We start from the raw sequence: 55,866 nt of genomic DNA on the forward strand, positions 1-55,866 counted from the left end.
ATCTGGGCGGCCTCGCCTGGAGCACGCCCCAGGCCATCCGGGTGCTGGACGCCGCGGGCTGCGACGACATCGTGATCGAGACCGTCGGGGTCGGGCAGAGCGAGGTCGAGATCGCCGGGCTCGCCGACACGACCCTGGTCCGGCTGGCGCCGGGAATGGGCGACGGCATCCAGGCCGCCAAGGTGCCCGCGCGAGGCCATCGAGCGAATGAAAACGCCGTCATCGGTCGCGTGCTCCTGCATCCGGACCCGATCACCGAGCAGCGCCCCGCCCGAGAACGGCGACGACGGGTCGACCGCCAGCACACCGACGCGCCGGCCGGCCTTGCGCAGCTCGCTGACCAGGGCCGACGTCGACGTCGACTTGCCCACTCCCGGGGCCCCGGTGATGCCGACGACCCGCGCCCGGCCGACGTGGCCCGCCAGTGCCGCGGTCACCTCGCGCAGCAGCGGCGACTCGTCCTCGACCAGGGTGATCAGCCGGGCCACCGCCCGGGGTTCACCCCCCCGCGCGCGCGCGACCAGCTCGCCGACATCGCCGCGTGAGGCCCGGGGACGACTCCCCACCTCAGGCCGGCACGCGGACGATCAGGGCGTCGCCCTGGCCACCCCCGCCGCACAGCGCGGCACAGCCGACGCCGCCACCGCGACGCTTCAGCTCCAGCGCGAGGTGCAGCACGATGCGGGTGCCCGACATCCCGACCGGGTGGCCCAGCGCGATCGCGCCGCCGTTGACGTTGACCTTCGACTCGTCCAGACCGAGGGCGCGGGTGGAGTCGATGCCGACGGCGGCGAAGGCCTCGTTGAACTCGACGAGGTCGAGGTCGGCGGGGCTGATGCCGTCCTTCGCGCAGGCCTTCTTGGTGGCGTTGGCCGGCTGCAGCTGCAACGACGAGTCGGGTCCGGCGACCATGCCGTGCGCCCCGATCTCCGCCAGCCACCCCAGACCGAGCTCCTCGGCCTTGGCCTTGCTCATGACCACGACCGCGGCAGCGCCGTCGGAGATCTGCGACGCGGAGCCCGCCGTGATGGTGCCGTCCTTGCTGAACGCCGGGCGCAGCGCGGACAGCGACTCGACCGTGGTGTCGCCGCGCACTCCCTCGTCCTTGGCGACGACGACCGGGTCGCCCTTGCGCTGCGCGATGCTGACCGGGACGACCTCGTCGTCGAAGACGCCGTTCTTCCAGGCCTCGGCCGCCTTCTGGTGCGACGCCGCGGCGAACGCGTCCTGCTCCTGCCGGGTGAGGTTGGTGTGTGCCTTGTTGTAGTCCTCGGTCAGCGCGCCCATGGCCTGCGAGGTGGCCTGGTCCCACAGGGCGTCGTGGGCCATCGAGTCGACCAGGGTGACGTCGCCGTACTTGAAGCCCTCGCGGGACTTCGGGAGCAGGTGGGGCGCGTTGGTCATCGACTCCATGCCACCGGCCACGATGATCTCGGCCTCGCCGGCGCGGATCAGCTGGTCGGCGGTGGCGATCGCGTTCAGGCCCGACAGGCAGACCTTGTTGATCGTGATCGACGGCAACGACAATGGAAGGCCCGCGTGGATGCCCGCGGTGCGCGCGGGGTTCTGGCCGGCGCCGGCCAGGATCACCTGGCCCATGATGAGGTAGTCGACCTGGTCGGCGGAGACGCCGGCCTTCTCCAGGGCACCCTGGATGGCGACGCCCCCGAGCTCCGCGGCGGACATCGACGTCAGACCGCCGAGCAGGCGGCCGATCGGGGTGCGTGCCCCGGCGACGATGACGTTTCCAGACATTGCGTGCCTCCCACCAGCAGACGGACGAACGCTCTCGACGATACCGACCCACGACACCCCCCCGCGAGCGGTCGTGGCCCAGGGCCGCTGAGGAAAACCTCACACGGTCCGCGCTCGTGGCCGCGCGCCCGGCGTACGACGATGGGCGCATGACCTCAGGCATCGGCGTCCCGGAGCACCTCCTGGTCGCGGTCGACCATGTCGGCATCGCCGTGCCCGACCTGGACGAGGCCATCGCGTTCTACCGCGACACGTTCGGCCTGGAGACCGTGCACGAGGAGACCAACGAGGAGCAGGGCGTCCGGGAGGCGATGGTCCGGGTCGGTCCCCCGGGCGGGGACGGCACGATGCTCCAGCTCCTGGCGCCGGTCGACGCGACCTCCACGATCGCGCGGTTCCTCGACCGCAGTGGGCCCGGGCTCCAGCAGCTCGCCTACCGGGTCAGCGACCTCGAGACGGTCTCCGCGGTCCTGCGCGAGCGCGGTCTGCGCCTGGTCTACGACGAGCCGCGCCGCGGCACCGCCGGCTCGCTGGTCAACTTCGTCCACCCCCAGGACGCCGGCGGCGTGCTCGTCGAGCTGGTGGAGGTGGCACCGCCCGCGTGAGCGAGGTGTCAGGGGTAGCGTCGGGCCATGACCAGTGCGCTCACGCCCGACCAGCTCGAGAGCTTCGCGAAGAGGGTCGAGGCCGACCCCAACGCGCGAATGCTCCAGAACGCCCTGACGGGCACCGACGTCGACAAGGTGGTCCTCGACCACGCGCGCGCCCTGTCGGTGCCGCGGTCGATGAGCCACCTCCTCGACGACTGGGAGGCCACCGACCAGAAGCAGTCGGGGCGGTGCTGGATGTTCGCCGGGCTGAACCTCCTGCGCGTCGGCACCGCGAGCCGCCTGGGAGTCAAGGAGTTCGAGTTCTCCCAGAGCCACCTCCAGTTCTGGGACAAGCTGGAGAAGGCCAACCACTGGCTCGAGTCGATCATCGGCACGGCCGACCTCGACGTCGACGACCGCACCGTCGCCCACCTGATGACCGACCCGGCCGAGGACGGCGGGCAGTGGAACATGTTCCTCGCCCTGGTCGCCAAGCACGGGCTCGTGCCCAAGGAGGTCATGCCCGAGACCCACTCCTCGTCGAAGACGGGCAAGCTCAACCGCGACCTCTCCTCGCTGCTACGGCGCGCCGCCGGTGAGCTGCGTCGACAGCACGCGGACGGCGCCTCGGCCGAGGACCTCGCCGAGACCAAGGAGACCGTGCTCGCCGCCGTCCACCGCATGCTCTCGCTGCACCTCGGCACTCCGCCCACGTCGTTCGTCTGGCAGTGGCGCGACTCCGAGAAGCGCTTCCACCGCGACGGCGAGCTGACCCCGCGTGAGTTCGCCGAGCGCTACGTCACCCTGCCGATCGACGACTACGTGTGCATCGTCCACGACCCGCGACCCAGCAGCCCGTTCGGTCGCACGTTCACCGTCGAGCACCTCGGCAACGTCGTGGGCGCACCGCAGGTCGTCTACCTCAACGTCGAGATGCCGGTGATCAAGCGGCTCGCGGCCGAGGCGCTCGCGGGCTCGGCCGACCGGCCGGCGGAGCCGGTGTGGTTCGGGTGCGACGTCGACCAGATGCTCGACGGCGACCTCGGCATGTGGCACGCCTCGCTCTTCGACTACGACGAGCTCTACGGCGCCGGCGGCGCCGGTCCCGCGCTGGACAAGGCCGAGCGGCTCCACCACCACGGCACCGCGATGACCCACGCCATGCTGCTGACCGGGGTCAACCTCGTCGAGGGTCCCGGTGACACCCAGGTCCCGACCCGCTGGCGGGTGGAGAACTCCTGGGGTACCGAGAAGGCAGACAAGGGCTTCTGGACCATGGACGACTCGTGGTTCGACGAGTACGTCTTCGAGATCGCCGTCCCCCGCGGCGCCCTGCCCGAGGAGCTGCGGACGGCGCTCGACCAGGAGCCGATCGTGCTGCCCGCCTGGGACCCGATGGGGGCTCTGGCGACCGGCTGACCACGGGCCCCCTGCGGCGGACCCCGACGCGCCCGGCGAGCCGGGTGAGACCGGCGTGAGACCTGGGTCTCACCCTCCGCACAGGGTCGGGGCGCGCCACTAGGGTTCCGAGCACTCGCCCCCGACGCAGGAGACGATCGTGCAGCAGATCCTCGAAGCCATCTCGACCGGCACCGCGAGCGCGGAGGACTTCACCGCGCTGCCGGTCCCGGAGTCCTACCGCGCCGCCCTCGTGCGCCACGACGAGGTCGAGATGTTCGCCGGCCTGGACGCCAAGGACAAGGACCCCCGCCGGTCGCTGCACATCGAGGAGGTGGCGCTGCCCGAGCTCGGCCCGGGCGAGGCCTTGGTCGCGGTGATGGCCAGCGCCATCAACTACAACACGGTGTGGACCTCGATCTTCGAGCCCGTCTCGACGTTCTCCTTCCTGGAGAGGTACGGCCGGCTCAGCCCGCTGGCCAAGCGTCACGACCTGCCCTACCACGTGGTCGGCTCCGACCTGTCCGGCGTGGTGCTGAAGACCGGGCTGGGCGTCCATGCCTGGAAGCCCGGCGACGAGGTCGTCGCCCACTGCCTCTCGGTGGAGCTCGAGGGCCCCGACGGTCACAACGACACGATGATGGATCCCGAGCAGCGGATCTGGGGCTTCGAGACCAACTTCGGCGGTCTCGCCGAGATCGCGCTGGTCAAGTCCAACCAGCTGATGCCCAAGCCGGCGCACCTGACCTGGGAGGAGGCGGCCTCCCCGGGGCTGGTGAACAGCACCGCCTACCGCCAGCTGGTCAGCCGCAACGGCGCCGGCATGAAGCAGGGCGACAACGTCCTGATCTGGGGCGCCAGCGGCGGCCTGGGCGGCTTCGCCACGCAGTACGCGCTGAACGGCGGCGCCGTGCCCGTGTGCGTGGTCTCCAGCTCCGAGAAGGCCGAGATCTGCCGCCGGATGGGCGCCGAGCTCATCATCAACCGCTCCGAGCGCGACTACCGCTTCTGGAAGGACGAGAAGACCGCCGACCCGAAGGAATGGCGGCGCCTCGGCTCCGACATCCGCGCGCTCACCGGGGGTGAGGACGTCGACATCGTCTTCGAGCACCCGGGCCGGGAGACCTTCGGCGCCAGCGTGTACGCCGCTCGCAAGGGCGGGACGATCGTCACCTGCGCGTCGACCACGGGCTATCTCCACGAGTACGACAACCGGTATCTGTGGATGAACCTCAAGCGGATCATCGGCTCGCACTTCGCCAACTACCGCGAGTCGTGGGAGGCCAACCGGCTCATCGCCAAGGCGATGATCCACCCGACCCTGTCGCGCACCTACCCCCTCGAGGAGGTCGGCCAGGCGGCGTACGACGTCCACCACAACCTCCACCAGGGCAAGGTCGGCGTCCTCTGCCTGGCCCCCGAGGAGGGACTCGGCGTGCGCGACGAGGAGCTGCGCGCGCGCCACCTCCCCCAGATCAACGCCTTCCGCGGCGCCTGAGGCTCGTTGAGTTGGCCCTCGCGGTGCGTTGAGTTGGCCCTCGCGGTGCACTGTTCGGCGGTTTCGTGCACGTGGTCGTAGGGTCGTGGTGCGCCGGTAGGGCCAACACAACGCACCGGGAGCGCCAACTCAACGAGCCATCGGCCAGACTGGACCCACATCGAGATCCGGGAGGACGTCCACACCATGAGCGACCAGGGCCTGTCCATCTTCGACGAGCCGGAGGAGGGCCCCGACCGGCCCCGAGGCCATGACGAGGAGCCGACCCAGGTGATGGAGGTGGCTCCCGCCAAGCCGGCCCCCCGGAAGCCGGCGCCGCCGAAGCGGCCCTCGACGCAGGCCAAGGCCCCGGCCCCCGCGGTCGCGACGGACCCCGAGCCCACCCGGCCCGTGCCGACCGTGGAACCGGCACGGACCACGCAGGCCGCGCAGACGGCGCCTGCGCAGATGGCGCAGCCTGCCGCCGAGCCCGTGGAGACCGCCCAGCCCGCGACGGCCGCGGCCGCCCCCACAGACGCTCCGCGGCCGGCGACATCCACGCCGCCCGCCGGCGGCCCGGCTGCTCCGAGCCGGGTCCTGCCCCCGGCGTCGGTAACCTCCGCCACCCCCGCAGCGGCCTTCGCGACGGTACGACGCGGTGGCTACGACAAGGCGACGGTCGATGCCCACCTGCGGCAGCTGTCGACCGACAGGTCGGGCCTCGCCTCCGAGCTCACCCGCTCCGAGCAGCGCGCCTCCGAGCTGGAGGTCCAGCTGCGCGCCGCCCGCGACGAGCTCGCCGAGAACGCGAACCCCTCGTACGCCGGGCTCGGCGGCCGGGCCAGCGCGATGCTGCGCCTGGCCGAGGAGGAGGCCGCCTCGATCCGGGAGGCGGCCGGGCACGACGCCGACGACATCCGGGAGCAGGCGACCCGGGACGCGACGAGCATCCGAGCCGAGGCCACCCGCGAGGCCGACGACATGCGCATCGTCCAGCTCGAGGAGCTCGACGAGATGCGCGCTCGCGTCACCGCCGACGCCGAGCAGGAGCGGGCGCTGGCGCTGGCCGAGGCCGACGACCACCGCGCTGCCGCCACCCGTGAGAGCGACCAGCTCCGGCTCGCCGCCGCCCAGGAGAGCAAGGAGCTGAAGGTCGGCGCCACCCGCGAGGCCGAGCAGCAGCGGGCCGCCGCCGACCGCGAGGTGCAAGAGGCCCGTCGCACGCTGGCGGTGGAGAAGGAGCGCCTGGCCAAGGAGGCGACCGACCACCACGCCAGCGCGACGGCCGAGACCAGGCGCCTCGTGGAGGACGCCGAGGCGCGCGCCGAGGCCGCCGAGACCCGTGCGCGCGAGGCGACCGGCCAGGCGGCCACCCACCGGCAGCAGGCGCAGTCCGAGGCCGAGGCGCTGCTGGCTCGGGCTCGCCGCGAGGCGGAGCAGGTCGTGCACTCCGCGCGCACCCAGGCCGACGCGATCCTGGCCGCGGGCAACGCCGAGCACGAGCGCAACCTCGCCGCCCTCAAGGCCGAGGTCGGTCGCATGACCAAGCGCCGCGAGGCGATCTCGGCCCAGCTCGGGTCCTTGCGCGAGATGATGGCCGGCTTCGGTGAGGACGAGGAGTCCTGAGCGGCCCTGAGCCGCGACGCTCCCGGCCGACCCCCATAATCGGGCCATGAGCGACACCAGCGAGGCACGCTCGCCCTTCCAGTGGGGGCTGTACGGCGGGCTGGGCGCGCTGGTCGCGCTGTGGATCGCGCTGATGGTGGTCTCGATCCGCGGCGTGCTGGTGCTGATCGTCGTGGCGATGTTCCTCGCCGTGGGTCTCAACCCGGCGGTCGAGCTGCTCATCCGGCGCGGCCTGCGCCGGCCCTGGGCGGTGCTGTGCGTCATCCTCGGCGTGCTGCTGGTCATCGCCGGGTTCTTGGTGCTGCTGGTCCCGATCATCAGCCATCAGGTGACGGCCATCGGCGACCACCTGCCGCACTGGTTCGACGAGCTCCAGAGGAACGACGACGTCAAGCGGTTCGACGACAAGTACGACATCACCACCAAGGTCGAGGACTACGTCAGGCAGGGCACCTGGGCGCAGAAGCTCTTCGGCGGCGTCGTCGGGGTGGGCCTGGCGATCCTCGGGGCGCTCCTCAACGTCTTCGTGGTGGTGGTCCTGACCCTGTACTTCCTGGCCTCCCTGCCGACGATGAAGCAGGCGGCGTACTCCCTCGCGCCGGCGACCCGGCGTGAGCGGGTCTCGGCGCTCGGTGACCGGATCCTGGGCACCATCGGCGGCTACGTCTCGGGTGCCTTCGTGGTCGCGCTCTGCGCCGGGCTGAGCACGCTGGTCTTCCTGTTCATCGTCGGCTTGGGCAGCTACGCGGTCGCGCTGGCGATGGTCGTCGCGCTGCTCGACGTGATCCCGATGATCGGCGCGACGATCGGAGCGGTGATCGTCTGCGCGATCTGCTTCGCCACCGACGTCAGGACCGGGGTGGTGGCGGTGATCTTCTACATCGCCTACCAGCAGCTGGAGAACTACGTCATCTACCCCAAGGTGATGTCGCGCTCGGTCGAGATCCCGGGTGCGCTGACCGTCATCGCCGCGCTCATCGGCGGCACCCTGCTCGGCGTCGTGGGCGCACTGCTCGCCATCCCGACCGCTGCCTCGATCCTGCTGCTGGTCAGACAGGTGTTCCTCCCCAGACAGGATGCCCGGTGATCGAGCCGGTGACCGGGCCCACCCTGGTCGACGTCCCGGGCGGGCGCTTCACGATGGGCACCGACGACCCGCGCGGCTATCCCGCCGACGGCGAGGGGCCACCACACCCGGTCGAGCTGTCGCCGTACCTGATCGGCCGGACGACGGTGACCAACGCCGAGTTCGCCGCGTTCGTCGACGCGGTCGGGCATCACAGCACCGCCGAGCAGCTCGGCACGTCGTTCGTGTTCGCGGGTCTGCTGCCCGGTGGCTTCCCGCCGACCCGCGCCGTCGCCTCCGCCCCGTGGTGGCGCGAGGTGGCCGGCGCGACCTGGCGTCACCCCGAGGGTCCGGGGTCCACGGTGGCCGGGCGGACGTCCCACCCCGTCGTCCACGTGAGCTGGGACGACGCCGTGGCGTACGCAGACTGGGCGGGAGTGCGCCTGCCGACCGAGGCGGAGTGGGAGCACGCCGCCCGCGGCCCCGCCGGCGGACACCACTACCCCTGGGGTGACGAGCGCGAGCCCGACGGTGAGCACCGGATGAACGTCTTCCAGGGCGACTTCCCCCGACACGACTCCGGCGCCGACGGGTGGGTCGGCACCTGCCCGGTCGGCAGCTACGCCGCCAACGGCTTCGGCCTGCACGAGACCACCGGCAACGTCTGGGAGTGGTGCTCCGACTGGTACGCCGCGGACTACTACGCCCGCTCGCCGCTCGCCTCGCCACCGGGACCGTCGTCCGGCACGACGCGGGTGCTCCGCGGCGGCAGCTACCTGTGCCATGACAGCTACTGCTGGCGCTACCGCGTGGACTCCCGCAACGCCAACACCCCCGACAGCACCGCCGGCAACGTCGGCTTCCGCGTCGCCGCCGACGCTCCGGCGAGGGCGAGCGGGTCCGGGTGAGGCCGGGACACCCGCCGCGGCATCCGATCGGTCATGATGGTGCTCGTCGTCGTACCCGCCCGTCAGCGTCGAGGAGCACGCCATGACCCAGGTCGTCTCGTTCACCCGGATGGCCGACGGCACCGCCGAGGACTACGCACTGCTGGACCGGGTCGAGGCCGAGGAGCTCCAAGAGTTCCCCGACCGGGTGCTGGGCTGGCTGTTGACCATGGACGACTCCGCCGGATACCAGATCTCGCGGCTCGACCACTCCCTGCAAGCGGCCACCCGAGCCCACCGCGCCGGCGAGGACGAGGAGACGGTCGTGTGCACGCTGCTGCACGACATCGGCGACTACCTCGCGCCGGCCAACCACTCGGAGGTGGCGGCCGCGATGCTCCGCCCCTACGTCAGCGACAAGAACCACTGGATCGTGAAGCACCACGGGGTGTTCCAGGGCTACTACTACTTCCACCACGTGGGGATGGACCGCAACGCCCGCGACCGCTGGCGCGACCACGAGCACTACCAGGCCACCGTCGACTTCTGCGCGAACTACGACCAGAACTCCTTCGACCCCGACTACGACTCGGAGCCGCTGTCGTTCTTCGAGCCGATGGTCCGCCGCGTGCTCGACGAGAGCCGCAGACGCCCGTTCTGACCCCGTGGCGGTGAGCCATCCGGCTCCCCTAGGACGCCCGCTCAGGAGGAGCAGGTCCCGTAGGTGCCCAGCAGGTCGTCGATGCACACCGTGCCGAGCGCGACGGCGTGCAGGGTCCTGGAGCCACCAGGGCCCGCATCGCTCGGTCGCCAGGCGTACACGCGGTAGTGGCCCGGGCCCTTGGCGCCGACGCGCGTGTAGAGGCGGCCGGCGAACGTCAGCCACGACAGGTAGGTGGAGTTCCCGTCGCGCAGGAAGCCGCCGCCTAGATCGACCCGGCCGCTGGTCGCCAGCCGGACGATCCGGTCACCTGCCCGCGTGTACACGTGCCAGCTGTCCTGGTCCCCGCCCTCCTGGCTGACCAGGACGCCGTGCCGCCCGTGACCCAGGTCGACGGCCGAGTCGTCCAGCACGGGAGGGAAGTTCAGCGGGACCCGGATGCGCAGCGTTCGTCCCGCGTGTCGAGCCAGGAGGACGAAGCGGTGTGTCCCGAGCCGCACCTGCGGCGTCTGGCGCAGCTGCCACACGTCCGATCCGAGCCGCAGGCGTGACGTCGTGGCCGACCTGCGCGCGGGGACCGCGGGCTGAAGCGCCGGGAGGTCGCCGTGTGGTCCGGCGTCGTAGGCCCAGCTCCGACCGGGAGCACAGACGGTCGGGGTCGACGCCGACTCTCGGTCCCAGCACCAGACCCCCGCCGGGCGGGAGGTGAGGCGGTGCTGCCGCAGGGACCAACGCCGCGCCAGGATCCCCACCCGGGTCTCCCCTTGCTGGAGCGGGTCGAGGATGCCGGTGAACAGCGTGTGGGCGGTCGTCCAGACCGTGGACTCCCCGCGCTCGACGCTGAGCGAGGCGCCCCCGGCCCCGGAGAGCCGGACCAGGCCCGAGCCGTGCAGACGCCAGACCTCCCAGTCGCGATGGTGGGGTCCCGACGAGGTCGCGATCGCCTCGCCGTGGCCATCGACGTCGACCAGACCCTCCAGGCGTGGCCCGTCCTGGAGGAGCTGGGTCACCGTGCGTCCCGAGCCGAGGGCGACGACCAGGCGGTCGTGCCGGCCCAGCGAGACCCGGTCCGTCGATCCGTCGCCGTCGACGTCGCCGGTCAGGCCAACGGCGTGCGCCGATGCCTGCGGTGGGCCGGCCGGGCCGGGGCTCGCATGGTGGCAGGCCAGCGCCGTCGTGGTGACCGCCCCCCCGAGGACCACCGCGCCGGCGACGGCGAGATAGGTCGCGGGCCGACGGTGACGCGGCACCGCGGTCTCGGCGCCGGCGATTCGGCCGTTCTTGGTGGACAAGGCACTCCCCGATCCGTGTGGCCGTCCTGTCCTCGTGAGACCCCCGCTCGGCACTCGAAGTTGCCGGGCCGGCAGCGGGCCGGGCAGCGGGCCGCCGGTGTCCCGGCGACCGGGCCCGCTCGGCACCTGCGGTCACCAGGGGCGAAGATGGTCGGGTGCGGAGTCATCGGGTCGCTGTCGCTGCCACCGGCCAGCAGTCCCTGGAGGCAGGCCTCGCCGTCGCCGACGACGGTGGGAACGCCGTCGACGCGGCCCTTGCCGCGGCCTTCGTGGCGATGGCCACCGAGCCCGGTGTCGTCAGCCTCGCCGGTGGCGCCTACGTCTCGGTCTGGCCTGCCGGGGGCGACCCGGTGGTCGTGGACGGCAACGTCGAGATGCCCGGGCGTGGTGGCAGCTCCGAGCGGCTGGGAGCGGGCATCCGCGAGGTGGTGACCGAGTACGGCGGCGGCGTGAGGATGCTGGTCGGTCCAGGCTCGGTGGCCACGCCCGGCATCGTGCCCGCCTTCGCCGTCGCGGCCGAGCGGTACGCCGCACTGCCCTGGGCCCGCCTGGTCGTACCCGCGGCGCAGGCCGCGACGGACTACCCGATGGGCGCCGCTGCGGCGCGCTACCTCGGTCACGTCGCCGAGGCCCTCTTCGCCGACGACCCCGAGGCGCGGGCCACCGCTCTGGGCTCGACAGGCTCGACAGGCACGGCGGGCTCGACGGTCCGGGCCGGCCAGCGATGCACCAACGAGGCGCTCGCCCACACCTTGGACCGGCTCGCTGCCGAGGGGCCCGGGCTCTTCCGCGACGGCGACGTGGGTCGAGCCCTGGTGAGCGTGATGGGCGAGCACGGCGGCCTGGTCTCCAGCGACGACCTGGCCGCCTACGAGCCGGTCGTGCGACCGGCGTACCGGCTCGCCGTCGGCGACTGGGAGATCGCCACCAACCCGCCGCCGTCCCTGGGCGGACCGATGCTCGCCACCATGCTCGGTGAGCTGGCCCGGCGTGTGGACTGGACGTGGGACGACGCGATCGAGATCCAGCGCCGGGTCCTGGGCTACCGCGCCGAGGTGCACGACCTCTCGCCCGACCTGGAGGCCGACGGGCTGGACCTGCTGGCCAGAGTCGGCGACCAGGGCCTGCAAGGGCTGCACCGGTCGTCGTCCACCGCCCACGTCTCGGCGGTCGACTCCGAGGGCAATGCCTGCGCGGTGACGATGAGCAGCGGGTACGGCGCGGGCGTCTGCATCCCGGGCACCGGGATCCTGCTGAACAACGCCCTCGGCGAGCTGGAGCTCAACCCGCTGGGTCTGCACGCGCTCCGGCCGGGGACCCGGCTGGCCTCGAACATGGCGCCGACCACCGGGCGCGTGGCCGGGGGGACGGCCGGCCGGCCCAGACCGCTGGCCATCGGCTCGCCCGGCGCGGATCGGATCACGACCGCGTTGATGCTCGTGCTCGGCCAGGGCTGCCTGCACGACCGAGACCTCCGGCACGCGATCGCGGCTCCGCGCCTGCACCTGCGCCTGCGCGAGGACGGGTTCGTCGTCGAGTACGAGCGCGACCACGAGATCGCCGCGGCGGTGGCCAGGTCGGGAGTCCCGGGTCAGGAGTACCCCGAGCCCCACATGTACTTCGGCGGGGTCGGCGCCGCCCTCGAGGCTCCGGACGGTGACCTGGTCGCGGCCGGCGACACCCGGCGGGAGGCTGCGACCGGCGTGTCGGGCGCGTGACCTGAGACGATGCCTCCCGTGCTGAGTCTTCGCCGGGCCACGGCGTCCGACGCGCCCCGGCTCATGCGCATCGCGGGCGCGGCGTACGCGCCGTACCTCGAGCGCATGGGCGGGCAGCGTCCGGCGCCGATGGACGCCGACTACGACGCCGTCGTCTCCGCCACGCAGTCCTGGGTCGTCGAGGCGGACGGCGATGTCGTCGGCTTCCTGGTCCTGGCCCCGGAGCGCGACACGATGGTGCTCGACGGCGTCGCCGTCCACCCCACGCACCAGGGGGTCGGAGCCGGGCGGGCCCTGCTGGCGCTGGCCGAGGAGCAGGCCAGGGAGGCGGGCTTCGAGAGGATCAGCCTCTACACCAACGCGGCCATGGTCGAGAACCAACGGCTGTACGAACGGATCGGCTACGTCGAGACGCGCCGGGCCGACGACCACGGCTTCGCCCGGGTCTTCTACGAGAAGTCACTGACCGGTCCGGCGTAGCGGGACCCCGCTACTCCGCCAGCCCGGAGGCTCCGGCGACCGGGGCGAGCTGCCAGACCCCGGGCCGGGTCTTGGTCATCAGCCCGTCGTCGATGAGAGCCATCCGGGCACGCCTGGCCGCATAGCGCCAGCGCGGCTCGCCCTCGGGAGTCGTCTCGTTGTCCGAGGGCTTCAGGCTCTCCCCGGCCACGGCCTCCAGCTGCTCGAACATCTGGTCGGCCTCCAGCTCACCGCCGGCCTCCTCCAGGAGGGAGAGGATCCAGGGCTTGAACACCTCCGGCGGCGTCCACCGCAGGTCCACCGCCTTGGGGGTGCCGGCGACCGCCCGGACTCGAGTAGCAGGGGGCTTCCTCGGCCTCGGCGGGGCCTTCACCGCCTTCGCCGCCTTCACGGGTTCGAGAACAGGCCTGCCGTGCACGCATTGCGATCTCGGCAGCTCGCACAGCTCGCAGTAGTCATCAGAGTCACTCATCGTGTCCAACCTAGTGCCGCGCGCACGAAATCACTGAAAAGTTGCGCGACGCCACTAGGTGAAAGAGGGGGTGGTCACCCGATGTGCGGCCTGCCGGCAGCGCGACCGCCTCGTCGCGCTGCTCGAAGCGCCACTCGACTTCGGGGCCCTGACGCCGGGACGCCACTGGACCTCGACGACGTCGTCACCGGGCGCGTCGGCAGTCGCGAGCACGTCGGGTACCGCCTGCGAGTACGACGCCAGGGCGTCCTCCTTGCGGTGGAGCAGCAGGCGTACTACGACGTCGACGACAGCGGTCGGATGGGCTATGTCCGGCTGGTGTGCTCCGGCTACTGCCCGCTGGGCGGAGCGTCCCGGTCCGGGTCTCGGTCACGCACCGACGGGTAGCGAGCCATGGCCTCGAGGTCGCCGAGGTCGGTGTGGTTGCGGATGTAGCGGTGAGCCGCGTCGTACGGCGGGGAGAAGTCCCACTCGGGCGGTCTGCCGACCGTGTGCGCGTGGGCTACGACGCGACGCCGGCGCTGGCTCTCGCGCACCTCGGCGTCGATGCGGTCGAGGTCGAAGCGGTCGGCCACCGCGGCCCGCAGCGACGCGAGGATCCCGGCCGCCTCCGGGTCGTCCGCCCGGTTGTCGCGCTCGAGCGGGTCGGTCGCCAGGTCGAAGAGCTGGTCGGGGTCGACCGGCGAGTGGATGAGCTTCCAGCTCCCGCGGCGGTACATCACGATCGGTGCGACCGCGCCCTCGGCGAGGTACTGGCCCACGACCACCTCGCGGGCGTCGTGGTCGCCTCGCAGCAGCGGCATCAGGCTCTCGCCGTCGAGGTCCTCGCCCACCGCCACGTCGTCCCCGCCGGCGATGCCCACCAGCGTCGGCAGGAGGTCCATGGTCGACACCGGCGAGGTCACATGGGACGCCGCGAAGCGGCCTGGCGCGGACACCACCAGCGGCACGCGTGCCGACCCCTCGTAGAACGACATCTTGTACCAGAGGCCGCGCTCGCCCTGCATGTCGCCGTGGTCGCTGGTCAGGACCACGACGGTGTTGTCCAGGCGCCCGGTCACGCGCAGGATCTCCAGGAGCCGCTGGAGGTGGTCGTCGACGTAGGAGACCCCACCGAGGTAGGCGTGGCGGGCGTCGCGGACCATCTGGTCGGTCACCTCGACGTCGTCCATCGCGCACACCGCCCGGAGCCGCTCGTCGTGGGGGTGGGTGATGGCCGCGTCGTAGCCGTGCACCGGCATCGGGATGTCGGCGTCGTCGTAGCGGTCCCAGTACTCCTGCGGAGTCGCGTAGGGGTCGTGCGGATGGGTGAAGGACACCACGAAGCAGAACGGCCGGTCGTCGCCGGAGCGGATGTGCTCGAACAGACCGCGCTCGGCGGCGTAGGCGACCTCGTCGTCGAAGTCCAGCTGGTTGGTCCGCACCGTGACGCCGGCATCGGTCACCGACGACATGTCGTGGTACCAGTGCGGACGCTCCTCGGTGTCCCAGTCGGGCGTCCAGTCGTAGTCGGCGGGGTAGATGTCGGTGGTCAGCCGCTCCTCGAAGCCGTGCAGCTGGTCGGGGCCGCAGAAGTGCATCTTCCCCGACAGCACCGTGCGGTAGCCGGCGTTGCGCAGGTGATGCGCGAAGGTGGGCAGCTCGGAGGAGAAGCCGGCGGCGTTGTCGTAGGTGTGGCTGTTGGACGGCAGCAGACCGGTCATCAGCGACGCGCGGGCCGGAGTGCACAGCGGGCTGGCGGTGTAGGCGTTGTCGAAGACGACGCCGCTCTCCCCCAGCCCGGCCATGGCGGGCGCCTGGGTGACGTCGTTGCCGTGGAAGGGCATGGCGGCCGTCGTCAGCTGGTCCGCGATCACGATCAGGATGTCGGGCCGGTCAGAGCCCGTCACTCGGTCGGCATCCGGTCGCCGTCGCCCCCGGTCACCTCGGCCGTCGCCGTCTCGAGCGACGGGGTGTCGGAGATGAGGTGCTTGGTGTACTCCTGCTGCGGGTTCGCCAAGATGCCCGCGGTCGCGCCGTACTCCACGATCGCGCCGTCCGCGAGGACGGCGACCTTCTGCGCGATCGAGCGCACCAGCGGCAGGTTGTGGGTCACGAACACCATCGACAGGCCGAGCTCGCGCTGCAGCTCGCCGAGCAGCTCGACGATGGCCGCCTGCACGCTCACGTCGAGCGCGGAGGTGATCTCGTCGCAGATCAGGACCGACGGCTTGGAGATCAGCGCCCGGGCGATCGCGACCCGCTGCCGCTCACCGCCGGAGCACTGGTCGGGGTAGCGATGGGCGTAGCTGGCGGACAGGGAGACCTGCTCCAGCATCTCGCCCACCATCGTCTCGGCCTTCTTGCCCGAGGCGATGTTGAAGACGCCCAGGGGCTGGCCCACGGACTCGCCGATGGTCTTGCGGGGGTTCAGGGACCCGTAGGGGTTCTGGAAGATGTACTGGATCTGCCGGCGTACGTCGGTGCTGCGAGCGCGCGCGGACTTCGCCAGCTCGGTCTCGCCGAGCCGGATCGAGCCGGTCCAGTTGTTGTGGAGGCCCGCGATCGACCGTGCGGTCGTCGTCTTGCCGGAGCCGGACTCCCCGACGACGGCCAGGATCTCGCCCTGCTCCAGCGTCATGTTGATGGAGTGCAGCACCTCGACGGAGCCGTAGTAGCCCACGACGTTCTCGATCGTGAGCGCGGGGTTCTCGACGTCGGGCTCGGGCAGCGCCACCGGGTCGCCGTAGTCGTCCTGGCTGAAGTCGATGACCTCGTGCGCCTTGATGCAGCGCGACGAGTGGTCGGGCGCGAGGTCGACCATGTCCGGGACGCGCTCGTCGCACTCGTCGATCCGCAGCCGACAGCGGGGGGCGAAGGCGCAGCCCGGAGGCCGCTTGCCCGGGGACGGGGCGTGACCAGGGATGCCCACCAGGCTGCGACCACCGGTCAGGCGCGGGATCGCGCCCACCAGCCGGCGGGTGTAGGGGTGGCCCGAGGAGTCGAAGAGCTTGTCGGCGGGGCCGAGCTCGACGATGCGACCCGCGTACATCACCGCGACGCGGGTTGCGACCGCGGCGACCACGGCGAGGTCGTGGGTCACGTAGAGCGCGGCGACGTCGTGGATCTGGGCGAGCTCGCGCACCGTCGCCAGGACCGTCGACTGGGTGGTCACGTCGAGACCGGTCGTCGGCTCGTCGAGGACGATCAGGCGCGGGCGGTTGGCGAAGGCCATGGCCAGGCCGACCCGCTGCTGCTGGCCACCGGAGAGCTGGTGCGGGTAGCGCTTGAGGTACGCGGGGTCGTCGGGCAGCGCGACTTCGCGCATCATCTCCGCGATCCGCTCGCTGTTGGCACCGGAGTTGGTCTGTCCGTGCGCCTCGAGGACCTCGCGCAGCTGGGTGCCGATCCGCAGCGCGGGGTTGAGCGAGGAGGCAGGGTCCTGCGGGACGTAGGACACCAGCGAGCCGCGGAGCCGGCGCAGCTGGGCGTCGTTCATCGCCCGGATGTCCTGGTCGCCGAGCAGGATGTCGCCGCCGGCGATCTTCAGACCACGGCGGGCGTGCCCGAGCAGCGAGAGGCCCACCGTCGTCTTGCCGGAGCCGGACTCGCCGACCACTCCCAGCACCTCACCGGGAGCGATCTCGAACGAGACGCCGTGGACGACCTCGGTGCCGGCAGTCGTGGCGATCCGCAGGTCCCGCACAGTGACCGCGGCGCCACCTCCCGTCGACTCCGCCGGGCTGGCCGGCAGCTGGTCGGTGGTCATCACTCACCCCGTTCGCGGTCGATGCCGGCCGCGGTGCGGGCGATGCCGTCACCGATCAGTCCGGTGCCCATGGTGAGCAGGGCGATGGCCAGGATCGGCAGTAACGCACCCCACGGCTCGAAGGCCAGCGCACCCTGGTTCTTCTGGATCATGATTCCCCAGTTGGCCGCATCGGGGTTGGCGGACAGACCCAGGAAGGCCAGCGCCGAGATGACCGCGATCGAGTAGGTCAGCCGCAGGGTCGCCTCCACCATCATCGGGCCCAGGATGTTGGGCAGGAGCTCGCCGAACAGGATCCGGACGCGCGAGAGGCCCATGGCCTCGGTCGCCCCGATGAAGTCGCGCTCGACCACCGGCTGGGCGGCACCGCGGGCAACGCGGGCCACGCGCGGGGCCGTGGTGAGCGCGATCGCGAAGATGATCACCCAGTTCTTCGCACCGACCAGGCTGACGGCCACCAGGGCGAGCATGATCTGCGGGAAGGCCATGATCACGTCCATCAACCGCATCAGCACGTCGTCGAGCGCGTTGCGGGCGTACGCCGCGACCAGCCCGATGACGACGCCGAGGATCACGCCGATGGCGGTCGACACGACGGCGATGATCAGGATGCTGCGGCCGCCGTACAGGAAGCGGCTCAGCACGTCGTAGCCGAGGTAGTCGGTGCCGAAGACGGTGTGGCTGACCGAGCCGGAGGCGTACGGCTTGTTGATGAACTCGGTGACCCCGTGGGGTGCCACCAACGGACCCAGCAGCGCGATCAGCACCAGGATCAGGGTCAGGACGGCCCCGATGCGCGTCCGCCACAGGCGCAGCGAGCGCACCAGCAACGTCGAGGAGCGGACCGGCGGGGTCGGCGTGTCGACGCCCTCGGCGAGGGCGGGTGCGGACTCGGTCTGACTCATGATGCCGCCCTCACAGTCGTGTCCGCAGTCGGGGAGTCACCAAGATGGTGGCCACGTCGGCGAGCAGGTTGAGCACGACGTAGACGGCGGCGATCAGCATGGCCAGTGCCTGGACGACGGGGATGTCGTGGTTGTTCACCGCATCGACCAGCGCGAGCCCGATCCCGGGATAGTTGAAGACCGACTCGATGACGACCACGCCACCCGCGAGGTAGGCGAGGTTGATGGCGATGACCTGGAACACCGGACCGATCGCGTTGGGCAGCGCGTGCCGGATGAGCACGGTGCGCTCGGGCAGGCCCTTGAGCCGCGCCATCTCGACGTAGTCGCTCTCGAGCACCTCGATCATCGAGGCCCGCATGATCCGCGAGACGTACGGCGCGACCGCGATCACCAGCGTGCCCACCGGCATGATCAGCTCGCTGGGGTAGTTCCACGCGTGGGTGCCGGGCGGGACCGGGCTGGTCGCTGGCAGCCAGTGGATCACGTTGGTCGAGAGCAGGATCACCAGCAGCACCGCCACCACGAACTCGGGCAGCGCCGCCAGCAGCAGCATCAGGTTGGAGGAGACGGTGTCGAAGATCCTCTCCCGGCGCAGGGCGGCGTAGGAGCCGATCGCGATCGAGATCGGCACCGACACCACCGCCGCGAGCACGACGAGCACGGCGGAGTTCGCAAGGCGCGCCCCGAGCACCGAGGTGACGGGCTGCGACGACGCGAGCGACGTCCCGAGGTCTCCGTGCAGGAGGCCACCGAGCCAGTGGAAGTACTGGCCCACCTTGGAGCTGTCCAGGTGCAGCTGCTTGTGCAGCGCCGCGAGCCGGTCAGGCGTCGCGTCGCGACCCAGGATCGCTCGGGCAGGGTCGCCGAGCAGCTGGGTCGAGACGAACACGATCACGGACACGAGCAACAGCACCACGAGCCCGAGCAGCACGCGCCGAATGATGAAGCCGACGATGCCACCGCCGCGTAGGAACCTCATCGGCGGTCGCCCTCCTCAGGCGAACCAGATGGTGCGGAAACCGTGCCCGAAGCCCGCCAGGTTCAGCGTGCCCTTGCTCGGCTTGAGACCCGCGACCTTCGAGGAGTGCCCGTCGATGAGCGAGTTGAAGTAGGGGATGATGTAGCCGCCCACGTCGTACTCGGCCTTCTGCATCTCCTGCTCGATCTCGGTGCGCTTGCTGGCGTCGGTCTCCGCGAGGGCCTGCTTGTAGAGGTCCTGGAAGTTCGATCCCTCGCCGGAGCTGGGCGGCCAGTGCGTCTCGTTGTACGGCGAGTTCGGCAGCGAGCCCTGCTGCACCTGGTTGAGATAGCCGCGGGTGCCCCAGAAGTCCACCGAGAACGCCAGCTTGAGGTAGGAGTCGCCGTAGTAGTTGGGGTCGTTCTTCACGTTGATGGTCACGCCGGCCGCCTTGGCCTGCGAGGCGAAGACGCTGGCCAGCTCGACCATGCCCGATGCGCCGTTGGTGGTGTGCAGGTCGACGTTGAGGCCTTCCTTGCCCGCCGACTTGAGCAGGGACTTCGCCTGCCCGATGTCCTGGGTGCGCTGCGGCAGCGACTTGTCGTAGCCCTCGTCGAACGGCGCGTACAGGTCGTTGGCGACCTGGCCGTAGCCCGACCCGATCTGGTCGAGGATCTGCTGGCGGTCGATGATCAGGCGCATCGCCTGACGGACCTTCGGGTCGTTGAACGGCGCGATGTCGATCGCCATGCAGATCGGGATCCAGCCACCGGTCTGGGAGATCAGGGCCTCGACGCCCGACGACTTCACGGCCTGTACCTGGTTGGCGGGCAGGTCGGTCATGGCGTCGATCTGACCGCCCTTGAGGGCGTTGATCTGGGCCGTGGAGTCGCTGAAGTCGGTGATCGTGACGCTGTCGAAGTACGCGTCGCGCCAGTAGCCGGCGTAGCGCTCGCTGACGCTCTGCTGGCCCGGCGTGAAGCTCTTCAGCTTGTAGGCGCCGGTGCCGATCTGGGTCGACGGGTCGCCCTTGTAGGCCGAGTAGCCCTTGGGCACGATGCCGAAGGTGTAGCTGGCAAGCGTCTGCGGGACCGTGGAGTCAGCGGTCAGCAGCGGCAGCTGGACGGTGAGGTTGTCGACCTTCTTGACGTTCTTGATGTCCATCGTCGCCGTGGCGGCGAAACCGGTCAGGCCGTTGGCCTGCGTGCCGATCCGCTGGAGCGAGTAGATGACGTCGTCTGCGGTCAGCGGCTTGCCGTCTTGGAACGTGATGCCGCTGCGCAGCTTGATCGTGTACTGCTTCGGGTTGTCGGCCTCGACGCTCTCGGCCAGGCCCGTGGACTGGAGCTGGTAGTTGTCGTCGAACTCCAGCAGCGTCTCGAAGGCGCTGACCAGGCGAGCCTGGTCGGGCTTGGTGACGATGTTCTGGCCGTCCATCATGTCCTTGGAGCCACCACCGGTGACGCCCAGGCGGAAGTCGCCGCCCTTCTTCGGTGCGCCCCCCGCGCCCGTCGAGCCACCCGGGGGGGCCGGTGCGCTGCCGCTGCCGCACGCCGCGAGCGAGCCCGCGGCCACGATGCCCCCGGCTCCCATGACGAGGCCGCGGCGGGACGGGTGCCAGAGGCTGCCGTCTCCCTCGGACACCTGCCAGCGCTTCTCGCCTGATCCGGTCATCTGTGCGTGCCCTCTCGCCCGCCGGTAGCTCCTATGGCCGACACCGCATGGGCCGGCCGCGCTCCGGGTGTTCACATGATGAACGCACCGTTCACATGCGTGTCAAGCGTCACATCCAGAAATGAGCGCACTGGATGAGATTGTGACCAAAGACCTGGGGATTTCGGCCGACGAGGTGCGTGATGAGCAACAAGACGATGGTAGATCTCGACCTGTTCCGCGAGCCGCAACACGGCTTCGAGCACGTTGTGGTGCCGGCGACGGCGCCGAGCCCCTGGCCGCGAGCCGAGTGCGACCTCGACGTCCGCATCGTCGGGGCCGGCCGGCTGATGGCGCTGCCCGAGTTCCTCGACGTCACCTCGAGCACCTCCCTGGTGGTGGTCGTCGACGGCACCCTCGTCCACGAGTGGTACGCCGAGGGCGTCACCGCCGCGGACCGGCTGCTCGGCAACTCCGCCACCAAGTCCGCGCTGGCGCTGGTCACCGGGATCGCGGTCTCGCGCGGCCAGCTCGATGCGCAGATGCCCGTGGTCCGGCTCGTGCCCGAGCTGCTGGGCAGCGGCTACTCCGAGGTGACGGTCGCCCAGCTGCTGACGATGACCTCCGGCGTCGGCTGGGTCGAGGACTACCACGATCCCGAAAGCCGGGCCTCGGCCTGGGTCAAGCGCTGGCGCGAGGGTCTCGGAGGCTCGCGTGAGGCGTTGCGCGAGATCCCGCCGGGGGCTGCCCCCGGTTCCCGCTACGCCTATTGCAGCCCCGACTCCACCGCCCTGGACTGGGCCCGCGAGCGGGCCACCGGTCAGACCTTCCCGACGGCGTTGGCCGAGGTCTGGCAGGCGGTCGGCGCCGAGAGGCCCGCGGTGGTGGGCCTCGACGCGGCCGCCGATGCGGGCGGGATCGCCATGGCAGCGGCGGCCCTGGGCGCCTGCGCCCGCGACTGGGCTCGGCTCGGCCGGCTCCAGATCGACGGCACCTGGGACGGCGTCCGGGTCGTCGAGGAGTCCTGGGTCGAGGCGAGCAGTCGCCCGCACGCGCCGTTCCTGGAGCCTGGTCGGCTGCCGAGCACGATCACCACCCACGCCGGGTTCGGCTACCACTGGTGGCCGATGACCGGCGACGGCGGTCGGGTGATGGCCGACGGCATGCGGGGACAGTTCGTCTACGTCGACCGGCCTCGTCGTATCGTGGTGGTCAAGACGTCGGCCTGGCCCTACGCCGACTCCTGGTGGGACCGGCAGTGCCGCGACCTGTGCTACCTCGCGATCCCGGCGATCGCCGAGGCGGCGGCAGCCTCGGCGTAGGTGTTCGGCCAGGCCCCGGGACGGGGCCGTGTCACCATGAGCCCGTGACGACCGATCCCGACGACTCCGAGCCGGGACCCGACTCGGTCATGCCGGCGCGCGTCCAGTCGGTCGACCGCGCCCTGCGGCTGCTGGAGGTCGTCGCCGCGACCGCGCCCCGCGGCGAGACCGTCACCACGCTGGCCGCACGCTGTGAGATCAACCGAGCCACGGCCTGGCGGCTCCTGGGGACGCTCGAGGCTCGCGGCCTGGTCGAGCGAGACCCCAACACCAACCGGTACCGGATCGGGCTGGCGATGATCCGGATGTCGGCGTCCGCCGGGTACGACGGCCTGGTCCGCCGTACCCGTCACGTCCTCGAGCGCGTCTCGGAGCAGACCGGCGAGACCGCCGACCTCGCCGTGGTCGGGCGACACGGGGTGACCTACGTCGGCGAGGTCGCCCCGCCGTCGGTGATGGCCATCAACTGGGTGGCTCGCGAGGTCCCGCTGCACGCCACCTCGACGGGCAAGGCGTTCTTGGCCTGGCTACCGCCCGACGAGGCGCGCGGGCTGCTCGACCTGCCGCTGCCGCGCTACACCGACACCACCGTGACCGACCCGGACGTTCTGATGGCCGAGCTCGACGGCATCCGTGAGCAGGGGTACGCCGAGTGCGCCGGCGAGCTGGAGCCCGCGCTCTACGGGGTGTCGGCCCCGATCCTCACCGTCGACGCCCGCCCGCTCGGCGTGTTCAGCATCTGGGGTCCGGTGAGCCGGGTCCCCGTGACCCGCTTCGCCGAGCTCGGCCCGATCGCGGTCGAGGCCGCCGCCGAGGTCCGCACCGCCCTCCAGGGCTGACCGCCGAGTCGGCATATGACGACTCGGCGGGATTTCGGCGTCTCTTTGCGCCGGCTCGGCGGGATTTCGGTGTCTCTTTGCGCCGACTCGGCGGGATTTCGGCGTCGAACGGCCGTTCAACATCCTCCGCGTGGGCTCTTGACAAGGGGTGGCCGCGAGGAGAACCGTTTCGGATGATGCGACGCGCGTTCGCATCGTGCACGTCGCACCGCCATCGCCACGACTCTTAGACCCACTCGTAGATCACTCTTAGACCCACTCGTAGACCCACTCGTAGACCCAGGAGACGCTCATGCCGGCACGCAAGGTCATCATCACCTGCGCGGTGACCGGGTCCGCTCACACGCCGACCATGTCCCCCAACCTCCCCTACACCGTGGAGGACGTCGTCAGCCAGTCCGTGGACGCGGTGGCGGCCGGCGCCTCGATCATCCACCTGCATGCGCGCAACCCGCACGACGGCAGTCCGACCGCCGACCCCGCGGTGTTCCTGGAGTACCTCAAGGGCATCAAGGACTCCACCGACGCGGTCGTGTCCATCACCAGCGGCGGGGGCACCGGCATGTCGGTCGAGGACCGCCTCAGGGTCATCTACGAGACCCGGCCCGAGCTGTGCACCCTCAACCTCGGCACGTTCAACTACGGCAGCTTCCCGATGATCCCGAAGTACGCCGGGCAGTGGAAGTACGACTGGGAGGAGCCCTACCTCGAGAGCACTCGGGTCGAGCCCTTCGTCAGCACCTTCGCCGACATCGAGCACATGCTCACCGACGTCCGCAAGCAGACCGGCTCGCGCTTCGAGTACGAGGCCTACGACATCGGCCACCTCTACACGCTGGCCTACTACCTCGAGGCCGGCCTGGTCGAGCCGCCGATCTTCCTCCAGACGATCATGGGCGTGATGGGCGGCATCGGCGCGACGGTCGAGCACCTCGCCCACATGCGGTCGACCGCCGACCGCCTGCTCGGCGACGCCTACGAGTGGTCCGTGCTCGGCGCGGGTCGGCACCAGTTCGAGATGATCACCGCGTCGGCCGTGATGGGCTCGCACGTCCGGGTGGGACTCGAGGACGGCCTGTTCATCGGGCGCGGTGAGCTCGCCGAGTCGAACGCGCAGCAGGTCGCCAAGATCAGGCGGATCCTCGCCGAGCTCTCGATCGAGCCCGCGACGCCCGACGAGGCGCGGGCGATCCTCGGACTCAAGGGCCTCGACCAGGTCGGCTGGTGAGCGGCCGGCCGGCACCGGACGCCGTCCGGACGGTCACCGTTGTCGGCACGGGCGTCATCGGGGGCGGCTGGGCCGCCCACTTCCTGCGACGCGGGTACGACGTCGTCGCGTGGGACCCCGGGCCGGGCGCGCGCGAGCGCCTGGCCGCGATGCTGGACAACGCCTGGCCGTCGCTGGAGCGGCTGGGCCTGTCCGAGGGCGCGAGCCGCGACCGCCTGCGCTGGGCCGACACCCTCGAGGAGGCGCTGGCCGACACCGACTTCGTGCAGGAGTCCTCGCCCGAGGTACTCGATGCCAAGCGGTCGCTGCTGGCCCAGATCGACAAGGCGACCAGCCCGGCCGTGGTGGTGGCGTCGAGCACCTCGGGGCTGCTGATGACCGACATGGCCGTCGACTGCGTCAACCCCGGCCGGTTCCTGGTCGGGCACCCGTTCAACCCGCCGTACCTGATCCCGCTGGTCGAGGTCTGCGGCGGACTGGAGACCGATCCGGGCGCCGTCGCGTGGGCCGACGAGTTCTACACCCTGGCCGGCAAGAGGTCGTTGAAGATGGACCACGAGGTACCCGGCTTCGTCGGCAACCGAGTCCAGGAGGCGCTGTGGCGTGAGGCGCTGCACATGGTCGAGTCGGGCCAGGCCACGGTGCAGCAGATCGACGACTCGATCGCCTACGGCCCTGGTCTGCGCTGGGCGATGATGGGCCCGATGCTGACGTTCCACCTGGCCGGCGGGCCCGGCGGGATGGGCCACATGCTCGACCACTTCGGGCCCGCCCTGCTCGAGCCGTGGACGCGGCTGGAGGCGCCCGAGCTCACCACCGACCTGCGCGACCGCGTGGTCGCGGGGGTCGAGGAGGAGGCCGCGGGGCGCACGGTGGCACAGCTGGAGCGCAAGCGCGACGCGTTCCTGGTCGACCTGCTGCTCCTGCTGGAGAAGTACGACGACGACAGCGATGCCTGAGTCCTCGACCGTCGCCGGTGCGCCGTTCACGGCGTACCGCGAGCAGGTGCGACCGGAGTGGCTCGACTACAACGGACACCTCAACGACGCCAGCTACGCGATCGTGCTGACACTCGCACACGAGCTGCTGCTCGAGCACCTCGGGTTGAGCACGGCGTACCGCGAGAGCCACCAGGCGTCGATGTTCACCGTCGAGATGCACCTGCGCTACCTCGCGGAGGTCAGCGCCGGCCAGACGCTGACCGCCTCGACGCTGGTGGTCGAGGCCGACCACAAACGGCTGCGCCTGCACAGCGAGCTGTCCGCCGACGGCGTCCTGGCCGCCACCGGAGAGTGCCTGTACCTCCACGTCGACACCGCTGTCGGGCGCACGGCTCCCCTGCCCGACGACCGCCAGGCGGCGCTGGCCGCGCTGCGCGACGCGCATGCAGGTCTCCCCCGGCCGGAGCACCTGGGGCTCGGCGTCGGAGCGCGGCCATGAGTGAGACGTCGGCGTCCGGTCCCCAGCGCGTCACGACGCCGAACGAGGGTCGTCGCGCCGCCGAGTGGGACGACTCCGCGGTGATCGAGGCGCCCCTGCGTCTGCACGAGACCACGGCTCCGCCGGAGTGGATGGACTACAACGACCACATGAGCGAGTCGTGCTTCCTGCTCGCCTTCGGCGACAGTGCCGACGTGTTCTTCCGCTACCTCGGCATCGACGAGGCCTACCGCGCGGGTGGCCACTCGCTCTACACGTCGCAGACCCATCTGCACCACCGCCAGGAGGTCGCGCTCGGCGAGCCGCTGGTGATGACGTTGCAGCTGCTCGACCACGACCACCGGCGCCTGCACCTCTACCACGAGATGCGGCACGGCCGGACCGGCGACCTGATCGCCATGGCCGAGCAGCTGCTGGTGCACGTCGACATGGAGGCCGGTCGCTCCTCGGACCTGCCCGAGGAGCTCTACGCACGCGTCTCGGCCATCCGGCAGGCTCACTCCGCGCTGCCGCAGCCGGACGTGGTCGGCCACCCGATCGCCATCAGGCACAGCACGTAACCACCACGAGGAGCAGTCATGGAATTCGGGCTGGACGACGAGCAGCGCGCCATCGTCGACACAGTGCGGACCTTCGTCCAACGAGAGCTGTACCCCCACGAGGACGAGGTCGACCGCCTCGGCGACGTCCCGGCCGAGCTGGTCACCCACATCCGCAAGCGGGCGATCGACGCCGGTCTGCACGCCGCGAACATGCCGGAGGACATCGGCGGCGGCGGGCTGGACGCCGTCAGCATGACCCTGGCCGAGCGCGAGCTGGGCAAGGCGAGCTACGCCCTCCAGTGGCTCGTCGCCCGCCCGGGCAACATCCTCCAGGCCTGCGAGGGCGACCAGCGCGAGCAGTACCTGCTCCCCGCCGTTCGGGGCGAGCGCTACGACTGCCTGGCGATGACCGAGCCGGGCGCCGGCTCCGACGTCCGCGCCATGACCACCCGGGCGGTGCGCGACGGCGACGACTACGTCATCGACGGCACCAAGCACTTCATCAGCCACGCCGACAAGTCCGACTTCGTGGTGCTGTTCGCCAGCACCGGCACCGAGGAGGTGCGTGGCCGCAAGGTCAACCTGATCACCGGCTTCCTCGTCGACCTCGACGCCGCCGGGTTGTCCGTCGTACCCGGTCCGGACAGCGTCTCCCACCGCGGGTACCACCACAGCGAGCTGGTCTTCGAGGGCTGCCGGGTGCCGGCGGCCAACCGGCTCGGCGAGGAGGGCCGCGGCTTCGACCTGATGGGCGAGTGGCTCGGGGCCAGCCGGCTGACCGTGGCGGCGTGCAGCGTCGGTCGTGCCCGGAGGGTGTTCGACACCGCCACGCAGTGGGCCGCCACCCGCGAGCAGTTCGGCCAGCAGATCGGCAAGTTCCAGGGCGTGAGCTTCCAGCTCGCCGACATGGTCACCGAGCTCGAGGCCGCCGAGCTGCTCACCCTGCGGGCGGCCTGGAGGCTCGACCAGGGCAGCATGACCGACCAGGACGCCGCGATGGCCAAGGTGTTCGCCTCGGAGATGCTCGGCCGGATGACCGACCGGGCGCTCCAGATCCACGGCGGGGCGGGACTCATGTCGGAGCTGCCGGTCGAGCGCTGGTGGCGCGACGCCCGCGTCGAGCGCATCTGGGACGGCACCAGCGAGGTGCAGCGGCACATCATCAGCCGGTCTCTGCTGCGCCCGCTCGGCTCCTGAGGCCGCAGGTGGTCGAGCGCACTCGACTGCGGCGGCTCCTGGACCCCGCAGCCATCGCCGTGATCGGCGGCCGGCCCGCCGAGGTCGCCGTGCAGAACAGCATCGCCATCGGGTACGCCGGCGAGCTCTGGCCGGTCAACCCCACCCGCGACCAGCTGGGTGGGGTGCCGTGCTTCCCGGGCCTCTCCGATCTGCCCGGAGTCCCCGACGCGGCGTTCGTCGCGGTCAACCGAGAGCGGTCGGTCGAGCTCGTGCGCGAGCTGGCCCGGCTCGGCGTCGCCGGCGTCGTCTGCCACGCCTCGGGCTTCGCCGAGGACGGCGAGGACGGCGGGGAGCTCCAGCGCGAGCTCGTGGACGCGGCCGGCGACATGGCGCTGGTCGGCCCCAACTGTCTGGGCTTCGTCAACTATCTCGACGGCGTCGCCCTGTGGCCCGAGCAGCACGGCGGCGTACGCGTCGACCGCGGGGTCGCGATCATCGCCCAGAGCGGCAACATCACCGAGAACCTCACGATGCAGCGTCGTGGCCTCCCGGTCGCCGCGATCGTCACCATCGGCAACAGCGCGGCCACCGGCGTGGTGGAGCTGATGGAGGCGTTCCTGGACGATCCCCGCATCACCGCGATCGGTCTGTGCCTGGAGGAGATCCCGGAGGTCTCCGCGTTCTCCCGCGTGGCTGGCGAGGCGCTGCGCCGCCGGGTGCCGGTGGTCGCCCTGAAGTCCGGCTCGTCCGACCTGGGCGCCCAGGTGACGCTGAGCCACACCAGCTCGCTGGCCGACTCCGACGTGCTCGTCGACGCGCTGCTCGGACGGCTCGGGATCGCGCGGCTGCACGAGGTCGACACCTTCTTGGAGACGCTCAAGCTGATGCACGTGCACGGCTGCCGACCCGGCACGGCCATCGCGTCGGCGAGCTGCTCCGGTGGGGAGGCGGCCCTGCTGGCCGACGCCGCCGAGCGCATCGGGCTGTCGATGCCGGCCCTGCCCGACGGGGTGCGAAGCCGCCTGCACGATGTCCTGGGCGACCGCGTCGCCGTCCGCAACCCGCTCGACTACCACACCTACATCTGGGGCGACGGCGAGCAGCTGACCGAGTGCTTCACGGCTCTGCTCGACACCGGGCTCGACCAGCACCTGCTGATGCTCGACTTCCCGCGCGCAGACCGGTGCGACGTCAGCGAGTTCGAGACGACGGTGGCGGCGTGGGAGGCTGCCCAGCGCAAGACCGGCGCCCGGGCCTGCGTGGTGTCGTCGCTGCCGGAGTCGATGCCCGAGGACGTCGCCCGGCGGCTCGTGGAGGCCGGCATCGCCCCGATGCAGGGCATCGCCTCCTGCCTGGCCGCGATCTCGGCCTCGGCACGGGTCGGGGCCGCCCAGGCATCCGCGGACGGGCTCCGGCTGCTCCCGGCCGCACCCGGCCCGGCGGTCGGCCCGGTGACCACCTGGGCCGAGGTCGACGCCAAGGCCGCCCTCGCGGCGTACGGCGTGCCGGTGCCGGCGTCGAAGCTCGTGGGATCGCCCGCCGAGGCGGCAGAGGCGGCCGGGTGGATCGGCTTCCCCGTGGTGCTGAAGGCGGTCGCCGAGGGACTCGCGCACAAGTCGGAGGTCGGCGGCGTCGTCGTGGGTCTCGCCACCGGTGACGACGTACGCCGCGCCGCGCTGGGGATGTCAGGCGTCGCCGAGCGGCTGCTGGTGGAGCGGATGGTGCCGGGGGCGGTTCTCGAGCTGCTCGTCGGCGTCCAACGCGACCCCCGGCTCGGGCTGGGCCTGACCCTCGCCGCCGGCGGGGTGCTGGTGGAGCTGGTCGACGACTCCGCCACCCTGCTCCTGCCGACCACCTCGGCCGACATCCGTGCGGCGCTGACCGGGCTGCGGATCGGGCCGGTGCTCGAGGGCTTCCGCGGGCGCCCGGCCGACCTGGATGCGGTCGTCGCGGCCGTCGAGGCGGTCGCGGCGTACGCCGTCGACCACGCCGACCGACTGGTCGAGATCGAGGTCAACCCGCTGCTGGTACTGCCCCGGGGGGCGATGGCGGTCGACGCGCTGATCCGGTTGGCTGAGCCTCCGGCGGAGCCCCAGGAGGAACCGTGAGCCAAGCAGTCCGCACCGACGTCGTCGACGGCGTCCTCGTCGTCACCCTGGACCGGCCCAGCGCGAACGCGATCGACGTAGCGACCAGCCTGGCGCTGTACGACGCCTTCGCGCGCCTCGAGCGCGACCCCGAGCTGCGCGCGGGGATCGTCACCGGCGCGGGCGAGAGGTTCTTCTCTGCGGGGTGGGACCTCAAAGCCGCGGCGGCCGGCGAGGCGGTCGACGCCGACCACGGACCGGGTGGCTTCGCCGGGCTCACCGAGCTCTTCGGGCGCACCAAGCCGGTCATCGCGGCGGTGAACGGCCTGGCGCTGGGAGGCGGGCTCGAGCTGGCCCTCGCCGCCGACCTGCTGGTGATGGCCGACCACGCGGAGATCGCACTGCCCGAGGTGCGGGTCGGTGTCGTCGCCGACTCGGGCGGCCTGCTGCGGCTTCCACTCCGGCTGCCGGACGCCGTCGCGCGGGAGATGCTGCTGACCGGGCGCCGGATGGCGGCCGAGGAGGCCGCTCGCTGGGGTCTGGCGAACCGGGTGGTCCCGGCGTCGCAGCTCCTCGATGCCGCCCTCGGTCTCGCGGCCGAGATCGTCGCCGGGGCGCCGCTGGCCGTGGCCGCCGTGCAGGAGGTGCTCGCCGCGACCGCGGGGCTCGACGTCGCGAGCGGGTTCGCGCGGATGCGCTCGGGCGAGCTCGCGGCGTACTCCGCGATGCTCGCCTCGGCCGACGCCGAGGAGGGCCCCCGCGCCTTCGCCGAGAAGCGCCCCCCGCACTGGCAGGGCCGCTAACCCACGCCGAGTCGGCGCAAACGTACGCCGAAATCGCACCGAGTCGGCGAAAAGATACGCCCAAAACACGCCGAGTCGTCATAGGACGACTCGGCGTTCAGGACGGCTCGGGCTCGCCCATCCGGACCACGATCACGCCGCCGAGGAGCAGGACCCCGCCGAGCAGCTGGATCAGGTGGGGCAGCTGACCCAGCAGCAGCCACGCGAACACGACGCTGAACAGCACCTCCAACAACCCCAGGAACGACGCCAGCCGAGGGCCGAGGGCGCGACTGGCGAAGACCCCGGAGACATAGGAGACGGCCGCCGTGACCACGCCGAGCGCGAGGACCGCGACCCACCACCCGACGCGGACCCGGTCGTACGACGCCGGCGAGGTCGACGCCGACATGTCCACGAGGCCGACGAGGCCGGCGAGCCCGAGCAGGACCGAGCCCACGGTCAGCCCGCCGGCGGCGAGCACGATCGGGGGCAGGCCGTTCTCCTCCCCGGAGGAGACCACGAAGAAGAACGCACACCCGACCATGCCTCCGAGCGCCCACAGGACCCCGACTCCGTCGACCGACCCTGCCGCGAACACGTCCAGCACCAGCAGTAGCCCGGCTACGGCGACAGCGGCTCCGACCAGGGTGAGCCCGGACGGGGCCTGGTGGTGGCGGGCCCACATCCAGCACACGACGGCGACCGGCGCGACGTACTCCACCAGGATCGCGATGGCGACGGGCAGCCGCTCGACGGCGTTGAAGTAGGAGTACTGGCAGCCCGCGACCGCGACCAGTCCGAAGACCACGAGGAACCCGGCGTTGGCGCGCAGCAGGTGCCAGCGGCCACGCAGTGTCATCGCCGCCGGACCGGCCAGGGCCACGGCCCCGACCCCGATCCGGCACAGGACGAGCGCGGCCGGCGACCAGCCCGCGTCGAGCAGCCCCGACGCGAGGGCCCCGGAGAGCCCGAACGACCCCGCCGCGAGGACGGCCCAGGCCACCCCCACCTGACCTCGACGCGACCGGGTCACCGCCGCCACGTCATGCGTCATCGTCGCCATGGCTCATGACACTAGGAGCCCTTGGTGTAATCTGTCAACGTGCTTTTCACCCATGACACCGAGGCGGCCCTCCTGGCTGCGGTGGCCTTGGCGAACTCCGCCGAGGAGCCGGACACCCTGACCACGACCGGTGAGCTCACGGCGTTCCTCGACGCCCACGAGTTCACCGGGGCCAGGATCGGCGACCAGGCCGAGCTGGCCGGCGTCCGCGACCTGCGACCCCGCCTTCGCCTCCTGCTCACCAGCGACCGCGACGACGCTGCGGAACTCGTCAACCTGCTGCTGGGCGAGGAGCACGCCCTCCCCCAGCTCGTCCGGCACGGCGATCACGACTGGCACATCCACGCGGTCGCCCCCGATGCGCCGCTGGCCACCCGGATGGCGGTGGAGGCGGCGATGGCGATGATCGACGTGATCCGGGCCGACGAGATGTCGCGGCTCGGCGTGTGTGCCGACACCGACTGCAACGGGCTGGTGCTCGACCTCTCGCGCAACCGGTCGCGCCGCTTCTGTAGCACCACCTGCGGCAACCGCGCCGCCGTCGCGGCCTACCGCGCTCGACAACGCTGAGGGTTCCGGACGCGGGTCGTCCGCTTTGCTGGCTACCGTGACGTCATGGCTATCGCACGCTTCCCCAGCATCGTCCTGGACTGCGCCGACCCCAGACCCGTCGCCGACTTCTACGGCGCGCTGCTGGGCTGGGACGTCGAGGCCTCCGCCGAGTGGGCCGACGTCAAGTCACCGGACGGACAGCAGTGCCTGTCGTTCCAGCCGGTCGCGGACTACCGGGCCCCGCGGTGGCCCGGGCAGGACCTGCCCCAGCAGATGCATCTCGACGTCATGGTCGAGGACCTCGACGAGGCCGAAGCAGCGGTGGTGCAGCTGGGGGCGACCAAGCACGACCACCAGCCGGGTACGACGTTCCGGGTCTTCCTCGACCCGGCCGGTCATCCCTTCTGCACCTGCGTGAGCTGACCCGTGGGGCTCACGGTCCGTGCCCTCACTCCCGAGACGTGGGAGGCCTTCGCCGACCTCGTGGAGCGTCACAACGGCGTCTTCGGCGGCTGCTGGTGCACGTGGTTCCACACCATGAACGACGAGAAGACGCGCACCTACGAGGGCAACCGCGAGCTGAAGGAGCGGCTCGTCCGCGAGGGAAGGGCCCACGCCGCGCTCGTCTTGGACGGCGACACGGCCGTGGGCTGGGCGGAGTACGGCAGCTGTGCGGAGCTGCCCAACATCTACCACCGCAAGCAGTACGACGAGGAGGCCGAGCTCCGCCCCGACTACCGGATCACCTGCATCTTCACCGACAAGCGTCACCGCCGTCGCGGCGTGTCCAAGCTTGCGCTCCGCGGAGCGGTCGACCTGATCGCCGAGGCCGGAGGAGGTGTCGTCGAGGGCTACCCCCACGATCCGCAGGGCAGGCGGGTCGCCACTCTCTACAACGGCACCCGGGCGATGTTCGAGGAGGCCGGCTTCGACCTCGTCCGGGCGAAGGGCCAGCGCAACACCGTCATGCGCCGGAACGTGGCCCCGAGACAGGCGTAGAACGCGTTCCTCAACCCCCGAGCCAACGGCGGAGCACCTCGGTGAACACCTCGGGCCGCTCCGAGTGCACCCAGTGTCCGGCGCCCTTGACCCTCACCAGCCGGTTGGTCGGGAACCAGCGGTCCATCGCCTCGGCGTACTCGGGCTTGACGTAGTCCGACCGGGCTCCGGCCAGCCAGAGCACCCGACCGCGGTACGGCGCGGTGCCCGCCAGCTGCTCCGCCGGCCAGCCTCCGATGATCGGGAGGTCCCGGCCGAGAACCTCGAGGTTGGCCTGCCAGCGCCAGCCCTCGCCGTCCCGGCGGAGGTTCTGGAGCAGGAAGGCCCGCACCGTCGGGTCGGGCACGGCGGGGGCGATGGCTGTCTCCGCGTCGGCTCGCGACGTCAGCGCTTCGAGGTCGAGCCCCCGCATCGCGGCGACGTAGCCCTCGAACTGCGACAGGTGGTCGTAGGCGACCGGCGAGACGTCGACGACGCAGAGCCGCTCGATGAGCTCGGGATGCCGCAGCGCCATGACCATCGCGACCTTGCCGCCGAGCGAGTGCCCCACCAGTGCGACGGGGTCAGTGGTGTCCAGGAGCTCGGCGACCTGGTCCGCGACGCGCAGGTAGTCGAAGGCGTCCTCCCACCCGGAGCGCCCGTGCTGGGGCAGGTCGAGGAGGAGCACCCGGTGTCGGTCGGCCAGGCTCTTGCCGACCTCGGTCCAGTTCCGCCCCTGCCCGAAGAGCCCGTGCAGGAAGACGACCAGCGAGCCGTCGTCGCCGATCGCCCTGGTGTACGTCAGCACCACCGGCGGACGCCGTGCCTGGTCAGGTCGACATCGCGGCGGACGACCGAGATCTGGTCGCCGAAGTGCTGGCACGTCCAGCGGAACGCCCGGTTGTGGTACTCCACCGCCAGCACGTGGTCGCCATAGCTGTGGACGTACGACGCGCACTCGCGGTACTGCCCGCACTGCTCGGCGACCGCGAAGTCGAAGCCGACGCTGGTGCCGTCCCACTCCGCCCAGTTCTTCTGCGCGGCGGCAAGGCCGTCGGCATGGGCGCGCTTCACGAGCAGCGCGGCGTACGCCTTGTTGTCGCGGCGGGAGAGCAGGTGATGGCTCCGGCTGAACGAGTCGAGGTTGTCGTACTCCACGGCCTGGAAGCCCCTGGCGGCACACCCGGCGGTCCAGCGACCCATGATCTTCGCCAGCGCATGGCGCTTGGCGGCGGTGCGGGTGTCGAGCAGCCACTCGCCCCACACGGAGTCCGTCACCGGCTTCCCGGCGTCCTTGAGGACTAGCCTCCGGTGACGGCGCCAGAACCGCTTCTGCTCGACCTGGGTCTGGTAGCCGTTGACGTAGCAGACGTTGTAGACACCGGCCAGCGGCTTCGCCGTCCGGTCACGCTCCACGATGCCGACGTGCGCGGGCACGGGACGGGCACCGCCGAGCTGGTAGTCCCAGTCGGCGCGCAGGGGTGGCAGCGTGATCGCACTCGCCGCCGACGACCCCGACGACCCCGACGACCCCGACGAGGCAGCGGGGACTGACGCCGACGACGGCGGCGCACCCAGTCCCAGCCCCAGTCCCAGCCCCAGTCCCAGCCCCAGTGCCAGGCCCAGTGCCAGGCCGGGCAGGGCCAGGAGCGTCGACAGGCTGGTGCGCATGCCCGAGGGTCCCACGTCAGAGGTCCTACCCGTCGACGAGGTGCCCGATCCCGTCGCCGGTTCCCCGGTCCGGGTCGCCGAGCCGCTGACCGGGAAGCCCGTGAAGTCCGGCGTCAGGACTCCCCCGCAGCCCGCAGCGCACGCCCGCCCAGCTCGGCCAGGGAGTCGCGCAGCTCGACGGGCTCCTGGACCTCGAACTCCCAGCCCAGCAGGGAGAGGTGGAACGCCAGCGCGTACAGCGACTCGGCACCGGCCTCGAGCAGCGTGGTCCGGTCGTCGACCGCGGTGAGGATCACCGAGCGGACGCTCGTGCGCTCGGCGACCTCACGCAGCGGCGCGTGGACGAGCACCCGCGCCTGGAAGCGGTACGCCGCGCTGGCGACGCCGCGCTGGACGAACGCCGCCGGGTCCTCGTGCTCGCGGGTTCGGAACCGCCACGTCGTGGGCTCGACCCGGGTCATCCGGTCGAGCCGGAAGGTGCGCCAGTCGTCGCGGTCGACGTCGTAGGCCATGAGGTACCACCGGCGTCCGGTGGCGACCAGACCCACCGGCTCGACCGTGCGCCGGGTCGGTGTCTTGTCGCGCGACTCGTAGCGGAAGCGGACCCGCACGCCGTCGCGCACCGACCGGGCCAGGCGGAGCAGGGCCTCGCCGTCGACGGTCGCCTGCCCGTGGTCCAGGGTCTGGGTCGCGTCGTGGATCGCCCGGACCTCGCCGCGCAGACGTGGCGGCATCACCTGGTCGAGCTTGGTCAGGGTGCGCAGCGCCGCCTCGCTGGCGCCCGAGACCGTGCCGCCGGCGGCCATCCGTAGCGACACCGCGACCGCGACCGCCTCGGCGTCGTCGAGCAGCAGGGGCGGCAGCGCCTTGCCCCGCCCGAGCTGGTAGCCCCCGCCGATCCCCTGGGTCGCCTGCACGGGGTACCCCAGCGCTCGCAGCCGCTCGACGTCGCGCCGGATGCTCCGGGTGGTGACGCCGAGGCGCTCGGCGAGCTCGGGGCCGGTCCAGACCGGTCGCTGCTGGAGCAGCCCCAGCAGGCGCAGGACGCGTTCGGTGGTCTCGGCCATGCGACGGAGTCTGCCAGAGGTAGCGGACAGATCCTGTCCTGTTTTGGCGGGAGACTTGGCGCAAGCCACCCACCACCCGAGGAGACACCCATGGCCCTCCACGTCCCGCCCGTCGCGAACGAGACCGACGCGATCCTCACCTTCCTCGCCCAGGCCCAGGACGCCTTCCGCGTGCTGCTGCACGGGCTCAGCTCGCAGCAGGCCTCGCTCGCGCCGAGCGCGTCGTCGCTCTCGGTCGGCGGCCTGGTCAAGCACGCGACCGGCGTGCAGCGGGGCTGGCTGGCCAGCGCCGAGGCCGCCCCCTCCCTGCCGGGAGAGTCCGACCGGTCCGACCGCGTCGACGACTACCTCGAGGGCTTCACCTTCCGCGAGACCGACTCGATCGACGCCCTGCTGGCGGAGTTCGACGAGGTGTCCGCAGCACTGCTCGACGCCGTACGCCGCCTCGACCTCGACACCCCGGTACCGGTGCCGGAGGCGCCGTGGTTCCCCCAGGACGTCGAGGCCTGGACCGTCCGCTGGGTGTGGTGGCACGTGATGGAGGAGCTGACCCGGCACGCCGGCCACGGCGACATCGTCCGCGAGACCCTCGACGGCGCCACGATGTACGCACTGGTCGCAGCGCGCGACGGGCTCCCCGACCTGCCCTGGCTGAAGGCCTGGAAGCCCGCCGCCACCGTCTCGGCATGAGCGACCCGGACCGGGCGACCAGGGGCTGGAACGCGCGCCTGCGCGACCAGGTCGACGTCCACTACCGGCCGATGTTCGGGCCGCGGATGGCCGGGCTCACCGACGCGGAGTACCTCTGGGAGCCCGTCCCAGGCGCGTGGAGCGTCCGCCCGCGTTGCACCAGCACCTCGGCGGCCCCGATCGGCGCCGGCGACCTCGTCCGCGACGACGCCGCCGGCGAGCCCGAACCGGCCCCGGCCACGACGATCGCCTGGCGGGTCGCCCACCTGACCGTCGAGTGCCTCTCGATGCGCACCATGAGCCACCTCGGCGGACCCGCCGTGCACTGGGAGACCTGGGAGCACACCGACCGGGCCGACGAGGGGCTCGCCCAGCTCGACACGGCGTACGACGCCTGGTCGGCGGGTGTCGAGTCCCTGGGCTACGACGGTCTGCTGTGGCCGTGCGGGCCGGCCGAGGGGCCCTTCGCCGAGGCAGTGCGAGACCTGTACCGCGCAACCACCGAGGAGAGCCGATGAGACCCGAGTTCCAGGTGACCTTCGACGCGGCGGACCCGCTCGCCCAGGCGAGGTTCTGGGCCGCGGCCCTCGGCTACGCCGTGCCCGGGCCGCCGGGGGTCACCCTCGCCGACGGGCAGGACCCGATCGAGGCGTGGCTGGGCTTCCTGGAGCGGGCCGGCGTTCCGGCCGACCAGCGCGACCGCGCCGCCGCGATCGAGGACCCCGACGGCCTGAGACCGCGGGTCTTCTTCCAGAAGGTGCCGGAGCGCAAGACCGCCAAGAACCGTCTGCATCTCGACGTCCGCGCGGCACCCGGCCTCGACGACGAGCAGCGGATGCCGACGCTGGAGACGGAGTGCGAGCGCCTCGTGGCTCTCGGTGCGACCCGGCTGCGCCGCTCCGAGCCGGACCCGCCGATGAGCAAGGGGTTCATCGTGATGGCCGACCCCGAGGGCAACGAGTTCTGCCTCGACTGAGCAAGTTCCGACACGTCAGCTGGCGATGTCGCGATGCTCGGCGAGGTAGCGCTCGACCCGGCGGTCCGGGACGAGCCAGATCAGGGCGACGACGACGAACGGCGCCAGGCCGAGCCACGGCTCGACGAACGCCAGCAGGATCCCCGCGACGTAGATCACCGGCGAGAGCTTGCCCTTGAGGTCGGTGCCGACGACGTCGCGGAGCCGTGGTCCGGTGGCGGGCAGGCGCATCATCCGCAGCTGGAGGACGTAGTAGGCCACCGCGGCGCCCAGCAGGTTGACGCCGTAGACGACGGTCGGGGTGCGGGCGACGTTCGACTCGTCCAGCCAGGCCGTCGTGAACGGGTAGAGCGAGAGCCAGAACAACAGGTGCAGGTTGGCCCAGAGCACCGAGCCGTCGACGTAGTCGACGATCTGGAACATGTGGTGGTGGTTGTTCCAGTAGATCCCGATGTAGACGAAGCTCAGCACGTAGGTGAGCAGCCCCACGCCCGCGTAGTGCCACAGGTCGTGCAGGTGCGTGTGGTGCTCGGGCGGCACCTTCAGCTCCAGCACCATCACCGTGATGATGATCGCCAGCACACCGTCGCTGAAGGCCTCCAGTCTGCCGGTGGTCATGGTCAGGCGCTGTAGTCGCGGAACCCGCGCTTGGTCTTGCGCCCGAGGTAGCCGGCCGTGACCAGGTGCTCCAGCAGCGGGGCCGGCGCGAAGCCCGGCTCGCGGAACTCCAGGTAGAGCTCGCGCTGGATCGCCAGCGAGACGTCGTTGCCCACCACGTCGAGCAGCTCGAAGGGTCCCATCGGCAGTGCGCATCCCAGCTTCATCGCGGTGTCGATGTCGTCGGCCGTGGCGTAGTGGGCCTCGAGCATCTTGACCGCGTCGTTGAGGTAGGGGAACAGCAGCGCGTTGACGATGAACCCGGCCCGGTCGCCGCACGACACGGCCACCTTGCCCAGCGACTCGCACAGGGCGACCGCGGTCTCGTGCACGTCGTCGGCGGTGGTCACCGTCGAGACGACCTCGACCAGCTGCATCACCGGCGCGGGGTTGAAGAAGTGCAGCCCGATCACGTCCTGCGGCCGCTTGGTCGAGATGGCCAGGGAGATCACCGGCAGGCTGCTGGTGGTGGTCGCCAGGATCGCACCGGCGCCACCGTCGCCCTGCCGGCAGATCTCGTCGAGGTTCTCGAAGAGCATGGTCTTGACCGCGAGATCCTCCGCGACCGCCTCGACGACGAGGTCGCACGTCGCGACGTCGTCGAGACTGGTGGTGCCGCGCAGATGCGCCAGCGCCACTGCCTTCGCGGTCTCCTCGAGCTTCCCGCGCTGGATGGCCTTGTCCAGCGAGCGCTCGACACCGGCCCGCAGCGCATCGACCTTCGCGGCCGAGCGCCCGACGTACGTCACGTCGTACCCGGCTCGGGCGAAGACCTCCACGATGCCGGTCCCCATCGTGCCGGTGCCGACCACCCCGACGCTGGTGACCGGTCGCCGCAGCTGCGGCCGGCGGTCGGAGTCGGGGGTCTGGGAGTCCGCGACGACGACGTGGCTGTCGGCCTCCTGGTAGGTGTAGAAGCCACGCCCGGTCTTGCGCCCGAGGAAGCCGGCGGTGACCAGCTGCTTGAGGATCGGCGTCGGCGCGTGCAGCCGGTCGCGGCCCTGCTTGTACATCGTGTCGAGGATCTCGTACGCCGTGTCCAGGCCGATCAGGTCCAGCAGCGCCAGCGGGCCCATCGGGTAGCCGCAGCCCAGCCGCATGGCGGCGTCGATGTCCTCGCGGGAGGCGAACCGCTGCTCGTACATGGACGCCGCGTGGTTGAGGTAGCCGAACAGCAGCGTGTTCGCGATGAAGCCGGCTCGGTCACCGCAGATGACCGGGCTCTTGCCGAGGCGGGCGACCAGGCTCTTGACGTCCTCCAGCACCTCTTCGTCGGTGACCACGGTGCGGACGATCTCCACGAGGTTCTGCACAGGCGCGGGGTTGAAGAAGTGGACGCCGATCACCCGGCCCGGGTGCAGGTTGGCCGTGGAGATCTCGGTGACGCTGAGGCTGGAGGTGTTGGTGGCCAAGATGGCATCCGGCTTCACGATGCCCTCGAGCTCGCGGAAGATCGACTTCTTGATCTCGATCGACTCGACGACCGCCTCGACCACGAAGTCGGCATCGGCGAGGTCGGTCAGGTCGGTCGTGAACGACACGCGTCCGACCAGCTCCGCCTGGTCCTCGACACTGAGCTTGCCGCGGGCGACGGCGCGCCGGGTCGAGTGCTCGAGGTGCTGCCGGCCGCGGTCGACGGCATCGTCGGTGACCTCGACCCCGACGACCGAGAAGCCGTTGCGGGCGAAGACCTCGGCGATGCCGGCCCCCATGGTGCCCAGCCCGACGACGCCGATCGTGGCGAACCTACGGCGGGACTCGGGTGCGGCGGCATCGGTGGGGCTGCTCGTCATGAGGCGCATCCTTCCATGCAGCCGGTCGCCGTCACCGCGAGGTGGCTCACAGACTCGGCGCTCGCACGGGGCGCGATGCTGTGGCCTGATCGAGACCGAAACGTGCCCCCAGCGAGGCCGCGGCGTCCTAGGGTCGGCCCTGCCCCTGGGGACGGAGGTGGGCCATGGGTCGGGTGCCGGCGGACACCGCCCCGGCGGTCGTCCTCGCGGCTGCCCTCAGCGCGTGGGGCGCAGCCGACGACGCCGCCGTGGTACGGCGGGGTCGCGACTCGTCCTGGGTCGGGGCCGCGTCATGACCGCCACCGGGCGCCGCGTCACGAGTCTCCTCGGAGTCACCGCGCTGGTCCTCTCCGGATGCGGTGGGCACAGCCACAGCACCCCCCGGACGGCGCGGTCGACCAGGATCACCAGCGTTCCCAACATCAGGCTCGGGTTCGACCCCGTGGCCCGCGGTCCGATCACCATCCGTGGGGCCGTCAAGGGCGGCACTGTCACCGTGCTGACCAGCCACGGCCTCGGTGGCTCACTCGACCCGACGGCGGCCTCTGCCCCCGATGTCGTCTCGATCCTCAGCGGCCTGGTCACCCGCTCGCTGACCCAGTACCGCTACGACCCGATCGCCAAGCAGATGGTGCTGGTGCCGGACCTCGCGACGAATCTCGGACAGCACAACGAGGACTACACCAGGTGGGACTACACGATCCGCCCTCAAGCTCGGTTCGAGGACGGGTCGCGGGTCAGCGCCTGGGCCGTAGCCCGCGGGATCCGCCGTTGCCGTGACACACGGGAGTTCCCGACCAGCCCCTGTCGCGGCGTCCCGATCCGCGAGGTGAGGGTCCGAGGCCACCACGAGGTGGACGTCTTCCTCACCAGGAGCTATCCGACCTTCCCCTATCTCGCGACCTTGCCCGCCCTCGGGCCGATGCCGCTCGGCGGCGAGGCCGACCCCGCGACGTACGCGCGCCATCCGCTTGCGACCGGGCCCTACCGGATCAGCCGCTACCGCCGGGGTCACCGGCTGGTGCTGGTCCGCAACCCCCAGTGGGACCCGGCCACCGACCCTGGCCGCACGGCGTACCCCACGTCGTACGACGTGCGAGCCGGCCTGTCCGACCGCCAGATCGACCACCTGCTCCGCGCCGACCAGGGCTCGGCGCGCACGACGCTCACCTACGACTCCGTGCCGCCGCACCGGTTGCTGAGCTCTCGGGAGCGTCAGCGCCGCCTGGTCGAAGGAGTGACGCCGTGCACGACGTACCTCGCGCCCGACAACCGCGTCATCACCGACCCACGAGTACGTCGAGCCCTGATCTGGGCCTATCCCTACCGCACGATGCTCCGGCTCGAAGGGCTCACGCCCGGCGTGACCGCCGTGCCGGCCACCAACCTGTTGCCACCAGGGATCGGCGGGAGGGTCCCGGTCACCGTGCGTGGGCACCGGGGCTTCGCCACCCAGCCGCTGGTGTCTCGGCGCATCCTCGCCAACGCCGGGGCGCTCGGCACACCGCTCACCCTCGCCTGGGGTCCGGGCACGCCGACCGGCGGCCGCGAGCGGGACGTGTTGCTCGCCGCGCTACGCCGCGGCGGCTTCGCGCCGCAGGCGGTCGGGCCGGGCGTGGCAGCCGCCGCCGACCTCCAAACCCGCACCTGGTGCGGCTCGTGGCCCGACGGCAGCGCCTGGCTGGAGCCGCTCTACCAGCCCGCCTCCGGCGCCGACGTCGAGCACTTCACCAGCAGCTACGTCGGTCATCAGGTCGACCGCATCGAGCACGCGCCTCTCGACGAGCAACCCCCGTGGTGGAACAGGCTCGACCACACGGTGCTGCGTCGCTGGCAGCCGATCGTGCCGGTGTGGTACGTCGGCGTCGCCATGGCCCACGGGTCGGCGATCCAGGGGATGGCCGACGACACCGTCCTGGGCATGCCGACCTGGACGGGGCTGTGGGTCACGCAGTAGAGACCCGACCCGGACCTCGACCTACTTGGTGCCGACCCTGTTGACGACCTTGTTGACGACCCGGACCGAGGTCGACCGCCTGTTGCCCGCGGCGTCCTTGGCCACCACCTTGATCCGGTGCTTCCCGAGGCTCTCGGAGAACGTGTCCTTGAACTTCGCGACCGTGCCGCCCTTGCCGACCTTGAGCTTGACCCGGTGACCGTTGACCAGCACCGTGACCGGCAGGCCGTTCGCGCCGGCGCTCACGACGCCGGAGACGGTGGTCTTGGTCCCCTTGATGACGTCGCCACTGCTCGGACGGACGATCTTCGGGGCCGGCATCATGTCCCGCTGGGCCTTCGCACCGAGCGCCTGCGCGCCGGTCGTGAGCAGAGCGCTGCTGTCGGCGAAGCCGAGGCGAGCGGACCCGCCTCGAGGGACGACGAGCCGGTAGTCCATCTCGAAGAGCCCCTCGGCGACCGGCGCCCAGACGAGCCGGGACGGCCTCCGCGACCACGACACGGCCTGGACGCTCACGCTCGGGTCACCCTGGTTCGCCAGCCGGTCGGCCGTGACGAGCATCGTGCCGGCGCCCTGGTGACCCAGGCGGGTCACCTTCTGGCCCGGCGTCGAGTCATGGAATGCCGACTCCCCGTGGTAGCGGACTCCCAGCAGTCCCTGGGCGTTCACCGCGATGTTGCACAGGTAGGCGAGCTTGAGGACGTGCCGACGACCGTCGGTCGAGCGGTACTCGTCGCGGACCCGGACCTGCCCGTCCTTCAGCACCGTCGACACCCGCCGTAGCTCGACTCCCGAAGGCGTCAGCACGCACGTTCCCGACGACGGCGGCCATTGCGCGCCGGTGGCACACCGGTCCAGGGGCTCCACGTCGGTCCACCGGACGGTGTTGGCCTTGGTCGCATGGAACGTCGAGCTCACCGCCGAGATCGGAGTGAGGCCGAAGGTCTGGTCGTCCGGCGGCGGAATCGCCTGGTGGCCGTCCACCACGACCGAGGAGCCCGTGTTGCGCACGTTGTTGGCCAAGGAGAGCAGGCAGCCGCCCGTTCCGCCGATCGTGGTCTCGTCGGCGCTCGTGCTCGCCAGGGCGACGATGGCGCAGCTGCCGGCGGCGCTGGCCGAAACACCGGTGTGGCCGGCACTCGCCGAGATGGCGAAGTTCGACGTGGTCCGCTCCCAGGTGTCGAGGTTCACCACCGGTCCGGCATAGGACGCGAGGTAGTCGTCCAGCGGGTTGACGCCGTCCGGCAGGGCACGAAGACGGCAGTGCGAGGAGCCGCTGGGGACCGGGACGGTGGACCGGAACGCACCCGAGGACACCTTCACGGCAGTGGCGACGGTGATCGACGTGACGGCGGGGCCGTTGCTGCTGCTCAGGCAGTAGACGTTGACCTCGGAGACGTCACCAGACGCGGTGCCCTTGATGGTCCAGTGGCCCTCGGCGCCCACCTGGCTGAGCACGACCTTGTCGTTGACCGGCGCGGTGATCGTGGTCCGGGTCCCGGCGCCGGGCGCGGCCTGCGCCGGGAGCTGCGCGGCCAGGGCGAGTGCCACACAGCCCGCAGCGGCGCCGGCGAGCAGCCGTCGGGTCTGGGACGTCGACGTGGGCATCACTTGTTCCTCACCGTCACCGAGGTGCTGCGCTTGTTGCCGCCGGCGTCCGTCGCGACTGCCGTGAGCGTGTGCTTGCCGGGCGGCTCGTGGAGAACCACCTTGAACGTCGCCCGGGAGGCGCCCGACGCCGTGATCGTCGCCGGCTGCCCCTCGACCCGCACCGACGCCGGGAGACCGTTCACCCCCGCGCGGAGGATCCCCTTGACCACCGTCTTCCTGCCGTCGACCACGGCACCCTTCTTCGGGCTCGTGATCCGGGGGAAGGACATCACCGAGGAGACGGCGGCCCTGCCCAGGCGCTTCGCTGTCGAGGTGCGCTCGCCGAGACTGTCGGTGAATCCGAGTGTGGCCGAGCCGTGCTTGTGCACCTTGAGGGAGTAGCTCGCGCCGAACAGCGAGGCGTCGGTCGTGGAGAAGGCCACGTGCGTCGGCGGCCTCGACCAGGTCACCGCCCGGGTGCTCGCCTGGGGGTCACCCTCGACCGCGAAGCGGTCGGAGCGCACCAGCACGGTCCCGGCGCGCTTCGGCAACCCGGTGACCGGCTGCCCCTTGGTGGAGCCGTGGAACCCGGCGCCGCGGCCCGGGAAGGCGAAGCCGAGGCCACCGGTGGGCGGCGCGACGAAGCCCATGGAGTACGTCGTGCGAACCCGGTGCTGGCGGCCGTCGGTCGAGGCGAAGGAGTCCTGGAGGCGGACCTGCTGGCCGTTGGCGGTGAAGGTGCCGGACCGGGTGAACGTGACGCCCGTCGCGACCACCGAGCCGCACTGCCCCGCGGAGGGTGGTGGGAAGGCGTCGCTGCCCGAGCACCGGACGAGGGGCGCGGACTCGGTCCAGGTGACCCGGCCGCTCCTGGCGGCGTGGATGTGCAGGCGCAGCGAGGTGCTCGAGGCCAGGCTCAGGGTCGCGTACGGCAACAGCGCGGTGTGGCCGTCGACCCGCAGCGGGCTGCCGGCCACGTCGGAAGCGCCGAGGTTGGCGACACATCCACCGAGCTCGGAGCGGACGGCGAGGTTGTCCGCGACCGTGCCCATCGCCGCGTCGCCGCAGCTGGCGGCGCTGTGCACCTCGAAGGAGCCGGTGCCGCTGCCTCCGGCGAGGTCGAAGTCGAAGGTCGAGGATCCCTGGGTGAGCCGCTCGACCCGGTCCAGGTGGAGCACCGGGCCCGAGAACATCGACACGTCGCCCTCCACCGGGTCGTGGAACGGGATGGCTCGCAGGCGGCAGACGGGGCTCGCGCCGCCGGCGTCGGGCACCGGGACCGTGGTGGAGAAGGCCTTGTTCGTGACGGTGACGTTCGTCGCGACGGGGGTTGCGGTGACGTTGCCCTGGGGGCCGCTGAAGCAGTAGAGGTCGACGAACGAGACGCCCACGGACGTGCGCCCCGCCAGCTGGAACGTCGGGGAACCGCCCCGGTCGAGGAACGTCGCGCCGTTCGTCGGCGAGGTGATCTTGGTGAAGTCGGGGTTCGCGCCGTGCGCCGGGACCTGGAGCATCAGGGCCATGGCCCCGCCGCCGGCCAGCGCGACGAGCCTGCGGGCTGTCGAGTGAGCCATCCTCGGAGCGTAGGCGACCGAGGGTCCTCGATGGCGGAAGCGCTATCGCCTACTTTGGGGAATTGTGCCTGGTGTGCCGCGCCGGAAGAGCGCTGCATGGGCCCGTGCTCCGGGTGCGTGCTCGGGGCGCGGAATCGTGCGGTCGAACGTTTGGGTGCGGGGCACTAGGGAAGCACTGGTCAATCCCGCCTGCTGCGCGCCGCGATACGCGCACGCCTCGCGACGCTCGCGACGGCGCCATTGGTCAGCACTTCGCTAGGCCGCGAGCCGCACGACGTCGTCGGCACACCCCCACGACAGCGTGACTCCCGCGCCGCCGTGCCCGTAGCAGTGGACGACGTCGCCGACCCGCTCCAGCCGTACCTCGGGCCGGGCCGGCCGCAGACCGACCTTGTGGCGCAGGACCTTCGCACCGGCGAGCCGCGGCACCAGCTCGGTGGCCCGGCTGAGGATGGCGTCGGCGACCTCGGGCGACGGGGTCCGGCTCCACTCCCCCTCGTCGTCGGTGCCTCCGAGGACGATGTCGGTGACGCGCGGGATGACGTAGGTCGGCACGCCGCCGGCCTCTCCCTCGGCCAGCCACCACTCCTCCAGCCCGACCTGCTCGACCACGACGACCTGTCCGCGCACCGGCATGCTCGTCAGGTCCGTGGCGAGCCGGCGGGACCCGAGCCCCGAGCAGTTGACGACCAAGGGCGCCTCGGGCAGCCCGGCCAGCGCCAACCGCGTCAGCGTGCCCCCGGCGTCGAGCACCTGCTGGGTCAACCACGACAGGTAGCGCGACATGTCCACGATCGGGGTGCGGAACGACCACGCGTCGGCGTACGGCGCACGCGGCTCGACCCGCTCGAGCGACGGCACGGCGTCGATCCACCAGGGATCGGGCATCGGCCTGGACAGCAGCTCGGTGCCCCACCGCATCAGCACCCCGTCGGCCCCGCGCTCGGCGAGCCTGGCGAACTCGTCGTACGTCGTCCTGCCCCAGGCGGTGACCTTGTCCTGGGGAGACGCGAGGTAGGGATACCAGATGGCGGCCGCGACGCTGGAGGTGGTCTCCAGCGGCAGGTCACGAGCGACCACGTCGACGCGATGGCCCGCCTGGAGCAGGCGCAGCGCACAGCTCAGCCCGATCACCCCAGCCCCGACCACCACGATCCGGCCCGGTCGCTGTGCCATGCGGCTGAGTCTGCCGCACGGGGTAGGGTCCTCGCCCGTGAGGTTGGTCGTCGCACGCTGCCAGGTCGACTACGCCGGGCGCCTCACCGCCCACCTGCCGGTGGCCACTCGGGTCCTGATGATCAAGGCCGACGGCTCGGTGCTCATCCACTCCGACGGCGGCTCCTTCAAGCCCCTGAACTGGATGTCGCCGCCCTGCTCACTGCGCGAGGGGGTCGACGACGACGGCACGACCCTGTGGACGGTCACCAGCCGGGCGAGCGCCAAAGGTCCCGAGGACACCCTGCGGATCCGGGTCGAGGAGATCCTCAGCGACACCTCGCACGACCTCGGCCTCGACCCGGGCCTGCGCAAGGACGGCGTCGAGAAGCACCTCCAAGAGCTCCTGGCCGACCACCCGGCCCACCTCGACGAGGGCCTCACCCTGGTACGCCGGGAGTACCCCACGGCGATCGGCCCGGTCGACCTGATGTGCCGCGACGCCGCGGGCGCCTCGGTGGCGGTGGAGATCAAGCGGCGCGGCGAGATCGACGGGGTCGAGCAGCTGACGCGCTACCTCGAGCTACTGAACCGAGACCCGCTCTTGACGGTCAAGGGGCCGGTGCGAGGGATCTTCGCGGCCCAGGAGATCAAGCCGCAGGCCCGGGTCCTGGCCACCGACCGTGGCATCGCCTGCGCGGTCGTCGACTACGACGCCCTGCGCGGCCTCGACGACCCGTCGTCCAGGCTCTTCTGACTTCTCCGGCTTCTCCACGGCCCGCGGACATCGCCGTACCCCTTGGAATCAGCTATCCAGGGTCCTCGGCATGGCCACCGATACCGACCTCCCGCGCGGGGTGACCCGTCTGGAGAGCGTGACCCAGTCGGTCTAGGAGATCCTCGGCGACACCCAGGCAACCCTGCGGGACCACTCCCAGCGGTTCGACCGACTCGACGCCAGCCTCGACCTCATCGACGCCCGGTTCGACGGGGTCGAGACGACCTTGGTCGAGGTCCTGCGCCGACTCCCCGAGGCTTCCTGACCTCGGCGACTCGGTCACGCCGGTGCCGTGGCCCCCGATCGCCGGAACAGCTCGGCGAGCAGGTGCGCGTAGCCGAGGGCGTCGTCGATGGCGCGGTGGGTGTGCGGCACGTCTCCGAGCCATGCCGGGGGCAAGGTCGACGCGCTCATCTCTCGCACCGCCCGGCCGAGCACCGCAGCCGCGTAGGACCGCAGACACAGAGTGTCGTGGAAGACCTGCTCGGCCTCCGGCGCGTAGAGCCCGGCCAGCAGCTGCCCGGCGGTGAGCTCTTGGAGGTAGTGGTCGATCCAGGCGCCGTCGAAGGCGACCGGGTGCGCGGCGAAGACGCGTCGCCCCGGGATCGCCCGGACGAACGCGAGGAAGTCGGCCATCACGGCTGCCGGCTCCCGAGGGTCGTGGGTGGCGGCGGCCAGCGCCTCCGGCTCGTCGTTCTCGAACCACGCCCGCACCTGCGGGTCCCACGTCGCGCCGGGCAGCTCGGCCAGCACCGCCTCGAACCGACCGCGCTCCTCACCGCTCGCAGCGACGGCGACCGTGGCGAAGGCGAGCATCGAGTGGACGCCGGGCCGAAAGCCGGAGCACTCGATGTCGGTCACGAAGTAGGTGGCGTCGTCCATGGTTCGAGCCAACCAGACGCCGCCGTCATCGGCCGGTTCAGACGGCGACCGCCTCCAGCTCGGCGTCGCCCGTCCCGACCGGAGACGGGAGTCGCCCCGGCAGCAGGACGGCCGAGGCCACCGCACCCGCCAGGCACAGCAGCCCGACCACCACGCACGCCGTGGACAGCCCGGCCAGGAAGGAGTCCTGGAAGGCCGAGACGAGCCGCGGGTCGTGGCCGGCGACACCTTGGGCCACCCCGACCGACCCCTGCGCCCTGACCAGGGCCGAGCCGGACAGCGCCGCGTAGGCACCCGCCCCGAGGTGGGAGGCGAACACCGAGGAGAAGACCGAGCCCACCACGGCGACGCCCAGCGTGCCCCCCAGCTCGCGGGTCGCGTCGTTGACCGCCGAACCCACGCCGGCCCGCGCCGGCGGCAGCACCAACAGGATCGACTCCGTGGCCGGCGTCGAGATCAGTCCCATGCCCAACCCCATCAGCATCATCTGCGGCACGATCACCGTCGGGTACGACGTGTCGACCCCGGAGGTCGAGATCCACAGGAACGCCGCGCCGAACAGCACCATCCCGGTGGTCACCACGATCTTGGTGCCGACCCGCGGCGCCAGGGCCGCGCCCACCACCGATGCGACCGCGATCGAGATGGCGACCGGCAGGATCCGCGCGCCCGTGGACAGCGCGCCGTACCCCCGGACGAACTGGAAGTACTGGGTGACCAGGAAGATGAAGCCGAACAGGGCGAAGAACGTGACCGTCACCGCGCCGCTGGCCGCGCTGAAGCGACGATCGCGGAACAACGTGACGTCCAGCATCGGGTTCGCGGCGCGCCGTTCGCGAAGGACGAAGCCGACCAGCAGCCCCGCGGCCAGCGCGAAGCCACCCAGCGTGGGCGCCGAGGACCAGCCGTGCGCCGGAGCCTCGATGATCGTGTAGGTCAGCGAGGCGAGCAGCGCCACCGAGAGCCCGAGGCCCGGGAGGTCCAGCGACGGCACGGCCGGGTCCCGAGACTCCGGCACCCAGACCCCGGCCGCGACCGCGGTCAGCAGGGCCAGCGGGACCAGCGCCCAGAACACGCTGCCCCAGTAGAAGTGCTCCAGCAGGACGCCACCGGTGATCGGACCGGCAGCGACCCCGAGCCCCACGACGCCGCCCCAGATGCCGAGCGCCGCTGCTCGCTCGCGGCGCTCGCGGAAGGTGTTGCTGATGATGGACAGGGTCGTGGGGAAGATCAGGGCCGCGAAGGCCCCCATCACCAAGCGCATGGCCACCAACGCCCCGGCGGAGGTGACCAGCGCGCCGCCTGCACTGGCGACCGCGAATCCGGCGAGCCCGACGATCAGCGCCGGCCGCCGTCCGAACCGGTCGGAGACGCTGCCCGCCGCGAGCACCAGTCCCGCGAACGCGAGGTTGTAGCCGTCGACCACCCACTGGAGCTGACGAGTCCCGGCCGAGAGCTGGCGGGAGATCGACGGCAGGGCGACGTTGACGATCGTGGTGTCGAGGTTGATGGCGAGCACCGCTGCACACACGACGGCCAGGACCAGCGCCTTGTTCGGGGCCTTGCCGGGGGCTGTGTTCCGGGCTGTGTTCCGTGACCAGTGGGGCGAGTGGGACATCGGGATCTCCTGCGGACGTGGGCGGGGGGCGAATGTGGACGCCGCCAACATCACGTTAGACCGCTATGTAACCGGCGTCAACATCACCTATCCTCGACTCGTGCCCGGTCCGAGCCAGCCCTACCACCACGGCAACCTGCGGCCGGTCCTGGTCGACACCGCCGTCGAGCTGGCCCGCAGCACCGGCCCGGACGGGGTCGTGCTTCGCGAGGTCGCGCGCCGCGCGGGGGTCTCCCACAACGCCGCCTACCGGCACTTCGCCGACCGCGCCGCACTGCTGGAGGAGGTCTCCGACCGGGCCTACGACGACCTCGAGACGGCCATGCGGGAACGGATCGCGACGGTGCGCGAGCGCGACCCGCGCGCCCGGGCGGTGGCCCGGCTCCGCGAGACCGGTCGCGCCTACGTCGCCTTCGCGCTGGCCGAGCCCGGCCTCTTCGCCACGGCGTTCACCTCGCCGGCGGGGTCCCCTCCCCACTCCGCGACCGAGGAGCTGACCGGCCCCTACCTCGTGTTGAACACGGTGCTCGATGAGCTGGTCGACTGTGGCGCCTTGAGCCCCGAGCTCCGACAGGGCGCCGACGTAGGCTGCTGGGCGATGGTCCACGGCTTCGCCGAACTGGTCGGGACCGGCCCGCTGCGCCAGGTGCCGGCCGAGGTTCGCGAGGTGTTGCTGGAGTCCGTGCTCGACCTGGTCCACCGCGGGCTGCTCGGCGATCTCGGAGTCATCGGCTCGCTGCCGGGCTAGGCAGCCACACCCTCGGGCTCAGGCGGACGACCCGAGCGCGCCGACCCGCCAGCCGTCGGCGTCGCTCTCGAACGGGTACACCGCGCCGTTCGGCACGTCGCCGTCCTCCGGCGCCGCGGCCGAGCCGGGGGCGATCGCGCCCCACAGCGCGAGGATCACGCCGCCGTGGGTCACCACGAGCACGGTCTCGCCGCGGAACTGGTCGGCGACGTCGTCCAGGACGGCGAGCACGCGGTCGGCGGTCTCCCGCCCGGTCTCACCGCCGGGCACGCCGGACGAGAGGTCGCCGGCCCGCCAGGCGGTGACCATCGCGCGGAAGTACGCCTGGTCGTAGGGCCGGCCCAGGAAGTCACCGGCCGGGAACTCCGCGATCCGCTCGCGGACCCGCACCGGCAGCCCGAGGACGCCGGCGGCGATCTCGGCGGTCTGCACGGCCCGTGACAGCTCGCTGGAGATGACGGCCGCGACCTTCTCCGGACGCAGTCGCTCCCCCAGGTCACGAGCCTGGGCACGACCGAGCGTGGTCAGGCTCCCGCCCGCGGCGTTCATCTCCGGGGTCTCGTACTCGGCCTCACCGTGCCGGGCCACGATGATCCGCGCGGGGCAGTGCACGTCGCTCACCGGCCTACCCAACCACGCCACAGCAGGAGCAGGATGCCGCGCATGCGGATCTACCACATCGCCACCCTCGCCGACTGGAAGGAGGCCCAGACGAGCGGCAGCTACACGACCTCGACCCTGGGCCGCTCCCTCGAGGAGGAGGGGTTCATCCACGCCGCGCGTCACGACCAGGTCCCGGCGGTGCGCGACCGGTACTACGCCGATGTCGCCGAGCCGCTGGTGGTGCTCGAGATCGAGACCGACCTCGTCGGTGCCGACGTCCGCGAGGAGCAGGTCGGCGACCAAACCTATCCGCACGTCTACGGCCCGGTTCCGGCCGCGGCCGTCGTCGCCTGGCGACCGGCGCGCCTCCCCCCGATCGAGCTCGGGACCCGTGAGCCGACGACCCCCGTGCCCGCGGCCACGCTCGGCTTCCGCGGAGGCGCGGTCGTCCTGGCGGCCAGCGCGTTCGTAGGGTTCTGGTGTGCCGTCATCGCGCAGGCAGCGACATCCGACGACCGGCTGCCGGTCGGCGTGTCGTTCGTGCTCTGGTCGCTGACGGCCATCCTCGCCGGCGCCGCTCTCGTGGCCTTCGGCTACGCCGAGTGGCTGCACTCGCGAGCCGCCCACGCAGAGTGACGCAGGACGCGACCGGGCTCAGGCGCTGCGCTCGAGGGGCTGCCAGCCCAGGTCGGCCAGCCGGGCAGCGCCGAGGTCGGTGACCCGCAGACCACGGTGGTCGTCCGCGCGGCGAACGAACCACGGCTGCGGGCCGTCGACCAGGGCCCGCGTGATCGCCGCCGCCAGGGCCCCGGCCAGGTGCTCGCGGCGTTCGGTCCAGTCCAGACACGGACGGGCGAACGGCCGCCGCGACGCGCGCGCCGAGCCGACGTCCACGCCCCAGCCGAGGAGTCCCTCCACACCAAGCTCGCCGACGCCGTAGCCACCGGGCTCGGGCACCAGCCAGCCACGCCGCAGCAGGCCGTCGTGCAGCGCGACGCCGCTGTGCCCCGCGAGGTGGTCATAGCAGGTGCGGGCCTCGGCCAGGGACCGCGCGCGGCTCGACTGGCGCAACGTCGTCACGGCCTTGGGGGGAGCGATGTGCGACAGCGACTCCAACGCCGCGCCCACCTCGGGTGAGGCGAGCCTGTGGTACCGGTGCCGCCCTTGGGCGACGGCCTCGACCAGCCCTCCGCCTCGGAGCCGGGCGAGGTGCTCGCTCGCGGTGGCCGGACTCACTCCGGCCGCCCGCGCCAGCTCGGTCGCGGTCAAGGCGCGGCCGGTCATCAGCGCGTCCAGCATGGCCGCCCTGCTCGGGTTGCCGAGCAGCGCGCCCACGGCCGCAAGGTCGACGTCGTCCATGCCTCGACCCTAGGACCGCCACGTTTCGGCGGGCGCCGAAGCGACGCGTCCCTAGCCTTCCCGCCATGGACGACGAGCACGCCGAGGCCAACCCCGGGACAGCGGTGGAGGAGGCCGTACGACGCGCCCTGGGCCTGGTCGACACCTGGATCGGCTGGGACCGCCGGCCACGGGTCAGCCAGGACGGGGACCGGATCTACACACCGGGCAAGGCGGTCCGGCGGATCGCGGACCATCTGGTCGACCACCTGGCCGAGGTCGAGGCCGTCCTCGCCGGCGCGGCGTCGCAGCCCGACCAGTGGCATGGCAGCCTGGTCACGCTCGAGTCCGACTGGGCCCGCTTCACCGAGCTCGACCGCGACGAGGCCCACCAGCGACTGCCCCGTCTGGCCCGGACGTTCGCCCTGCGCCTGGCCGCCGCCGGGCCGCAGGAGTGGGACCGGCCCCGAGAGGGCTGGAGCCTGCGCGAGATCGCGGACCACCTGACGGGCGTCCTCTGGTACGCCGAACAGGTGGGAGACCTCACCCCCACCGCCCCGGCAGATGCCGGGTCAGAGTGAGCTCGCCCGGTTTCTGCCGGGTCAGCGTGAGCTCGGCGCTAGCCGCCGGCGGCGCGAGGGGCGGTGGAGACACCCTTGTCAGAACGGGACTCACGGGCGACGTACTCCTCGACGTTCTCCACGACCGAGGCGTTCCGGCGTACGACGGCCAGCAGGTCGCTCATCGAGGCGACCTCCTCGACCTGCTCCTTGACGAACCACTGGAGGAACTGCTCGGAGGCGAAGTCGGTCTCCTCGCGCGCGATCACCAGCAGCTCGTTGATCTGGGCGGTCACCCGCCGCTCCTGCTCGAGCGCCAGCTCCACCGGCGCGACCACGTCGGCGAACGACGAGACCGGAGCCTCGATCGGGGGCATGACGACGTCCGCGCCGGTGTCGAGCAGGTACTGCACCATCATCAGCGCGTGGCTGCGCTCCTCCAGGGCCTGGGCATAGAAGAACGCCGCCATCTGGGGCATCGTCAGCGCGTCGTAGTGGACGGCGCAGGCGAGGTACTGGTTGTGCGCGGCCAGCTCGTAGCCGACCTGCTCGTTGAGACGCTCGACGAAACGGGGTGCGGGCACGGGGACTCCTCCAGACTCCTGGCGGCCTCAGGCGGCTTTGACCAGCTTGCGCTTCTTGACCGTATAGCCCTTCGGCAGGGTGCCGTCCTTGAGCATCCGGATCGGACACCGCTGGCAGCGCCTGTCGCTCACGCAGCACGTGCTCTTGGGCTTCCTGCCCTTCTTCGAGCCGGCCTTCTTCGACACGCGCGCCATCGTAGCGACTCAGGTAAGCCTCACCTAACCCACGGCGTCAGACGAGGTCGTAGGCCTCGCGGATCACCTCGACGATGCCGTTCATGATCTCGGTGAGGCCGAAGTCCTTCGGCGTGTAGACCGCCGAGACCCCGGCCTCGATGAGCCTGCGGGCATCGGACTCGGGGATGATGCCGCCGACCACCACCGGCACCTCGCCGATGCCGGCCTCCTCCATCGCCACCAGGACCGCGGGCACCAGCTCCATGTGCGAGCCGCTCAGGATCGACAGGCCCACGCAGTGGACGTCCTCGGCGACCGCGGCGGCCACGATCTGCTCCGGCGTGAGCCGGATGCCCTGGTAGACGACCTCGAAGCCCGCGTCTCGCGCGCGCACCGCGACCTGCTCCGCGCCGTTGGAGTGTCCGTCGAGCCCTGGCTTGCCGACCAGGAGGCGCAGCCTCCCGCCCAGCTCGGCACCGGTCTCGCGCACGCGGCGGCGTACGGCGGCCAGCTCGTCGGCCGCGCGCCCGGCCGCGGTCACGGCCACCGCGCCCCCGACGCCGGTGGGTGCGCGGAACTCACCGAAGACCTCGCGCAGCGTCGTCGTCCACTCCCCCGTCGTCGCACCGGCCCGGGCGGCAGCCAGCGTCGCGGGCATCAGGTTGGCCTCGGTCTTCGCGTCGGCCGCCAGTCGCGCGAGCGCCTCGGTCACGGCGGGCTCGTCGCGCTGTGCCCGCCAGGCGCGCAGGCTCTCGACCGCTGCTCGCTCGGCCTCGGGGTCGGCCGCCTGGACGGCGGTGTCGAGGTCGGCGGTCAGGGGTGAGGGCGCGGTCTCCTGGTAGCGGTTGACCCCGACCACGATCTCCTCGCCCGACTCGATCCTGGCGCGTCGCGCCGCGTGGGAGGAGACCAGCTCCTGCTTCATGTAGCCGCTCTCGACCGCGGCGACCGCGCCGCCCAGGGCCTGTACCCGGTCCATCTCCGCCCGGGCCCCGGCGACGAGCTCGGCCACCTTCGCCTCGACGACACGCGAGCCCGCGAACAGGTCGTCGTACTCCAGCAGGTCGGACTCGAAGGCCAGCACCTGCTGGAGCCGCAGCGACCACTGCTGGTCCCAGGGCCGCGGGAGCCCGAGGGCCTCGTTCCACGCGGGGAGCTGGACGGCACGCGCCCGCGCGCCCTTCGACAGGGTCACCCCGAGCATCTCCAGCACGATCCTCGGCACGTTGTTCTCGGGCTGCGCCTCGGTCAGCCCCAGGCTGTTGACCTGGACCCCGTAGCGGAACCGGCGCATCGCCGGGTCGAGCACGCCGTACCGCTCCCGGGTCAGCTCGTCCCACAGCTCCACGAAGGCGCGCATCTTGCACATCTCCTCGACGAACCGCACGCCCGCGTTGACGAAGAACGAGATCCGTCCGACGACCTTGCCGAAGTCGTCGTCGGCGACCTGGCCGGAGGCCTTGACCGCGTCCAGGACCGAGATCGCGGTGCACAGCGCGTAGGCCAGCTCCTGGGTCGGCGTGGCCCCGGCCTCCTGGAGGTGGTAGCTGGAGATGTTGATGGGGTTCCAGCTCGGGATCTCCGAGACGGTGTAGGCGATCAGGTCGGTGATCAGCCGCAGGGAGTGCTCGGGCGGGAAGACGTAGGTCCCGCGCGAGAGGTACTCCTTGACGATGTCGTTCTGGGTGGTGCCGGTGAGCCGGTGCGCGACCTGTGACGGGTCGGCCTGCGGGTCCTGCTCCTCGGCGACGACCTGGTAGAGCGCCAGCAGCCACATGGCGGTCGCGTTGATCGTCATCGAGGTGTTCATCTCGGACAGCGGGATGTCCTCGAAGAGCCGGCGCATCTCGCCCAGGTGCGGGATCGGGACCCCGACCTTGCCCACCTCGCCGCGGCTCAGCGACTCGTCGGGGTCGTAGCCGGTCTGGGTGGGCAGGTCGAACGCGACCGACAGCCCCGTCTGCCCCTTCGCCAGGTTGGTCCGGTAGAGCGCGTTGGACGCCGCCGCCGTGGAGTGGCCGGCGTAGGTGCGCATCACCCAGGGGCGGTCCTTCTCCGGATGCTGGTCCGGGTGCCTGTCCGGGTGCCTGCCCGGGTCGTTCGCGGTCATGACCCGAGAGTAGGACCGGCGAGTAACTTCCGGCGCTGTCGTGTGGGGTTCCCCTCGTGTGGTCAACTCCACACCCGGGGCTCCCCGGTCTTCGTCCGTTCCGGCGCGGGTGCGACCGGCGTCGCCTACCCTGGAAGGACGAGCGGGCGGGGGGCCGGCTCGAGGGGCAGGGGAACTCATGAGCGAGCAGCAGACTCGTCCGCACGTCGACCGTCGCGCACTGGTCCGGGCGGGCGTCTGGTCCGTCCCGGCCGTTGCCGTCGCGGTGGCCGCGCCTGCGGTGGCCGCGTCCGGTGTCGGCACGCCGGTCCTCCAGCTGAACTGGCTGAGCATCTACGGCGCGGACTACACCGGCAGCAAGGCCGGCAGTGCGGAGAGCCAGACCGCGGTGCAGAACGTCTGGCAGAACGGCGTCGCGAACGGCGGCCCGACCCTGACCCAGGTCACCCTCACCGTGACCTACCAGAACAAGAACGACGGCGCGGTGCCCACGCTGGTCGACGGCACCGGGTGGAGCTTCGCCTCGGTGAGCGGGTCGACGTACACCTTCGTGTGGGTCGGCAGCCTGACCCCCGGCGGTTCCACGCCGACGCTGACCTGGCGGGTGGCGCTGAAGAAGAGCTTCAACGGCGAC

At 71.6% G+C, this 55,866-nt stretch carries 54 protein-coding genes and 2 pseudogenes (1 of these 56 only partly in view); 31 read left to right on the plus strand and 25 right to left on the minus strand.

The annotated features are described in order from the left end of the window. Positions 1-41: 41 nt before the first annotated feature. Positions 42-122, plus strand: a pseudogene (locus VHW64_RS13365) (hypothetical protein); the annotation flags it as partial. 48 nt (positions 123-170) lie between these two features. Here VHW64_RS13365 and VHW64_RS13370 read toward each other — a convergent pair. Both VHW64_RS13370 and VHW64_RS13375 read right to left on the minus strand, forming a co-directional pair. After that, a pseudogene (locus VHW64_RS13370) lies at positions 171-488 on the minus strand (methylmalonyl Co-A mutase-associated GTPase MeaB); the annotation flags it as partial. A gap of 79 nt (positions 489-567) precedes the next feature. Continuing rightward, positions 568-1,755 carry an acetyl-CoA C-acetyltransferase gene (locus tag VHW64_RS13375; RefSeq protein WP_329651059.1) on the minus strand — a complete coding sequence of 396 codons (1,188 nt, stop codon included), beginning with the start codon at positions 1,753-1,755 and terminating at the stop codon, positions 568-570. Between the two features lie 149 nt (positions 1,756-1,904). On the opposite strand from VHW64_RS13375, the gene mce reads away from it, so the two are divergent. From mce to VHW64_RS13410, 7 genes are all read left to right on the plus strand, one after another. Then, positions 1,905-2,360: a methylmalonyl-CoA epimerase gene (gene mce / locus VHW64_RS13380; protein ID WP_329651060.1), complete on the plus strand. Its 456-nt coding sequence runs from the start codon at positions 1,905-1,907 to the stop codon at positions 2,358-2,360. A 27-nt stretch (positions 2,361-2,387) separates the two neighbouring features. Beyond that, a complete protein-coding gene (locus VHW64_RS13385) occupies positions 2,388-3,764 on the plus strand; it encodes a C1 family peptidase (RefSeq protein ID WP_329651061.1) in 1,377 nt (458 codons plus the stop codon). 139 nt (positions 3,765-3,903) lie between these two features. After that, on the plus strand, positions 3,904-5,241 hold the full coding sequence (gene ccrA, locus VHW64_RS13390) for a crotonyl-CoA carboxylase/reductase (protein WP_329651062.1): 1,338 nt from the start codon (positions 3,904-3,906) through the stop codon (positions 5,239-5,241). 186 nt (positions 5,242-5,427) lie between these two features. Continuing rightward, positions 5,428-6,846, plus strand: a complete 1,419-nt coding sequence (locus VHW64_RS13395; protein WP_329651063.1) for a hypothetical protein — start codon at positions 5,428-5,430, stop codon at positions 6,844-6,846. Positions 6,847-6,892: 46 nt separating this feature from the next. Further along, positions 6,893-7,933 (plus strand): AI-2E family transporter, encoded by a 1,041-nt coding sequence (locus VHW64_RS13400; protein WP_329651064.1) that lies wholly within the window; start codon positions 6,893-6,895, stop codon positions 7,931-7,933. Beyond that, the gene (locus tag VHW64_RS13405) at positions 7,930-8,820 is read left to right on the plus strand and encodes a formylglycine-generating enzyme family protein (RefSeq protein WP_329651065.1); all 891 of its coding nucleotides are present in this window, start codon (positions 7,930-7,932) and stop codon (positions 8,818-8,820) included. The genes VHW64_RS13400 and VHW64_RS13405 overlap by 4 nt, the downstream gene beginning before the upstream one ends. A gap of 82 nt (positions 8,821-8,902) precedes the next feature. Then, positions 8,903-9,460, plus strand: a complete 558-nt coding sequence (locus VHW64_RS13410) for an HD domain-containing protein (protein ID WP_329651066.1) — start codon at positions 8,903-8,905, stop codon at positions 9,458-9,460. 41 nt (positions 9,461-9,501) lie between these two features. On the opposite strand, the gene VHW64_RS13415 is transcribed toward VHW64_RS13410, so the two are convergent. Then, the gene (locus VHW64_RS13415; RefSeq protein WP_329651067.1) at positions 9,502-10,752 is read right to left on the minus strand and encodes a hypothetical protein; all 1,251 of its coding nucleotides are present in this window, start codon (positions 10,750-10,752) and stop codon (positions 9,502-9,504) included. A 155-nt stretch (positions 10,753-10,907) separates the two neighbouring features. On the opposite strand from VHW64_RS13415, the gene VHW64_RS13420 reads away from it, so the two are divergent. After that, the gene (locus VHW64_RS13420; protein WP_329651068.1) at positions 10,908-12,470 is read left to right on the plus strand and encodes a gamma-glutamyltransferase; all 1,563 of its coding nucleotides are present in this window, start codon (positions 10,908-10,910) and stop codon (positions 12,468-12,470) included. Positions 12,471-12,488: 18 nt separating this feature from the next. Beyond that, positions 12,489-12,950: a GNAT family N-acetyltransferase gene (locus VHW64_RS13425; protein ID WP_329651069.1), complete on the plus strand. Its 462-nt coding sequence runs from the start codon at positions 12,489-12,491 to the stop codon at positions 12,948-12,950. A gap of 10 nt (positions 12,951-12,960) precedes the next feature. On the opposite strand, the gene VHW64_RS13430 is transcribed toward VHW64_RS13425, so the two are convergent. The 6 genes from VHW64_RS13430 to VHW64_RS13455 form a co-directional block, all read right to left on the minus strand. Next, a complete protein-coding gene (locus tag VHW64_RS13430) occupies positions 12,961-13,422 on the minus strand; it encodes a hypothetical protein (RefSeq protein ID WP_329651070.1) in 462 nt (153 codons plus the stop codon). A gap of 329 nt (positions 13,423-13,751) precedes the next feature. Further along, positions 13,752-15,311 carry a choline-sulfatase gene (betC, locus tag VHW64_RS13435; RefSeq protein ID WP_329651071.1) on the minus strand — a complete coding sequence of 520 codons (1,560 nt, stop codon included), beginning with the start codon at positions 15,309-15,311 and terminating at the stop codon, positions 13,752-13,754. Beyond that, positions 15,308-17,170 carry an ABC transporter ATP-binding protein gene (locus tag VHW64_RS13440; protein WP_329651072.1) on the minus strand — a complete coding sequence of 621 codons (1,863 nt, stop codon included), beginning with the start codon at positions 17,168-17,170 and terminating at the stop codon, positions 15,308-15,310. Before VHW64_RS13440 ends, betC begins: the two co-directional genes overlap by 4 nt. Continuing rightward, the gene (locus VHW64_RS13445) at positions 17,170-18,075 is read right to left on the minus strand and encodes an ABC transporter permease (RefSeq protein ID WP_329651073.1); all 906 of its coding nucleotides are present in this window, start codon (positions 18,073-18,075) and stop codon (positions 17,170-17,172) included. Before VHW64_RS13445 ends, VHW64_RS13440 begins: the two co-directional genes overlap by 1 nt. Before the next feature lie 10 nt (positions 18,076-18,085). Next, positions 18,086-19,057, minus strand: a complete 972-nt coding sequence (locus VHW64_RS13450; protein WP_329651074.1) for an ABC transporter permease — start codon at positions 19,055-19,057, stop codon at positions 18,086-18,088. A 15-nt stretch (positions 19,058-19,072) separates the two neighbouring features. After that, positions 19,073-20,710, minus strand: a complete 1,638-nt coding sequence (locus VHW64_RS13455) for an ABC transporter substrate-binding protein (protein ID WP_329651075.1) — start codon at positions 20,708-20,710, stop codon at positions 19,073-19,075. A 182-nt stretch (positions 20,711-20,892) separates the two neighbouring features. On the opposite strand from VHW64_RS13455, the gene VHW64_RS13460 reads away from it, so the two are divergent. From VHW64_RS13460 to VHW64_RS13500, 9 genes are all read left to right on the plus strand, one after another. Beyond that, complete coding sequence (locus tag VHW64_RS13460; RefSeq protein ID WP_329651076.1) at positions 20,893-22,011, plus strand: serine hydrolase; 1,119 nt, start codon at positions 20,893-20,895, stop codon at positions 22,009-22,011. Positions 22,012-22,055: 44 nt separating this feature from the next. Next, positions 22,056-22,850, plus strand: a complete 795-nt coding sequence (locus VHW64_RS13465; protein ID WP_329651077.1) for an IclR family transcriptional regulator — start codon at positions 22,056-22,058, stop codon at positions 22,848-22,850. Between the two features lie 292 nt (positions 22,851-23,142). After that, positions 23,143-24,078 carry a 3-keto-5-aminohexanoate cleavage protein gene (locus VHW64_RS13470; protein WP_329651078.1) on the plus strand — a complete coding sequence of 312 codons (936 nt, stop codon included), beginning with the start codon at positions 23,143-23,145 and terminating at the stop codon, positions 24,076-24,078. Next, on the plus strand, positions 24,075-25,037 hold the full coding sequence (locus VHW64_RS13475; protein WP_329651079.1) for a 3-hydroxyacyl-CoA dehydrogenase NAD-binding domain-containing protein: 963 nt from the start codon (positions 24,075-24,077) through the stop codon (positions 25,035-25,037). Before VHW64_RS13470 ends, VHW64_RS13475 begins: the two co-directional genes overlap by 4 nt. Then, positions 25,030-25,518, plus strand: coding sequence for a thioesterase family protein (locus VHW64_RS13480; RefSeq protein ID WP_329651080.1), 489 nt, complete (start codon positions 25,030-25,032; stop codon positions 25,516-25,518). The genes VHW64_RS13475 and VHW64_RS13480 overlap by 8 nt, the downstream gene beginning before the upstream one ends. Further along, the gene (locus tag VHW64_RS13485; RefSeq protein ID WP_329651081.1) at positions 25,515-26,078 is read left to right on the plus strand and encodes a thioesterase family protein; all 564 of its coding nucleotides are present in this window, start codon (positions 25,515-25,517) and stop codon (positions 26,076-26,078) included. The genes VHW64_RS13480 and VHW64_RS13485 overlap by 4 nt, the downstream gene beginning before the upstream one ends. Positions 26,079-26,096: 18 nt before the next feature. Then, positions 26,097-27,257 carry an acyl-CoA dehydrogenase family protein gene (locus VHW64_RS13490; RefSeq protein WP_329651082.1) on the plus strand — a complete coding sequence of 387 codons (1,161 nt, stop codon included), beginning with the start codon at positions 26,097-26,099 and terminating at the stop codon, positions 27,255-27,257. Positions 27,258-27,265: 8 nt separating this feature from the next. Continuing rightward, complete coding sequence (locus tag VHW64_RS13495) at positions 27,266-29,347, plus strand: acetate--CoA ligase family protein (RefSeq protein WP_329651083.1); 2,082 nt, start codon at positions 27,266-27,268, stop codon at positions 29,345-29,347. After that, positions 29,344-30,129: an enoyl-CoA hydratase-related protein gene (locus VHW64_RS13500; RefSeq protein WP_329651084.1), complete on the plus strand. Its 786-nt coding sequence runs from the start codon at positions 29,344-29,346 to the stop codon at positions 30,127-30,129. The genes VHW64_RS13495 and VHW64_RS13500 overlap by 4 nt, the downstream gene beginning before the upstream one ends. Before the next feature lie 97 nt (positions 30,130-30,226). Here the strand turns inward: VHW64_RS13500 and VHW64_RS13505 are convergent, their stop codons facing one another. After that, positions 30,227-31,174 carry a DMT family transporter gene (locus tag VHW64_RS13505; RefSeq protein WP_329651085.1) on the minus strand — a complete coding sequence of 316 codons (948 nt, stop codon included), beginning with the start codon at positions 31,172-31,174 and terminating at the stop codon, positions 30,227-30,229. A 39-nt stretch (positions 31,175-31,213) separates the two neighbouring features. Here VHW64_RS13505 and VHW64_RS13510 point away from each other — a divergent pair, with 39 nt between their 5' ends. From VHW64_RS13510 to VHW64_RS13520, 3 genes are read left to right on the plus strand one after another with little or no spacing between them, the layout of a single operon-like run. Continuing rightward, positions 31,214-31,744, plus strand: coding sequence for a CGNR zinc finger domain-containing protein (locus VHW64_RS13510; RefSeq protein WP_329651086.1), 531 nt, complete (start codon positions 31,214-31,216; stop codon positions 31,742-31,744). Positions 31,745-31,789: 45 nt separating this feature from the next. Further along, positions 31,790-32,149 (plus strand): VOC family protein, encoded by a 360-nt coding sequence (locus tag VHW64_RS13515; RefSeq protein ID WP_329651087.1) that lies wholly within the window; start codon positions 31,790-31,792, stop codon positions 32,147-32,149. A 3-nt stretch (positions 32,150-32,152) separates the two neighbouring features. Beyond that, positions 32,153-32,725, plus strand: a complete 573-nt coding sequence (locus VHW64_RS13520; RefSeq protein ID WP_329651088.1) for a GNAT family N-acetyltransferase — start codon at positions 32,153-32,155, stop codon at positions 32,723-32,725. 10 nt (positions 32,726-32,735) lie between these two features. Here VHW64_RS13520 and VHW64_RS13525 read toward each other — a convergent pair whose 3' ends face one another. The 3 genes from VHW64_RS13525 to VHW64_RS13535 all read right to left on the minus strand — a co-directional run bounded on the left by VHW64_RS13525 (position 32,736) and on the right by VHW64_RS13535 (position 35,442). Then, a complete protein-coding gene (locus VHW64_RS13525) occupies positions 32,736-33,515 on the minus strand; it encodes an alpha/beta fold hydrolase (RefSeq protein ID WP_329651089.1) in 780 nt (259 codons plus the stop codon). Continuing rightward, entirely contained in the window at positions 33,506-34,390 is an 885-nt protein-coding gene (locus VHW64_RS13530; RefSeq protein WP_329651090.1) for an endo alpha-1,4 polygalactosaminidase, read from the minus strand. Before VHW64_RS13530 ends, VHW64_RS13525 begins: the two co-directional genes overlap by 10 nt. Positions 34,391-34,488: 98 nt before the next feature. Beyond that, positions 34,489-35,442 carry a YafY family protein gene (locus VHW64_RS13535; protein WP_329651091.1) on the minus strand — a complete coding sequence of 318 codons (954 nt, stop codon included), beginning with the start codon at positions 35,440-35,442 and terminating at the stop codon, positions 34,489-34,491. A gap of 90 nt (positions 35,443-35,532) precedes the next feature. Between VHW64_RS13535 and VHW64_RS13540 the strand changes: the two genes are divergently transcribed. The 3 genes from VHW64_RS13540 to VHW64_RS13550 are packed head-to-tail and all read left to right on the plus strand — an operon-like array spanning position 35,533 to position 37,108. Further along, positions 35,533-36,132 (plus strand): DinB family protein, encoded by a 600-nt coding sequence (locus VHW64_RS13540; RefSeq protein ID WP_329651092.1) that lies wholly within the window; start codon positions 35,533-35,535, stop codon positions 36,130-36,132. Further along, positions 36,129-36,650: a DinB family protein gene (locus VHW64_RS13545; RefSeq protein WP_329651093.1), complete on the plus strand. Its 522-nt coding sequence runs from the start codon at positions 36,129-36,131 to the stop codon at positions 36,648-36,650. Before VHW64_RS13540 ends, VHW64_RS13545 begins: the two co-directional genes overlap by 4 nt. Then, positions 36,647-37,108, plus strand: coding sequence for a VOC family protein (locus VHW64_RS13550; protein WP_329651094.1), 462 nt, complete (start codon positions 36,647-36,649; stop codon positions 37,106-37,108). The genes VHW64_RS13545 and VHW64_RS13550 overlap by 4 nt, the downstream gene beginning before the upstream one ends. A 15-nt stretch (positions 37,109-37,123) precedes the next feature. Here VHW64_RS13550 and VHW64_RS13555 read toward each other — a convergent pair whose 3' ends face one another. Both VHW64_RS13555 and VHW64_RS13560 read right to left on the minus strand, forming a co-directional pair. Further along, a complete protein-coding gene (locus VHW64_RS13555) occupies positions 37,124-37,726 on the minus strand; it encodes a TMEM175 family protein (RefSeq protein ID WP_329651095.1) in 603 nt (200 codons plus the stop codon). A 2-nt stretch (positions 37,727-37,728) separates the two neighbouring features. Continuing rightward, positions 37,729-39,558: a 3-hydroxybutyryl-CoA dehydrogenase gene (locus VHW64_RS13560; RefSeq protein ID WP_329651096.1), complete on the minus strand. Its 1,830-nt coding sequence runs from the start codon at positions 39,556-39,558 to the stop codon at positions 37,729-37,731. Between the two features lie 292 nt (positions 39,559-39,850). On the opposite strand from VHW64_RS13560, the gene VHW64_RS13565 reads away from it, so the two are divergent. Next, positions 39,851-41,515: an ABC transporter substrate-binding protein gene (locus VHW64_RS13565; RefSeq protein WP_329651097.1), complete on the plus strand. Its 1,665-nt coding sequence runs from the start codon at positions 39,851-39,853 to the stop codon at positions 41,513-41,515. 21 nt (positions 41,516-41,536) lie between these two features. Here VHW64_RS13565 and VHW64_RS13570 read toward each other — a convergent pair whose 3' ends face one another. From VHW64_RS13570 to VHW64_RS13580, 3 genes are all read right to left on the minus strand, one after another. Further along, on the minus strand, positions 41,537-43,123 hold the full coding sequence (locus tag VHW64_RS13570; protein WP_329651098.1) for a hypothetical protein: 1,587 nt from the start codon (positions 43,121-43,123) through the stop codon (positions 41,537-41,539). Then, positions 43,123-44,679: a hypothetical protein gene (locus VHW64_RS13575; protein WP_329651099.1), complete on the minus strand. Its 1,557-nt coding sequence runs from the start codon at positions 44,677-44,679 to the stop codon at positions 43,123-43,125. Before VHW64_RS13575 ends, VHW64_RS13570 begins: the two co-directional genes overlap by 1 nt. A gap of 255 nt (positions 44,680-44,934) precedes the next feature. Continuing rightward, positions 44,935-45,855 carry an FAD-dependent oxidoreductase gene (locus tag VHW64_RS13580; RefSeq protein ID WP_329651100.1) on the minus strand — a complete coding sequence of 307 codons (921 nt, stop codon included), beginning with the start codon at positions 45,853-45,855 and terminating at the stop codon, positions 44,935-44,937. 37 nt (positions 45,856-45,892) lie between these two features. Here VHW64_RS13580 and nucS point away from each other — a divergent pair, with 37 nt between their 5' ends. Next, positions 45,893-46,591 (plus strand): endonuclease NucS, encoded by a 699-nt coding sequence (gene nucS / locus VHW64_RS13585; protein ID WP_329651101.1) that lies wholly within the window; start codon positions 45,893-45,895, stop codon positions 46,589-46,591. A gap of 300 nt (positions 46,592-46,891) precedes the next feature. Here the strand turns inward: nucS and VHW64_RS13590 are convergent, their stop codons facing one another. Together VHW64_RS13590 and VHW64_RS13595 are read right to left on the minus strand one after the other, a co-directional pair. After that, the gene (locus VHW64_RS13590) at positions 46,892-47,494 is read right to left on the minus strand and encodes a hypothetical protein (protein WP_329651102.1); all 603 of its coding nucleotides are present in this window, start codon (positions 47,492-47,494) and stop codon (positions 46,892-46,894) included. 37 nt (positions 47,495-47,531) lie between these two features. Beyond that, entirely contained in the window at positions 47,532-49,112 is a 1,581-nt protein-coding gene (locus VHW64_RS13595) for an MFS transporter (protein ID WP_329651103.1), read from the minus strand. A 100-nt stretch (positions 49,113-49,212) separates the two neighbouring features. On the opposite strand from VHW64_RS13595, the gene VHW64_RS13600 reads away from it, so the two are divergent. Then, positions 49,213-49,860: a TetR/AcrR family transcriptional regulator gene (locus tag VHW64_RS13600; RefSeq protein ID WP_329651104.1), complete on the plus strand. Its 648-nt coding sequence runs from the start codon at positions 49,213-49,215 to the stop codon at positions 49,858-49,860. Positions 49,861-49,878: 18 nt separating this feature from the next. Here the strand turns inward: VHW64_RS13600 and VHW64_RS13605 are convergent, their stop codons facing one another. Continuing rightward, on the minus strand, positions 49,879-50,481 hold the full coding sequence (locus VHW64_RS13605) for a histidine phosphatase family protein (protein ID WP_329651105.1): 603 nt from the start codon (positions 50,479-50,481) through the stop codon (positions 49,879-49,881). Between the two features lie 42 nt (positions 50,482-50,523). Here VHW64_RS13605 and VHW64_RS13610 point away from each other — a divergent pair, with 42 nt between their 5' ends. Further along, positions 50,524-51,099 (plus strand): DUF952 domain-containing protein, encoded by a 576-nt coding sequence (locus tag VHW64_RS13610; protein WP_329651106.1) that lies wholly within the window; start codon positions 50,524-50,526, stop codon positions 51,097-51,099. A gap of 18 nt (positions 51,100-51,117) precedes the next feature. On the opposite strand, the gene VHW64_RS13615 is transcribed toward VHW64_RS13610, so the two are convergent. Beyond that, positions 51,118-51,822 carry a winged helix-turn-helix domain-containing protein gene (locus tag VHW64_RS13615; RefSeq protein ID WP_329651107.1) on the minus strand — a complete coding sequence of 235 codons (705 nt, stop codon included), beginning with the start codon at positions 51,820-51,822 and terminating at the stop codon, positions 51,118-51,120. A gap of 65 nt (positions 51,823-51,887) precedes the next feature. Here VHW64_RS13615 and VHW64_RS13620 point away from each other — a divergent pair, with 65 nt between their 5' ends. Then, a complete protein-coding gene (locus VHW64_RS13620; protein ID WP_329651108.1) occupies positions 51,888-52,382 on the plus strand; it encodes a hypothetical protein in 495 nt (164 codons plus the stop codon). Between the two features lie 38 nt (positions 52,383-52,420). On the opposite strand, the gene VHW64_RS13625 is transcribed toward VHW64_RS13620, so the two are convergent. The 3 genes from VHW64_RS13625 to VHW64_RS13635 are packed head-to-tail and all read right to left on the minus strand — an operon-like array spanning position 52,421 to position 55,232. Further along, on the minus strand, positions 52,421-52,945 hold the full coding sequence (locus tag VHW64_RS13625) for a ferritin (protein WP_329651109.1): 525 nt from the start codon (positions 52,943-52,945) through the stop codon (positions 52,421-52,423). Between the two features lie 27 nt (positions 52,946-52,972). Next, positions 52,973-53,131 carry a hypothetical protein gene (locus VHW64_RS13630; protein ID WP_329651110.1) on the minus strand — a complete coding sequence of 53 codons (159 nt, stop codon included), beginning with the start codon at positions 53,129-53,131 and terminating at the stop codon, positions 52,973-52,975. Positions 53,132-53,177: 46 nt separating this feature from the next. Next, on the minus strand, positions 53,178-55,232 hold the full coding sequence (locus VHW64_RS13635; RefSeq protein WP_329651111.1) for a protein meaA: 2,055 nt from the start codon (positions 55,230-55,232) through the stop codon (positions 53,178-53,180). A 178-nt stretch (positions 55,233-55,410) separates the two neighbouring features. On the opposite strand from VHW64_RS13635, the gene VHW64_RS13640 reads away from it, so the two are divergent. Next, on the plus strand, positions 55,411-55,866 hold the 5' portion of the coding sequence (locus tag VHW64_RS13640; RefSeq protein WP_329651112.1) for a hypothetical protein. 72 nt of this gene lie beyond the right edge of the window; the window shows 456 of its 528 coding nt (coding positions 1-456); it begins with the start codon at positions 55,411-55,413; the stop codon falls past the right edge of the window.

This window comes from Nocardioides sp. (assembly GCF_036267815.1).
Taxonomy (GTDB): domain Bacteria; phylum Actinomycetota; class Actinomycetes; order Propionibacteriales; family Nocardioidaceae; genus Nocardioides.

Coding starts and splice junctions, on each gene's coding strand:
- VHW64_RS13375 (WP_329651059.1), bottom strand. CDS start 1,755: ATGTCTGGAAACGTCATCGTCGCCGGGGCACGCACCCCGATCGGCCGC.
- mce (WP_329651060.1), top strand. CDS start 1,905: ATGACCTCAGGCATCGGCGTCCCGGAGCACCTCCTGGTCGCGGTCGAC.
- VHW64_RS13385 (WP_329651061.1), top strand. CDS start 2,388: ATGACCAGTGCGCTCACGCCCGACCAGCTCGAGAGCTTCGCGAAGAGG.
- VHW64_RS13395 (WP_329651063.1), top strand. CDS start 5,428: ATGAGCGACCAGGGCCTGTCCATCTTCGACGAGCCGGAGGAGGGCCCC.
- VHW64_RS13400 (WP_329651064.1), top strand. CDS start 6,893: ATGAGCGACACCAGCGAGGCACGCTCGCCCTTCCAGTGGGGGCTGTAC.
- VHW64_RS13410 (WP_329651066.1), top strand. CDS start 8,903: ATGACCCAGGTCGTCTCGTTCACCCGGATGGCCGACGGCACCGCCGAG.
- VHW64_RS13430 (WP_329651070.1), bottom strand. CDS start 13,422: ATGAGTGACTCTGATGACTACTGCGAGCTGTGCGAGCTGCCGAGATCG.
- VHW64_RS13440 (WP_329651072.1), bottom strand. CDS start 17,170: ATGACCACCGACCAGCTGCCGGCCAGCCCGGCGGAGTCGACGGGAGGT.
- VHW64_RS13445 (WP_329651073.1), bottom strand. CDS start 18,075: ATGAGTCAGACCGAGTCCGCACCCGCCCTCGCCGAGGGCGTCGACACG.
- VHW64_RS13450 (WP_329651074.1), bottom strand. CDS start 19,057: ATGAGGTTCCTACGCGGCGGTGGCATCGTCGGCTTCATCATTCGGCGC.
- VHW64_RS13455 (WP_329651075.1), bottom strand. CDS start 20,710: ATGACCGGATCAGGCGAGAAGCGCTGGCAGGTGTCCGAGGGAGACGGC.
- VHW64_RS13460 (WP_329651076.1), top strand. CDS start 20,893: ATGAGCAACAAGACGATGGTAGATCTCGACCTGTTCCGCGAGCCGCAA.
- VHW64_RS13470 (WP_329651078.1), top strand. CDS start 23,143: ATGCCGGCACGCAAGGTCATCATCACCTGCGCGGTGACCGGGTCCGCT.
- VHW64_RS13480 (WP_329651080.1), top strand. CDS start 25,030: ATGCCTGAGTCCTCGACCGTCGCCGGTGCGCCGTTCACGGCGTACCGC.
- VHW64_RS13485 (WP_329651081.1), top strand. CDS start 25,515: ATGAGTGAGACGTCGGCGTCCGGTCCCCAGCGCGTCACGACGCCGAAC.
- VHW64_RS13490 (WP_329651082.1), top strand. CDS start 26,097: ATGGAATTCGGGCTGGACGACGAGCAGCGCGCCATCGTCGACACAGTG.
- VHW64_RS13505 (WP_329651085.1), bottom strand. CDS start 31,174: ATGGCGACGATGACGCATGACGTGGCGGCGGTGACCCGGTCGCGTCGA.
- VHW64_RS13515 (WP_329651087.1), top strand. CDS start 31,790: ATGGCTATCGCACGCTTCCCCAGCATCGTCCTGGACTGCGCCGACCCC.
- VHW64_RS13535 (WP_329651091.1), bottom strand. CDS start 35,442: ATGGCCGAGACCACCGAACGCGTCCTGCGCCTGCTGGGGCTGCTCCAG.
- VHW64_RS13540 (WP_329651092.1), top strand. CDS start 35,533: ATGGCCCTCCACGTCCCGCCCGTCGCGAACGAGACCGACGCGATCCTC.
- VHW64_RS13545 (WP_329651093.1), top strand. CDS start 36,129: ATGAGCGACCCGGACCGGGCGACCAGGGGCTGGAACGCGCGCCTGCGC.
- VHW64_RS13550 (WP_329651094.1), top strand. CDS start 36,647: ATGAGACCCGAGTTCCAGGTGACCTTCGACGCGGCGGACCCGCTCGCC.
- VHW64_RS13555 (WP_329651095.1), bottom strand. CDS start 37,726: ATGACCACCGGCAGACTGGAGGCCTTCAGCGACGGTGTGCTGGCGATC.
- VHW64_RS13560 (WP_329651096.1), bottom strand. CDS start 39,558: ATGACGAGCAGCCCCACCGATGCCGCCGCACCCGAGTCCCGCCGTAGG.
- VHW64_RS13565 (WP_329651097.1), top strand. CDS start 39,851: ATGACCGCCACCGGGCGCCGCGTCACGAGTCTCCTCGGAGTCACCGCG.
- VHW64_RS13570 (WP_329651098.1), bottom strand. CDS start 43,123: ATGCCCACGTCGACGTCCCAGACCCGACGGCTGCTCGCCGGCGCCGCT.
- VHW64_RS13575 (WP_329651099.1), bottom strand. CDS start 44,679: ATGGCTCACTCGACAGCCCGCAGGCTCGTCGCGCTGGCCGGCGGCGGG.
- VHW64_RS13580 (WP_329651100.1), bottom strand. CDS start 45,855: ATGGCACAGCGACCGGGCCGGATCGTGGTGGTCGGGGCTGGGGTGATC.
- VHW64_RS13590 (WP_329651102.1), bottom strand. CDS start 47,494: ATGGACGACGCCACCTACTTCGTGACCGACATCGAGTGCTCCGGCTTT.
- VHW64_RS13595 (WP_329651103.1), bottom strand. CDS start 49,112: ATGTCCCACTCGCCCCACTGGTCACGGAACACAGCCCGGAACACAGCC.
- VHW64_RS13610 (WP_329651106.1), top strand. CDS start 50,524: ATGCGGATCTACCACATCGCCACCCTCGCCGACTGGAAGGAGGCCCAG.
- VHW64_RS13615 (WP_329651107.1), bottom strand. CDS start 51,822: ATGGACGACGTCGACCTTGCGGCCGTGGGCGCGCTGCTCGGCAACCCG.
- VHW64_RS13620 (WP_329651108.1), top strand. CDS start 51,888: ATGGACGACGAGCACGCCGAGGCCAACCCCGGGACAGCGGTGGAGGAG.
- VHW64_RS13635 (WP_329651111.1), bottom strand. CDS start 55,232: ATGACCGCGAACGACCCGGGCAGGCACCCGGACAGGCACCCGGACCAG.